Below are 53,167 nucleotides of genomic sequence, written 5' to 3' on the forward strand. Positions count from 1 at the left end.
GGTGCTGCAATTGGCGGATTTCGCGGACCAGCCGTTTCTGAGCCTCTCGGCCGACGACCCCTACAGACGCCTGATTGACGCGCGTTTTGCCGAGGCCGCCGTGCCGCGCACCCTGCGCATGGAAACCCACAGCGCCGCGGCCGTGTGCGCGATGGTGGAGCATGGCCTGGGCCTGGCCATCGTCAATCCGCTGACCGCCCTGGCGGCGGCGGCTGCCAACGGCCGGCTCGTGGTGCGGCGCCTGGCGTTTTCGATTCCGTTCAGCGTGGGGTGCGTGCTGCCGCTGTACCGCCCGCCCTTGCCGGAGGTGGCGCCCATGCTGGAGGCGCTGCGGGCCGAGGCGGCGGATGTAGCGCAGAGGCTGGAGGCGCTGCCGTGAGGGCTGGACTCTGGAGCGCCGGGTCCAAAGCCGACACTATAAAATTGATAGCTATTAGCGCTTATAGATCAAGCGCTGGCGGCCAATTTGACCCAAAAAATGGAGATCAGGGAGGCGTGAGGGTGCGCACCTTGTCGGCCAGCCGCTGCTCCACCGACGGCGACACGAACTTGGTCACTTCGCCGCCCAGCACCGCGATCTCGCGGACAAAGGTGCTGCTGATGAACTGGTACTTGTCGCTAGGGGTGAGGAAGACGGTTTCCACCTGCGGCATCAGGCTGCGGTTCATGCCGGCCAGCTGAAACTCGTAGTCGAAGTCGGTCACGGCGCGCAGGCCACGCACCATGGCCTTGCCGCCGCGCTCCACCACAAAGTCGCGCAGCAGGCCCGAGAAGGCCTCGACCTGCACCTGCGGGTAGTTCTTGACGGCATCGCGCACCATGTCGATCCGCTCTTCCAGCGTAAACAGCGTCTTCTTGTGGTGGCCCGCGGCCACGGCGACGATCACTCGTTCGAACAGCTGGGTGGCCCTGCGCACCACGTCTTCATGGCCCAGGGTGATGGGGTCGAAGGTTCCGGGGTAAACGGCGAGTACGTTCTGGGCCATGGCTGGTGGTCTCCTGTCTGGCGGAATGACGTTGGCCCCGGCCCCGGGCGCCTGCCCTTTGGAGGCCAGCCGGGCCGCGTGCGCGCATTATGCAGTGCAGTGCAACATGGCCCGGGCCGGGCGGCGGCGCGTCCGCGTGGCCGCAGCGCAGCGTCCGTGCGCGCGGCGCGCCGTGCAGCCGCCCGGCGCGCGGCGTGCGCATTTCATCCACCTGAACGATGGCGCCCGGGCCCATCCGCCCTACCATCCGCCACCCGTCGTCCGCCCATGGCCCTCCAGCCCGCCCGCCTGTGACCGCTACCCTGCCCCCTGCCGAGCCCACCGCGGCCTCCACCCCCACCGCCCCCACCACCATCAGCGACGCGCTGTTCGACACCGCTGCCTGCCTGAACTGCGGCACCGCGCTCAACGGCCCCTTCTGCGCGCAGTGCGGGCAAAAAAAGGCCGCCCGCATGGGCACCAGCACCGTGCGCAAGGAGGCGTGGGAGCGCTTTCGCTGGTTTGAATGGAGCACCATCCGCAATGCGCTGCGTGTGCTGCCCCAGCCGGGCACGATGGCGCGCGAATACGTGCTCGGCCAGCGCAAGGACCACCCGCACCCGCTGACCCTGTTGTGCCTGGCCATCGGCTTCTTGCTCATCGTGCTGGGCCACACCGACTACCTGAGGCCCGAGCTGCCCAGCGAAGAGGCGCAGCGCATGTACGCGCTGGTCACCGGGTATTCCAAGTGGTCGTTCTCGCTGGGCGCGGTGGCGGCGTTTGCCAGCATGTGGATCGTGTTCCGGCGCTGGGGCTACAACGCGGCCGAGCTGCTGGCGCTGGCGCTGTACTGCCAGGCGGTGTTCATCGCGCTGCAGATGGTCAACCAGCTGCCGCTGGTGCTGGCCCCTTCGCCCGGCCTGCTCAAGTGGCACAAGGCCTGGTCGCCCTGGTACATGACGGCGCTGCAGACGCTGATGCTCATGGTGGCGCTGCGCCAGTTTTTTGTGGTGGACCTGCGGCGCGATGGCTGGCGGCTGCTGCTGGCGGGCGCGCTGTTTGCGGCGCTCAAGTGGCAGGCCACCCAGTGGTATGCGCGCGGCGTGGTGGAGCTGGTGCTGTGGCAGATGGGGGGATGAGGCCTGCGCCACCGGGGCGTGGGACCTGAAGAGGCCGTCTGTCGTCAGGGTCTGTGCGACGCCCCTACGGCGCTGCACCGGGTCGCCCACCAAGCCACCAACCCTTGGATATTGATAAAAAATAGGCCTTGGCGCTTATCCATTAAGCATTTATAGCTATTAATTTAATAGCAAACGAAAAACAGCCGCGCGGCGCGCCCCGCCACCGCCTCGCCCCTCCATCCGTGAACAAAGTCATGGAAAGCGCCGCAGGCACAGGGCCATCCTTCACCTGAATGATGCCGCTGCCGCGATATCGCCCCTACCATCCGGCGCAGTTCATTCGACACGACAAGGAGCCGCCATTGATGGGTGACGCACAGGGCACGCAGCACCTCGGGATACCGGGCTTGGACACGCTCATGGCCGAGAGCCTGGAAGCGCTGGGTGAGACCGGCATGGTCGAGCGCCTGCTGCACCGCCTGGGCGAATCGCTGGGCAGCCACAAGGTGGTGCTGTTTTGCCCCCTGCCCGGCTCGGACGACCCCCTGGCTGCCTACCAATACGGCATGCCCGACGATTTTCTGGCGCGCTACGCCCAGCTCATCCAGGGCAGCGACGCCTGGAGCGAAGCCCTGGAGCGCCAGCAAGGCCAGGCGCTGGCCCGCGGTGGCTCGCTGAGCCAGCAGCTGGTGGCCACGCCCGACCTGCGCCGCGGTGCTTTTTATGCCGACTACCTGCAACCCCTGGGCATCGACGCCATGGTCAACGGCGTGGTCGAGGCCTCGCCCGAGGTCGGCATGCACGTGCTGGCGATGTACAACGACCTCGGCCAAAGCGAGTTCACGCTGGAGCAATTTGCCCGCCTGCGCGCGGTGACGCCCTGGGTGCGCAGCCTTATGCGGGCGCAGCGCCGCCTGCAGCAGGCCCGGCGCCACACCCAGGCGCTGGAGCGCACGCTCGACCAGCTGCCGCTGGGCGTGATGCACGTCAGCCCGCGGGGCGAGGTGCGCTACCTCAACGAACATGCGCGCGCCTGGCTGGGCGTAGAGGACGAATGCCGCGTGCTGCTGCGCCACGCCACCGGCTGGCAAAACCGCCAGCCGCTGCAGCTCGCGCAAGTGCACCCCGCCCTGGCGCCGCTGCTGTCGGCAAGCCTCAGCACCCAGTCGCCGGTGTCGGCGCGGCTTGAGACACAACACGGCCAATCCGCGATGGCCTCGAACACGCTGGTGGCCCTGGCCGCCCCGCTGCGCCAGGGCGCGGAGGCCGCCACCGAGCATCTGGCGCAATTCATTTTGGTGCCCGAGGCGCCACCACATGCCGGTGCCACCGTGTCGGTATGCAGCACGCTGTATGCCCTGACGCCCGCCGAGGCCGCGCTGCTGCCCCTGCTGCTGCAAGGCATGACACCGCGCGAGATGGCCGACAACCGGCACGTGAAGATGCCCACCGTGCGCTCCCAGCTGGCCAGCCTGTATGCCAAGACCGGCACCCGCGGCCAGGCCGAACTGGCCCAGCGTGTGCTGCGCGTGGCGGCGCTGGTGACCTGAATGGTTGAACCACCTGGCGCCCTGCCACGGACTCCAGATTCCCCGACTTCCTGCTTTCGCTTCCTCTCTTTTTTCCATCCCCGCAACGGCGCCCATCGCCGCATGAAAGGCCTCCGCCCATGAAGAACTTCCGCGACCCTGCCCGCATCCGCCCCGTGGCCCTGGCCTGCTGCGCCCTGCTGGGCCTGGCCTTTGGCGGCCTGGCCATGGCCCAGAAAACCGCTGCAGGCGGCAAGCCCAGCAAGGCCCAGCTCGCGGCCGAGCTGGCCGCCACGCTGCAGGCGTGTTCGTATGACGGCAGCCCCCTGGCGTTTTCGCCGCCCGACCTGTCCAAGGGCGGCAACACCGGCCGCGATGTGGTGGCCGAGATCATGAAATACACCGGCCTGCCGGCCAACTTTGTGGTGGTGGAGGGCAAGGTGCCCAACGCGGCGGCGGTCATCATGGCCGGCCCCGACAAGATCCCGCGCCGCGTGATTGCCTACAACCCCAGCTTCATGGGCGACGTGATCCAGGCCACCAAATCCAACAACTGGGCGCCCGTGAGCATCATGGCCCACGAGATCGGCCACCACCTGTCGGGCCACACCATCGTGCCCGGCGGCAGCCAGCCGCCCATCGAGCTCGAATCGGACAAGTTCAGTGGCTTTGTGCTCTACAAGATGGGCGCGCCGCTGGCCGACGCGCAGCGCGCCATCGCCACGCTGATCCCCGAGAAGGACGGCGAAACCCACCCCGGCCGCAAGAAGCGCCTGGCGGCCATCGAATCGGGCTGGAAGGAAGCCTGCGAGCTGCAAGGCGGCGGGCCGCAGTGCTCGGGCGGTGTGCCCGTCCGTGTGGCGGCTGCCGCAGCGCCCGCGCCCGCACCAGCCGCTGCACCGGCACCCACCGCTGCGAAGTCGCCCGCGCCTGCGCCTGCGCCAGCTCCCGCCACCGCAAAGTCGCCCGCCCCTGCACCCGCCACCGCCACCGCCCCTGCACCGGTCACTGCCCAGACCAAGGCGCCCGCGGGCCCGGCCCTTGCCGCCGCAGCGCCCGCGGAGACCCTGCCCAAGGCCGACGCGGCCGCGATCCCCTCCAAGGGCACGCAGTTCATCTATGACGAGTTCGGCTACCTCGACGCGGGCATCCGCGCCAAGTTTGAAAAAGAGATGTACGAGCACGCGCAGCAGGTGGGCGTGGAGATCGTCACCCTGCTGGTGAAGGACCTGGACGGCAAGACCGCCGAGGAATACGCCTGGGCCATGATGCGCCAGCTGCGCGTGGGCAAGCTCGATGTGGGCAACGGCGCGGTGCTGGTGATTGCGCCCGAGCAGCAGCAGGTGGGCGTGGCCATGGGCCCCGGCGTGGCGCTGGAGATGAAGAACCAGGACAAGGCCGCACAGCTCAAGCGCTGGATGGACAGCGCCTGGAGCGTGTGCAAGAAGAAGAACGCCTGCGGCACCTGGACCGAGAACCTGCTGGGCGCGGCCGACCACATCCGCCGCGACACGCGCCACTGGGACTGGACCGTAGCCTACAGCTCGCTGGGCGACATCCAGAAGATGCAGGCCGACGAAAACGGCAAGAAGCTGGCGCCCAAGGAGAGCAAGGTCTGGCGCAAGATCGTGCGCCTGACCGGCACGATCGAAACCCTGAACCCACCCGTGGGCGTGAAGAGCGCGTGGGTCAGCGAGCCCAAGGTGAAGGCCGGCCAGAAGGCCGTGCTGCTGCGCAGTGCCGAAGGCCTGACCACCATGCTCTACGTCGATGCACACACAGAAGGGCTGCAGCCCGGCGGCAAGCTGGAAGAAGGCAAGGTCTACTCGGTGGTGGCGCGCGAGGCCGGGCTGTCGTGGAACCCCAAGGACACGCAGTCGCTGGACGTGCTGAGCTACAACGTGGCGCAGTGATGACGATGTTGCCAACGACGCGCGCAGCCATGGTGGCCATGGCGCTGGCGGGCCTGGGCAACTTGCTGCTGGCCGCGTTCTGGATGTTTGGCGCGCTGCTGGGCGCCAACGGCATGGACTCGGTGCGCGGCGGGCGGTTCTTGGGCGGTTTGGCGCTGGTGCTGGCCCTGCTGTGGCTGGGGGGCCTGGTGCTTGCGCGGCATTTGACGCACTGGGGCCTGGCGCGCGGGTGGAACACGGCGCTGAGCGTGGCGTTGGCCACTGTGCTGACCATCGCCGCGTGGATGGCGCTGGCGTTCATCGCCACCGTGGTGCTGTCGGCGTGAGTCGAAAAAGAAGAAGAATCTTGGAGATGGTCCGGGCGATACCGATGAAAAAACCACCGCAATACCTTGCACTGCCCGTAACCCGGTCGGCGGCACACGTTGGCAAGCTGTCGGCAACCCTCGTGCTTGCACTGCTGCTGGCACCGCTGGCCGCCACCAGCGCCCATGCCGCCGACAACTTCTGCGGGCAGAAGGCGCCCCACCCCATCGACAAAACCCTGGCCGCCTCGGCAGAGCGCAGCGGGGGCGTGACGGCCGACCTGGCCGATGCGCAGTCCGCAGCCTATGCCGCGTGGGACAAGGAGCTCAACCGGATCTACGCCCAGGCGCTCAAGGCCGCGGGCCCTGCCCGGCGCGACGCGCTGCGTGCGGCACAGCGCGCGTGGCTGGCGTTTGATGCGGCCCAGGCGCAATGGGATCTGGCGTTGCATGCGGACCAGGGGACGTCGGCCACCCTCAACGTCGGCGGCGCAGCGCTGGCCCGCCGGCGCGCGCGGGTGTGCGACCTGAGCACGGACCTGGAGAGTTTGAAGACGAACGGGTGAAAGCGGGGCGGTTACCGCGGGACTTCAGTGTTGCCGCGGGGCTCAACAGGGTCGTTGAACCGTCGGGGCAATCCTGGTTGCGGATGTGGTCGCCGCCCCAGTTGCCGCCGCTCTTGCCGTGCAAAGCCGCCTCGCCACCTGCAGGCCCGCGGTGGCTCAACACGGAAGCGCTTACAACCATCACTACAAAAATGATAGCTACAAGCGCTTTATATACCAGCGCTAGCGGCCTATTTCATTCAAATGAGACCGCCCTAGTCAAGGCGCAGGGCTTCCACCACGCTTAAGCAAATGGGCATGCACCGCCCCAGCCTTGAGGTGACGGTGCACGGCCAGCCCGTGGGGCGCAAGCTCTTCGTCCGTCCAGGCGCGCGGCGCTTCCAGGTACACAAAACCGTCGGCCGACACTGCCTTGGCTGCGGCTTCGACCGCGGGCTCGAACAGGGGGCTTTCAAACGGCGGGTCGATCAGCACCAGGTCGATGCTGCCCGGTGCGGCCTGCTTCAGTGCCGCGATGCCGTCGCCGCGCTGTACGCGCACGGCGGATGCCTCCAGGCGCTGCTGCAGCGCGTGCAGCTGGGCCACGAGGGCGGCGTCGTTTTCGACCAGCTGCACGGCGCTGGCGCCACGCGATGCGGCCTCAAAACCCAGTGCGCCGGTGCCGGCAAAGGCGTCCAGGCAGCGCCAGCCGGCCAGGTCCTGGCCCAGCCAGTTGAACAGGGTTTCGCGCACGCGGTCGGGCGTGGGGCGCAGGTTCGGGCGCTGGGCCACGGGCAGCCGGGTGCGCTTCCACTGCCCGCCGATGATGCGGATTTCGCCCGCGGCTTTGTGGGCTGCGGGGGTGGCGGTTTTCTTCGCTGCCTTGGTGGCGGCGGGTGCCGCATCGGCAGGCTTGGCCGCGCGGGCCAGGCGGCCGCCGGGCAGGGATTCGGGGCGCAGGGTGGAGCGGCTCATGGATGGGCTTTCGTGCAGGGGATAAAGGTGTTGCCGGTGTGCCGGGCGCAGCGCGGCGCAGCGCTCATGGCTTGGCCCCCACCACCACGGTCACCATGCGTTCGGGCTGGAGCTTTCGGGCCATGGCGGCGCGCACGTCGGCCACCGTCAGCGCTTCGACCTTTTCCGTCCACTTGTCGAGATAGTCGAGCGGCAGGTCGTTCCACGCAATGTTGGCCACGTTGCCCAACAGCTTCTTGTTGCTGTCGATGCGCAGTGCAAACCCGCCGATGAGGTTGTCCTTGGCGGCACGCAGCTCGTCTTCGGTCGGGCCGTCGGCCACAAAGCGGGCGATCACGTCGCGCGAGACCTTCACGGCCTGGGCCGCCTGGTCGGGCCGGGTCTGTAGGCCCACCGTGAACGCGCCCGCATGCAGGCCGGACGCGAAATAGCTGTACACGCTGTACGAGAGGCCGCGCTTTTCGCGCACCTCGTTCGTCAGGCGCGAGACAAAGCCCCCGCCGCCCAGGATGTGGTTGCCCACCAGCAGTGCGACAAAGTCCGGGTCCTTGCGCTGAAAGCCGGGCTGGCCAATCAGCACATGGGCCTGGGCCGAGGCAAACGGAATGTTCTGTTCGGCCGGCGCCGTCAGCGCATTGATCTCGCCCACGGGCGGCAGCGGCGCGCAGCCCGATGCGGCGGGCAGGCGCGACAGCAGTGTGGCCACCAGCGTCTGGGCCTGCGCGCGCGACACTGCGCCCACGATGCTGACCTTGGCGCGGCAGGCGCCGATGTGCTGGGTGTGAAAGGCCTGCATGTCCGCCACGTTGATGCGTGTCAAAGTGTCTTCGGTGGTGCGCACGCCATACGGGTGGCTGCCGTACACGGCCGAGGCAAACGCGTAGCCGGCCACGGTGGCGGGGCGGGTGTTGGCTTCTTTCAGGCTGGCGACCCAGCGCGCGCGGTCGCGTGGCCACACGTCGGCGGGCCAGCTGGGCTCGCCGATCTGGCGCGCGGCCAGGCGGGCGGCACGGTCGAGCAATGGCGGATCGGTGAGCGAACGCAGCGAGTAATGCAGGGCGTCGTTCTCGGCGCCGGCTTCAAAGCTCGCGCCCAGGTCGGCCCAGGCTTCGCCCAGCCCGTTCTCGTCGAGCGCGGGTTCGCTGCCTGCGGCCTTCACGCCCTTGCTGGCCATGGCCGCCACGGCACTGGCCAGGCCCGCTTGGCCGGCCGGGTCGCGGCGGCTGCCGGCGTCAAAGTCGATCTGCACGTCCACCATCGGGATGACCGGGCTTTCGACCAGGTAAACCTTGGCGCCGCTGGGTTCCGTCCAGTGCTGGATGGGCAGCAGCGCCCAGGCAGAATTTGAATAAAAAACGGCTCCAGCGCTTATCAGTAAAGCGCGAGCAGCTATGTTTTTGATAGTAATCATGTAGTGTGGCCCCGGTGCGGGTTCAACGGATGACGGCGCCCGGCGGCAGCGTGGGGCGCGCGCGGGGGGCATCCAGCGGCTGCGGCAGCAAGGTGGCCACGGTGAGCTGGTCGTCGCCAAAGTATTTGGCGGCCACGGCCTGCACCTCGGCAGGGGTCACGGTGCGCAGCAGCGCCAGCAGGCGTTCGTTGGCATCGAGCGGAAAGCCCTGGATCCAGTTGCCGCCGAGCTCCTGGGCCTGGCTCATGACCGAATCGCGCTCGTACACGGTCGAGGCGATCCACTGGGTTTTGACGCGGGTCAGTTCGGCCTCGCTCACGCTGTCTTTCGCCACGCGGGCCACTTCGGCACGCAGGGCGTCTTCGACCTGCTGGGCGGTCTTGCCGGCAGCGGGCACGCCGTTGAGCATGAACACGCTGGGCCCACGCCCCGTCACCATGGCACCGCTGTTGGCGCTGTCGGCCACGCGGTTCTCGCCCTGGGTCAGCGCGCGGTCCAGCCGTGCGCCGTCGTAGCCATCCAGAACCGCCGACAACACCATGAGCGCGAGCGCATCACGGTCCTCGTCGGTCAGGTCCACCACCCGATTCAGGCTGGGTGCGCGAAACGCCAGCGCCACATAAGCCTGTTCGGCCGGCGCCTTGACGGCGATGCGACGCAGGCCCCGCTGCGCGGGCTCGGTGCGGGGCTTGCGCTCGGGCAGCGCATGGGCGGGGATGCTGCCGTAGTACTTTTCTGCCAGCGCCCGCACCTGGGCCACATCCACATCGCCGGCCACCACCACCGCGGCGTTGGTGGGCGTGTACCACTGGCGGTAGAAGGCGCGCGCGTCGTGGGGCGTCATCGCGTCGAGGTCGCTCATCCAGCCCACGATGGGGCGGCGGTAGGGCGACGCGGTGAAGGTGGCAGCAAAAAGCTGCTCGGCCAGCATGGCGCGGGGTTGGTCCTCGGTGCGCAGGCGGCGCTCTTCCTTGACCACTTCGAGTTCTTTCTTGAACTCTTCATCCGGCCAGTGGTTGTGGGCAAAGCGGTCGGACTCGAGCTTCATCACGTCCTCAAGCCGGCTCGAAGGAATCTGCTGGTAGTAGCCCGTGTAGTCGCGGCTGGTGAACGCGTTTTCGCGCCCGCCCAGCGCCGCCACGCGCCGCGAGAACTCGCCCGGCGGCAGCGTCTTGGTGCCCTTGAACAGCATGTGTTCCAGCACATGGGCCACGCCCGTGGTGCCGTCCACTTCGTCCATGGAGCCCACGCGCACCCAGACCATGTGCACCGCGGTGGGCGCGCGCCGGTCGGGCTGCACGATCAGCTGCATGCCGTTTTTCAGCGTGAACTGCTGCGCGCCGGAGGCCGTGGTGGACGGCGTGGCGGAGGGTTGAGACACCGGGGTGGTGGCCGCAAAGGCAGCCCCGGACGAGAGGCAGGCCAGCAGGCCCAGTAGGGTGAAAGCGCGTTTCATAGAATGGGGTGATTCTAAGAACCCGCCAATGTTCAGTTTTTTCAAGAAAAAGCCCACCCCCGAGTCCGCACCCACACCGGAGGCCGCCGCACCTGTGCCGGCGCCACTGGCACCTTCTGCAACGCCTGCTACATCGCCTGCTCCCGCGCCAGCGCCAGCCTTTGCGCCGGCACCGACCGCTGTCGCTACGCCCGCGCCTGCCCCTTGGCCCCCCGCTCCCGCGCCGCTGCCACCGGTGGCTCACCCCGGCCCGCCTGCGGTGCCCGTGGAGCCTGCCCCGGCGCCAGCGCCCTCGGCGTTTGGCTGGCTGCGCAACCCGTTTGGCAACAAGTCGCCTGAGCCAGCAGTGGCACCTGCGCCTGTGGCAACGCCAATTCCAGTGGCTGCACCTGCCGCGGCGCCGCTGACGCCTGCACCAACGTCTGCGCCCGGTCAGCTGGCGCCCGCGCCCCCACCAGTGGCCGCGCAGCCGGTGGTGCCCCCAGCGCCTGCCCACTTCACCCCGTCACCTGCGCCCGCAACGGCTGCGTCTGTGCCTGCGCCCGCCCCGGCCGCCCCTACGGCGCCAGCGATCCCCGAGCCCGAGGCCGAACGCAAAGGCTGGCTGGATCGTCTGAAAGCCGGCCTGCGCAAAACCGGCACCAGCATCACCACGGTGTTCACCGGCACGCAGATTGACGATGCGCTGTACGAAGAGCTGGAAGAAGCGCTGCTCATGGCCGACACCGGCGTGAAGGCCACCACGCACCTGCTGGAAGACCTCAAGCGCCGCGTCAAAGACAGCAAGACCACCGACCCAGCCGCCGTCAAGGGCCTGCTCGCCGATGCGCTGGCCGACCTGCTGCGGCCGCTGGAAAAAGCGCTGGTGATCGGCCAGTACACGCCCACCGTGATCATGGTGGCGGGCGTCAACGGCGCGGGCAAGACCACGTCCATCGGCAAGCTCACCAAACACCTGGCCGACGAAGGCGCGGCCGTGCTGCTGGCTGCGGCCGACACCTTCCGCGCCGCGGCGCGCGAGCAACTGGGCGTCTGGGCCGACCGCAACACCGTGGAAATCGTGAGCCAGGAAGGCGGCGACCCCGCCGCCGTGAGCTTTGACGCCGTGACCGCCGGCAAGGCCCGGGGCAAGGATGTCGTGCTGGTCGACACCGCCGGGCGCCTGCCCACTCAGCTGCACCTGATGGAAGAGCTCAAAAAGATCCGTCGCGTGGTGGCCAAGGCCGATGCCACTGCCCCGCACGAGGTGCTGCTGGTGATCGACGGCAACACGGGCCAGAACGCGCTGGCCCAGGTGCGTGCTTTCGATGACGCGCTGCAGCTCACCGGGCTCATCGTGACCAAGCTCGACGGCACGGCCAAGGGCGGTGTGCTGGCAGCCATCGCGCAAGAGCGCCCGATTCCGGTGTATTTCATCGGCGTCGGCGAAAAGCTGGAAGACCTGGAAACCTTCAGTGCGCGGGAGTTTGCGCAGGCGCTGCTGACTTGAGGTGGGGGCAGCGGGCGGGCTCCGGCTACCGCCCCGCAACTTGCGCCGAGCGTTGATCCTTTTGAACGCGGGCCCGGGCACCAAGGTTTCGGCGCCCGCAGTGGGGGCGCCTGGCCTCAGCAATCAACGGCGCGAGGGTGCAGCGGAGCCTGCCGCTCGGTCAGGCCAACACGGCGGCCTGGGCAGCCTGGGCGACCTGGGCATCAACCCAGCTGGCGTACTCGGCAGAGCCCTGCACCGCCTGCACCACCAGCTGCGGTAGTGCATAAGGGTGCTGCGCCCGCAGCAAACCAAGCAACCCATCCACCGCCCGCGGCACTGTTTTGCACACCAAGCGGAACTCCCGGTCTTCCTGCAGGGCACCCTGCCAGCGAAAGTACGCGGTGATCGGGTCCACCTGCACACACGCCGCCAGGCGCGACTGCAACACCGAATGCGCCAGCCTCCGCGCCTCGGCTTCGTTGGCCACCGTGGTGGTGACAACACGGATTTCGCAAAGGGCGGTCGGTTCGGTCATGCGCGTCTCCCGAAAGCTGGGCTGCGCAGTCTGCCATAGGCCCCTTCGCAATACCACCCGGGAGAACGCCGCCCCGAATGGCTGGGTTCAGGCGCTTTGGTGGGCGATTGCAGACCTGCCCGAGGGTTGGCGTTGGCATGGGCGGCCGCCACCGCCAAGTTGCCGATGGCGGTGGACAGGGGCTGCAAGAATGAAAAAAGGCGCCCAAAGGCGCCTTTCTATTTACCAGGCCGGAGCCCGGGAAACTCACATCGCGTTGCCGATTTCGCCCGCCGAGATTTGGCCGGTGCGCACAGCGTCCGCTGCCTGTGCACGCACCGCAGTGCGGTCGGCCGTGGACTCGTAGGTCACCACACGCGAACCAGCAGGCTCAATGCTGCGTGTCTGTGCCACGGTGGCAGCTTCTGCGGAAACTTCAGCACGGGTGCGGCTGGTTTCAAACTTGGTGGCGAATTGCGAAGCATCGGCTTCGTCGGCTTGGGCGGCAAAAGAAGCGAAGGCAGCGACAGCGGCGATGGAGAGGAAGCGTGCAGTGTTGTTCATGATGAAGGTCCTTGAAGTTTAAAAAGCGTCTCAAAAAAACCGGAGCGGGGCAGAAAACCAGGAGTTGCCTCAGACCGGGTTCGGTGAGTCGCCTTGCGGGTTCGGCTCATCGATGGGTTGAACTGTACGCCTCACCTGGTCGCAGAAAAACTAGCGAGTCGCGAACTGACTGTTCTGTAAATGACAACAATCGCCGCACGGGGTGGCCAATAAGCACTCCACTGCATCAAATTGCGTTTCTGTCAGGTTTCGATGTGCATCACAGTGCAACTCCGCGGAACCTTCAAGCGCTTCGGCTGCCCCTACAACAGTACTTGCCACCAGAAAAAACCCCTTTGAAATCAATCATCTTTGGCGATTGCCCCGCTCCAAGAGGCTGCGGACCTTTCACAAGAGACGTTTGATCGCCCGCGGCCCGCTCAGAACAACCAGACGGGAACTCTGGGCTTAGCACTCGATCTGATGGAGTGCTAATATTCACGGCTTAGAGGAAAGGATTCCTGGAATGAACATTCAGTCTGGAACCGCGACGACGACTTTGGCCCCTGCCAACCCTTGGGCGCTGGTGCCCCCGCTGGGCAACCTGGACGCCTACATTTCGGCCGTCAACCGCCTGCCGCTGCTGACCCCCGAGGAAGAGCAAACCTATGCGCGCCAGCTGCGCGACAACAATGATGTGGATGCCGCCGGCCGGCTGGTGATGTCGCACCTGCGCCTGGTGGTCTCGATTGCGCGCCAGTACCTGGGCTATGGGTTGCCTCACGGCGACCTGATCCAGGAAGGCAACGTCGGCCTGATGAAGGCCGTCAAGCGCTTTGACCCCGAGCAGGGCGTGCGCCTGGTGAGCTACGCCATGCACTGGATCAAGGCCGAGATCCATGAATACATCCTGAAGAACTGGCGCATGGTGAAGGTGGCCACGACCAAGGCCCAGCGCAAGCTGTTCTTCAACCTGCGCTCGATGAAGCAGGGCTTCAAGGCCGACGCAGCAGCCGCTGACGCTGCGACGCACCGCGACACGCTGTCCGAAAACGAGATCGATGCCGTCGCCGCGCACCTCAATGTGAAGCGCGAAGAAGTCATCGAGATGGAAACCCGCATGTCGGGCGGCGATGTACTGCTGGACCCCGCGCCTTCGGACGATGGCGAGCAGGCCTTTGGCCCCATTGCCTACCTGGCCGACGCCTCGCATGAGCCCACCGCCATGATCGAGTCGCGCCAGCGCGATGCCCTGGCCACTGACGGGATCGCCACGGCGTTGAACAGCCTGGACGAGCGCAGCCGCCGCATCGTGGAAGAGCGCTGGCTCAAGGTCAACGACGACGGTACCGGCGGCATGACGCTGCACGACCTCGCCGCGGTCTATGGCGTGAGCGCCGAGCGCATTCGCCAGATCGAGGTTGCCGCGATGAAGAAGATGAAGAAGGCCCTGGCCGAATACGCCTGAGCACCGACGCACGCAGTCGGAACGGACACAGGGGCGCGGTAATATTCCGCTCCTGCAGAAGATGCCTCACGGGGCCCCAGTTCTGGGGCCCCGTGCTGTTTTTGGCCCCCTACATTCCAAAGGAGACTCCATGTCACGCCCCGCATTCCGCCGTGCCTCGCTGTTGATGATCGCCCTGGCGGCAGCTTCCCCCTGGGCCCTGGCCCAGAGCACCGCCGCCAAGCCATCGGCATCGCCCGCTGCAGCCGCACCGCTGAACTGGCCGACCAAGCCCGTGAAGATCATCGTGGGCTTTCCGGCCGGCTCGTCGCCCGACCTCACGGCGCGCACATTCGCCGAGCCCTTGTCCAAGGCGCTGGGGCAGCCGGTGATCGTGGAAAACAAGGTGGGCGCGGGCGGCAACATTGGTGCTGACGCGGTGGCCAAGTCGCGCGACGACCACACCATCGGCCTGATGATCAACGGCAACATGACCATCGCCAAGATGCTCAACCCGGCGGTGCCGTACGACCCGCTGAAGGACCTGGCCCCGTTGAGCCTGATCGGCACCTCGCCCCTGGTACTGACGGCGCCCGTGAGCCAGCCTGGCGTGCCAGCGACGGCCGATGCGCGCGAGTTCTTCGTGGCGGCGCGCAACGGAGGCGACAAATGGAGCTACGGCACGCCCGGCGTGGGTACGGTGGGCCACATTGGCACCGAGCTGCTCAAGTCGCGCAGCAACATCAACCCGGTGCATGTGCCCTACCCCGGCTACCCGCAGGTGGCCACGGCCATGCTGGGCGGCCAGCTGCAGATGGCGCTGATGCCCCCGGCGTTGGCCCAGGCTCAGATTCGCGCCGGCAAGCTGCGCGCGATTGGCGTGACCTCGGCGGGGCGCAGCCCGCTGGCACCGGATCTGCCCAGCCTGGCCGAAGCGGGTATCCGTGGCTTCAACCTGGAGATCTGGAACGCCTTTGCAGCGCCTGCCACCATGCCCAAGCCGGTGCAGGCCAAGCTGGCCGCGGTGATCAGTGAAATCGCCCGCAGCGAAGACGTGCGCAGCAAGCTGTTCCAGCAAGGATGGCAAGTGGCTGGCACGTCGCCCGAAGGCCTGGCCAACCGCATCAAGGCAGACACCAGTCTGCTAGGCGGCGTGATTGCGATGCGGGGCATCAAGGTCGAGTGAAGACCCACGGACAAAGAGCAAAAGGGCCCATCGCGGGCCCTTTTTTTATGGCCCTCGCCTGGCAACGCCGGAGCGCAAACCGGGCAAGAGCGCCGAGTGCTCAGCCCGCTTCGCCCAGCAATGCTTTAACGTCCGAAGCCAGGGCCTGCGCGCCGCTGCCGTAGCGGTTGTACACGCGCAGACGGCCGGCAGTGTCATACACATAGCTGCCGGCAGAGTGGTCCATGGTGTAGCTCGTGGGGGTCTTGCCGTCGACCTTCTTGTAGTAGATCTTGAAGTCCTTGGCGACGGCGGCGAGCTGCTCGGCGCTGCCGTAGAGCGCGAGGAACGTGGGATCAAAGTTGGCCATGTAGGCCTTGAGCACCTCGGGCGTGTCGCGCTCTGGGTCGACCGTGACGAAGATGCCCTGCAGGCGGTCGCCGTCCTTGCCCAGCATCTTCTTGACCTCGGCCAGTTCCTGCATCGACGTGGGGCACACGTCGGGGCACTGGGTAAAGCCAAAGAACACCACCACCACCTTGCCCGCAAAGTCCTTGATGTGGCGCGCCTGCCCGTTGTGGTCGGTCAGCGGGAGGTCCCGGGCGTAGTCGGCACCGGTGACGTCCACGCCGCGAAACTCCGCCTTTTTCTCAGAACAGGCACTAAAAATGGCTGTAGCGCTTATAGATAAAGCGCTGACAGCTATTAATTTGATAGCATTTCTCTTGAGCATGGTTTACAGCACGTAGTGGTCCACCAGCAGTGCGGCAAACAGCACGCTCAGATGGATGAGGGAAAAACGGAAGGTCTTGCGCGCCAGCGCGTCCGAGTAGTTGCGCCACAGTGCAAAACCGTAGCCACAAAAGCCCGCGCTCAGCACAACGGCCGCCACAAGGTAGATCCACGAGCTCATGCCGTACACAAAGGGCATGAGGCAGCCTGCGAAAAGGATCAGCGTATACAGGAACACCTGCAGCCGGGTGAACTCGTTGCCATGCGTCACCGGCAGCATGGGCAGGCCGGACTTGCGGTAGTCCTCCACCCGGTACAACGCCAGCGCCCAGAAGTGCGGCGGGGTCCACAGGAAGATGATGAGGAACAGAATGAGTGCCTCGGGGCCGACATCGTTCGTCATGGCGGCCCAGCCTAGCACCGGCGGCATGGCGCCGGACGCTCCGCCGATCACGATGTTCTGCGGCGTGAGCGGCTTGAGAATGACGGTGTACACCACCGCATAGCCGACAAAGGTGGCAAAGGTGAGCCACATCGTCAGGGGGTTCACCCAGAAATACAGCAGCGACGAGCCAGCGCCGCACAGCACGGCGGAGAACAGCAGCGTCTGGGTGTTGGAGAGCTCGCCTTTGGCGGTGGGGCGCCATGCGGTGCGCTTCATCTTGGCATCGATGCCCTGCTCGACGATGCAGTTGAAGGCCGCCGCAGCGCCTGCCACCAGCCACACGCCCAGCGAGGCCAGCCCCATCAGGCCCAACTGTGCCGCCGACGGAAGGCCGGGCACCGCCAGCACCATGCCGATGAGCGCGCAAAACACGATCAGCTGCACAACGCGCGGCTTGGTCAGCGCATAGAACTGCGCAAAACGCGACGGCGGGGAAACTACGGCGGGGGCAACACTCATGCGGACACTCTCGATGCGCTCACACGCGCGGAAGATTCTTGGGGTGCGGGCGCGGCGGCGCGGCTGGATGCCAGGGCCCAGGTGATCACCACCACCAGCGCGGCAGCGCCGCCGGTGTGCAGCACGGCGGCGACCAGCGGCCAGTCGAGCACCACGTTCGACAAGCCCGTGGCCAACTGCAGCAGCGCCAGGGCAGCGATCCAGCGGGCCTGCACTGGCAGCGCATCGCCGCGCCGCAGTCGCCATGCGGCCCAGGCCAGCGCCGTCAGCACGATGTAGGCCGCCAATCGGTGCGCATAGTGGATGGCCGTGAGGCCTGCAAAACTGATGTGGCTGCCATCCTGAAGCATCCCCAGCGCGCGCCAAACCTGAAAGCCGTGGGCAAAGTTCATGTCAGGCCACCAGCTGCCTTGGCAAGTGGGAAAGGTGGTACAGGCGAGCACCGCATAGTTGGTGCTGACCCAGCCACCCAGCACCACCTGCGCCGCGACCAACACGCCCGTCGCAATCAGCCCGCGCCGCAGGGCCGGCGAAATGCGGACCGGCGCCTGTTCCTTCGCATGGTGGGTGTGGCGTACTGCCTGCAGGCACAGCAGGGCCAGCAGCACCAGGCCGCCGATAAGGTGGAGCGTGACGATGGCCGGAAACAACTTCATCGTGACCGTGAGCGCACCGAACGCACCTTGCAGGCATACCCAGAACAGCGTGAATGTGGGCCACCACGGGCTGAGCGGCGGCGCCGCCACACCGCCCCGCGCAGCGCGTCGGTGCTGCACCCACGCCGACACCGTCAGCACGATGATGAGCACGCCCACACCGGTGGCCAAATAGCGGTGGATCATCTCGACCCACGCCTTGCCGTGGGTGACCGGGCCGGTGGGCATCGCCTCTTGCGCGGCAGAGATCTCGGTGCTTGCGCCCACGGGGCTTGCGCTGCCGTAGCAGCCAGGCCAATCCGGGCAGCCCAGGCCTGAATCGGTAAGGCGGGTGAACGCGCCGAACAGCACCAGGTCGAAAGTCAGAAACAGCGTGAGCACCGTGAGCGCCTGCAAGCGGCGCAGCGGCGAGCTGCCGCGGTTGCGCAAGCCGACCCAGGCCAGCGGGCCCAGGGCGATCACCACGCCCAGCAGCATCATGCGGGCGAGCGGCGCGAGGTCGTACAGGGGTTGCTGAGCGTCCATCAGGGCTTTCCGGGCCGGCCGGCTTCGTCCCACGAGGACGAGGCGCGCAGCAGACGCTCAAGATCGCGCTTGGCCTTGGCCGCGCCTGCGGTGTCCATGGCAGCAGGAAAACGCATCATCCAGTTGCCCATCGGGTCGACGACGTACAGGTGATCAGCCAGCTGGTGGCCCGCTGCGGGGGCCAGCCAGGCATTGAGCGCTGCACCATCCACCCGCGTCACCGTGGCCTTCTGCAGAGCGGGCGTCAGTTCGGTCGGGACGGGGGCCTCATCGTTCACCAGCCACACCCAGTCCACGCGCTCCTTCTCCTTGCCCAGGCTCTCACGCAACTGCCGCTGCAGGTACAGGTGCTTTTGGCACGCTGCGTCGCAAGCGCCACCGGCCACGCTGACGAGCAACCATTGGCCTTTGAGCGATGCCAGCGGTGCGGGCTTGCCGTCCAGCGCCGTCGCAGTCAGCTCGGGCATGGTGCGCTGCGGATCGATCAGCTCGCCATAGTTGCGCCGGCCTTCAGGGCGGATCACGTAGTACGTGAGGTACGAGGCCACCACGGGGGCTGCGCAGATCAGCAGCACGCCCAGCATCTTCCAGCGGCCGTGGCTTGTGCGCTGCACCGACGCCACAGCGTCTGCGGCTTCGGGCAGCGTGTGCACCGTCAGCCCGAGGGGATGGTGGTCCCCCTGGCCCTCAGGCGGCAGGCTGGCTGCGCGGGCGAATGAACCGTCGGACGAGTTGGAACCAGACATAGAGGAGTGCAATCAGGCCGCAGAGCCCGAACCATTGAAATGCGTAACCGTAGTGTTTGTCGACGCCTGCGCCGACCACGGGCCAGTCGCGCTGCAGGCCTTCGCTTGCGTTGCCGGTCTGGAGCACCGTGAGGTTGGCGAGCGCAAGACCGGTTTCGGTGCGAAACGCTGCCAGGTCGAGATTTTGCCGGATGCGGGAAGACCCCTGGACGCTATCGGCGCCCTCGAATTCATACAGGCGCGAGGGCGGCGCGGCAACCCGGCCCTGAACCCGGACCACCGCGTCCCGTGGTGTCTCGATCTGCGGGAGTTGGGCGCGGTCCTGGAAATTGCGGGGCGCCCATCCGCGCTGCACCAGCACCACCCCGCCGCCCGTGGCGGTCAGCTGCAGCGGCGTCACCACAAAGAACCCCGGCCGGCCCAGCATCTGCCGGTTGTCGAGGTACACGGTGTGCTCGGGCAACCAGCGGCCTTCGAGGATCACTGCGCGGTGTACCAGCGCCTGCGCATCGGCGGCGTCTGTACTGGACAGCAAAGCCACGCCGTTGATCGCGGGCAACCGGCCGCGCTCGTCCAGCGCCGCCTGCAAGGTTTGCTTTTCAGCGGCCCGCGACAGCTGCCAACGCCCCAGCGACGCTGTAATGGCCATGCCCGCCAGCGCCGCGAGCGCGATCAGCCAGAAACGCAGGCCCACAGGACGTTGGAGGTCGGTCACGGGATAATGGGCTCCATGAAATATCTTGTGGTGGTGGCGTTCATCGCTATTTTGGCCAGCCTCGCATCGGCCTTGTTCTTCATGATGCGCAATGGCCGCAACGACAAGGACGACAGGGCCAAGGGCAACCGCATGGCCAAGGCCCTGGCACTTCGGGTGGGGCTGTCCATTGTGCTGTTCCTTTGCATTCTGGTGGCGTGGCAACTGGGCTATATCCAGCCGACGGGGTTGCCTGCGAGCCGTTGACCGGGGCCGCTGAGCAGCTGGGTCAGTCCTTGCAATGGGCTATACATCCCTCTGCAGTTTCGAAGGCATTTCAGCCCAACAAAAAAGCGCCTTGCGGCGCTTTTTTCCCGGGGGTCCTTGGGATTTACATCCAGTAGACCAATACGTACAAGCCGAGCCACACCACATCCACGAAGTGCCAGTACCAGGCAGCACCCTCAAAGCCAAAATGTTTGTCTGCGGTGAAGTGGCCTTTTTGCAGGCGCAGGGTGATGACCAGCAGCATCAGCATGCCCAGGAACACGTGGAACCCGTGGAAACCCGTCAGCATGAAGAACGTGGAACCGAACACGCCCGAATTGAGCTTGAGGTTCAGGTCGGTGTAGAGGTGGTAGTACTCGTAGCCCTGCACCAGCAGGAAGACAAAACCCAGCAACACCGTCGCCCACATGAAAGCGATGGTCTTGGCACGGTGGCCTTCGCGCAGCGCATGGTGGGCAATGGTCAGGGTCACGCCCGAGGTGAGCAGCAGCGCGGTGTTGATCGTGGGCAGCCAGAAGGGGCCCACGGTCTGGAAGGGTTCCACAATGCCGGCGGGCGATGCTGTCGCACCGGCCGCCAGACTGGGCCAGACAGCCTTGAAATCAGGCCAGAGCAACGCGTTGTCCAGACTGCCTAGCGCGGGCACCGAGTGCGAGCGGGCCCACCACAGCGCCGTGAAAAACGCGCCGAAGAACATCACTTCGGAGAAGATGAACCAGCTCATGCTCCAGCGGTAGGAGATGTCGATCTTGTGCCCGTACAGGCCGCCTTCGCTCTCGCGCACCGCGTCGCCAAACCATTGGTACAGCGTGAACAGCCACCACACCATGCCAAGCAGCAGGGAATATTTGCCCCAGTCGTGGCCGTTGATCCACTGGCCTGCGCCCAGGATCACGAAAAACAGGCCGATGGCCGCCATCACAGGGTGACGCGACTCGGCAGGTACATAGTAGTACGGGGTTCCGCCGTGGGTTGATGCACTCATTTCAGCTCCTGACTCTCTCAAAATCTATGTTCGGTCTTGTTCTTCGGGACTTGCTAACCAACAACCAGCTCACTCACACGATCCAGTTCACCAACGCGATCAATCCAAGCACCAGCAAAAACACCGCCACCAGGCCGACCACCACGATGTGCAGCGGATTGAGCTTTTCCACATCCTGCTGGTACTCACTGCCCTTGCGCAATCCAATCAGCGACCATGCCACAGCCTTGATGGTGCGCGGCAACGAGCCCTTGCGTTCATGCGCCTTTGCGGGCGGCCGCTCTGAAGGCTCGGTCACGAGCCCGCACCTGTCGACAACGCGGCGGGAACCACGCCCTCTACCGAGGCCGTCGAATCCGGTGCCGCCGGCGTCTTACCGCCCACTTCAAAGAACGTATACGACAGCGTGATCGTGGTCACATCCTTGGAAAGGCGCGGGTCAATGACAAACGCCACTGGCCATTGTTTCTTTTCGCCGGGCTCCAGCACGTACTGGTTGAAGCAAAAGCACTCCAGCTTGTTGAAGTGCGCAGCCGCCTGGCGTGGCGCGTAGCTCGGTATGGCCTGTGCCGCCATGCGGCGGTTCTGGATGTTCTGGAACTCGTACATCACCGTCGTCAGCTCGCCGGGGTGCACTTGCACCGATCGCTGCGCGGGTTTGAAGTCCCACGGGCCGCGCGCATTGGCATCGAACTCGACCGTGATGGTGCGGCTCTTGTCCACCTGCGTGTTGGACGGCACCTTTACATCCTTGCCGGCCACGCCGTTGCCTGGCACCTGGCGCTCGGAGAGCGACAGGATGTTGATGCCCGTCATCTCGCAGATGTGCTTGTAGATCGGGATCAACACATAACCGAAGGCGAACATGCCGGCCGCAATCACGACCAGCTTGCCGACCATCTTGGCGTTTTCGCGGCGCAGGCTCATGGCAATCGGGCGCTCAACGCGAGAGGTACACCACCTTGACCATGAACCCGACAAAGAACACCACGGCCACGGAGGCAAGAATCAATGCCATCCGCAGGTTGTTCTTCTTTTGCTCGGGTGTCATGGGCATGGCATCAACCAATCACGCGGGTTGCCGTGGCATCCAGCTTGGGCGGGTTCTCGAAGGTGTGGAACGGTGCGGGGGAGGGCACTTCCCATTCCAGGCCTTCTGCGCCGTCCCAGGGCTTGGCCGAAGCCTTCTCGCCCTTGCCGCGCATGGCAGGCACGACCACGGCAATGAAGAAGTACACCTGCATCAGACCGAAGCCGAGCGCGCCCACCGAGGCAATCGCGTTGAAGTCAGCAAACTGCATGGGGTAGTCGGCATAGCGACGGGGCATGCCAGCCAGACCCAGGAAGTGCATGGGGAAGAACGTGATGTTGAACGTGATCAGCGAGCCCCAGAAGTGGATCTGGCCACGGGCTTCGGAGTACATCACGCCAGTCCACTTGGGCAGCCAGTAGTACACGCCGGCGAACATCGAAAACAGCGAGCCGGCCACCAGCACATAGTGGAAGTGGGCCACCACGTAGTAGGTGTCCTGCAGCTGGATGTCGATGGGGGCCATGGCCAGGATCAGGCCGGTGAAACCACCCATGGTGAACACGAAGATGAAGCCCACAGCGAACAGCATGGGGGTCTCGAACGTCATGGAACCGCGCCACATGGTGGCAATCCAGTTGAAGATCTTCACGGCCGTGGGCACGGAGATCAGCATGGTCGCGTACATGAAGAACAGCTGGCCGGTCACGGGCATGCCGGTGGTGAACATGTGGTGGGCCCACACGATGAACGACAGGATGGCGATGGACGACGTGGCATACACCATCGACGCGTAGCCGAACAGCTTCTTGCGGGCGAAGGCCGGCACGATCTGGCTCACGATGCCGAAGGCCGGCAAGATCATGATGTAGACCTCGGGGTGGCCGAAGAACCAGAAGATGTGCTGGTACATCACCGGGTCACCGCCGCCAGCGGGGTTGAAGAAGCTGGTGCCGAAGTGGCGGTCCGTCAGCGTCATGGTGATGGCGCCGGCCAGCACGGGCATCACGGCAATCAGCAGGTAGGCGGTGATGAGCCAGGTCCAGGCAAACATGGGCATCTTCATCAGCGTCATGCCGGGGGCGCGCATGTTGAGGATGGTGACGATGATGTTGATCGAACCCATGATGGACGAGGCGCCCAGGATGTGCATCGCGAAAATGCCGGCGTCCATGGAGGGGCCCATCTGCAGCGTCAGCGGTGCGTACAGTGTCCAGCCGGCAGCGGGTGCGCCACCGGGCATGAAGAACGAGCCCACCAGCATCGCTGCGGCGGGAATCATCAGCCAGAAGCTGAAGTTGTTCATGCGCGCAAAGGCCATGTCGGATGCGCCGATCTGCAGCGGGATCATCCAGTTCGCAAAGCCCACGAAGGCCGGCATGATCGCGCCGAACACCATGATCAGTCCGTGCATGGTGGTCAGCTGGTTGAACAGCTCGGGGTTGACCAGTTGCAGGCCGGGCTGGAACAGCTCGGCGCGGATCAGCAGGGCCAGGACGCCGCCGACCATGAGCATGGTGAAGGCGAACAGCAGGTACAGGGTACCGATGTCCTTGTGGTTGGTGGCGTACACCCAGCGGCGCCAGCCGGTGGGGCCATGGTGCCCATGGTCGTCGTGTGCGTGGTCGCCACCGTGCCCGTGGTTGTCGAGAACTGCGCTCATTGTGAATTCCTCAATACGTTGGGGCGGTGATTACTTGCCACGCTGGGCGACGACTTCGGCTGGCTGCACCAGTTGGCCGGTCTTGTTGGACCAGGCGTTCTTGGTGTAGCTGGCTACGGCCGCAAGGTCCGTGTCGCTCAGTTGCGCCCACGATGGCATGGCGCCGTTGGCCGCGCCCTTGAGCAGGATCTGCAGCTGCTTGGCGTGGTCGGCATCGAGCACCACTGCCGAGCCGTCCAGCGGCTTGATCGGGCCGGCGCCCTTGCCGTTGGCCTGGTGGCAGGCGGCGCAGTTGGCGGCATAAACCTTCTCGCCGCGCTTGGAGATGTCGTCCAGCGTCCAGACCTTGGTCGGGTCATCGAGCTTGGCGGCGGCCTTCTTCTTCTGGTCGCCAACCCAGGCGGTGTAATCCTCGGCGGACACCACCTTCACGTGGATGGGCATGTAGGCGTGCTCCTTGCCGCACAGCTCGGCGCACTGGCCGTAGTAGTCACCGATCTTCTCGGCGCGGAACCAGGTGTCGCGCACAAAGCCGGGGATCGCGTCTTGCTTGATGCCGAAAGCGGGCACCATGAAGGCGTGGATCACGTCGTTGGCGGTGGTGATGATGCGGATCTTCTTGTTGACCGGCACCACCATCGGGTTGTCCACCTTGAGCAGGTAGTCTGCGGGTGCGTCCTTCACGTTGCCGCTGTCGGACATCACGCGGTGACTGCTGTCGAGCGTGGACACAAAGGCCAGGCCCTCGCCTTCGCCGGTGAGGTAGTCATAGCCCCACTTCCACTGGTAACCCGTGGTCTTGATCGTGAGATCGGCGTTGGTGGTGTCCTTCTGCGCCACCAGCACCTTGGTCGCGGGCAGGGCCATCAGGATCACGATGATGAAGGGGACGATGGTCCAGATCACCTCGACGGTGACGGATTCATGGAAGCTGGCCGCCTTGGCACCCTTGGAGCGGCGATGTTTCCAAATCGAGTAGAACATCACGGAGAACACGGCCACGAAGATCACCGTGCACATGATCAGCATCATCCAGTGCAGGAAATACTGCTCTTCAGCGATCTTGGTGACGGGCGGAGCCAAATTCAGCTGGTTGACTGCAGGGCCGCCAGGCAGGTCCTGAACGGCATGGGCTGCAGAGCCCACCCATGCACCGGCAATCAGCAGCAGAGAAGCCAGCTTGTTGGAAATGCTCTTCATAGTTCTCACTTACTTCTAAGCCTCAATTTAACCAATCCCCTGCGTGCGCCTGCGTGGGGTCAGGCTGCGCGCAGAGCCATGCGGATCTCCGATGCAAGGGCCGCTCGAAGTTCGGGGCGCATGAAGCGCCCCACTTCGACCGAACGGCCCTGCGCAGACAGCATGATCAGCGAACGGTCTCCGGTCTTGGGCTCGACGCGAACCCGGTCCCGGTCAAACTCGGCGCGTTCCAGTTTGCCTGCTGTCTCCCGTTCCACCACCAGGCGCGAACCCTGCAGTGAAATCCTCTCGCCATCCGCCGCATGGCGACCGTACATGGCGAATGCAATTCCTACGGCCACGATTTCTAGCCATGCGAAAGGCATGACCAGCCGGGCGCCGAGCATCCAGAACCCCGATGCGATACCCAGTGAAAGCAGGCAAAGGGACAAATACGTCCAACCCAACTGCGCCGGTGTGACCGAGCAATTGCGAGCGAGACGCCAGTCCACGCGCTGACCTGACACCGTGGCAAAACGAAAAACCAATCCCGTCACCGGATGTGCTCACCAAACTGCCGACCGCCCTGACACGCCACAGGGCGTGACAGGCCTAGCCTGCAAGGTTGCGCGGGAAGATGCCCGAAATCTCAATAACCCTGAATTGTAGCGTGCCTTGTTCCATGTCATTGACACCGTTGTTGCACGGCGGACCCCGCTGCCCCGTCTTTGTGCAGTCGCTCCGAAGGCCTGCCTGGCACAGGCAGAGCGCAAGGCCGGAAGACCGCCGTTTCAGGGCTTGTGGGACGTGTTTTCGTTGCCACCCTGGCGCAGCATGGCACGCATGTCCTGCAGCGACACCGCACTGCTTTCGCTGACGCGCACGCGGGGCGCGGGCTTGAACGCGTGGCCGTAGATGATCTCGAAGGTCAGCGCCAGTTGCCCGCCCTGCGCCGGGTCCGCCAGGCGGTCGGCCAGTGCTTCGTACAGCCGCGCCCGCCAGTGCCTGCCGCGCAGTGCGCCAAAGCGCTGCGGGTGCAGGTTGCAGCCGAGCTCGCGCAGCTCCTGCAACAGCCGCTCAGGCGTGGCAAAGGTCAGCGTGATGCGCTCCATGTCCATCACGGGCTCGGCAAAGCCAGCATGCACCAGCATGTCCCCCCAGTCGTGCATGTCGGTGAAGGCATGGCCCGCGGGTGGCCAGCCGAGCGCGGCATAGACGGCGTGCAATTCGCGCAGCGTATCGGGGCCCAGGCACGAGAACATCAGGTAGCCGTCCACCCCCAGTGCCCGGTGCCACTGGCTGATCAGCGCCTGTGGGTCGGCCGCGGTGTGCAGCGCCATGTTGGCCCACAGCATCTGCACGCTGGCATCCGCCGGCTGTCCAAACTGCATGCTGGCGGCAGCCCAGCGCGCAGGGTTCCACCACGGCCTTGCCAGCACTTGCTGGGCGGTGCTCTCGCGTTGTGGCGCGCTTTCGTACACCTGGCAACGGACTTTGGGATAGCGGGCGCTTACCAGCGCATGCGCCTTCAGCCCGCCGCGCACCGCGTCCCAATGGCACCACGATGCGGGCGCTTCGCGGATCCACTGCAGGCGGTCTTCCATGCGGCGGGCGACTTCCTCATGCAGCCAGGGCGACGCCGCGGGCGCGGCCGCGTGCCAGCGGGCTGCGGCAACGGGATCAATGGTGGGGGGGCGCTCGGAAGACATGGGGTATGCGGGGGACGCGCGAGTATATTGATTCATGCTCTTCACGGCCCTCCAGGGGATTTCGGACCGCCTTCGCACCACCGCTGGCAGTGTGCCCAGCCAGTGTGCGGCGTGCCACGCCTGGCCAGCCCAGCGCGTCTGCACAGCCTGCACAGCGCGATTTGCCCAGCCTGCCACGCGCTGCCAGCGTTGTGCGCTGCGGGTGCCAGACGGCGTTGCCACCTGTGGCGCCTGCGTGTTGAACCCGCCGCTGTTTGATGCCTGCCTGGCCGCGGTGGACTATGCGTACCCCTGGGCCGGCGCATTGGCCGATTTCAAGTTCCAGGGCGATCCGGGCTGGGCTGGCACGCTGGCCACGCTGATGCGCAGCACGCCCGGTGTCGAAGCTGGGCTGCAGGCAGCGGATTTGGTGCTGCCCGTTCCCCTGTCCACCGACCGCCTGCGCGAGAGGGGCTACAACCAGTCGGCGCTGCTCGTGCAACACCTGTCCCGGCCCAAGGCCGACGTGCTGAGCCTGTTGCGCGTGCACGCCACCGAAGCCCAGAGCGGCCTGCCGCGCGCGCAACGCCTGCGCAACCTGCGCGGCGCCTTTGCGGTGGAGCCCGCGCGCGCTGCCGCCTTGCGAGGCCGGCGCGTGGTGCTGGTAGACGACGTGATGACCACCGGCGCGACCCTGCATGCCGCCACCGAGGCTCTGCGCGAGGCCGGCGTAGCGCACGTGACCGCCGTCGTGCTGGCGCGCACCGCGGCCGACTGACGGGATACTTTTGATTACCAGCGGTTGCTTAACTCACAGTCGGGCCGATGACAATGGCAGGCATATGTTTCACATCGTCCTTGTCGAACCCGAAATTCCGCCGAACACCGGCAACGTGATTCGCCTGGCGGCCAACACGGGCTGCACCCTGCACTTGATCGAACCCCTGGGGTTTTCGATGGACGACCGCCAGATGCGGCGCGCGGGGCTCGACTATCACGAGTACGCCCAGGTCCAATGCCACACTGGCTGGACCGCCTTCTTGCGCGACGCCCAGCCCGACCCCGCCCGCATTTTTGCCATGACGACCCATGGCTCGCAGTCCGTGCACTCCACGGCATTTTTCCCCGGCGACTGGCTGGTGTTTGGCGCCGAAACCCGTGGCCTGCCGTCCGAGCTGCGCGACAGCTTCCCCCCTGCACAACGCCTGCGCCTGCCCATGGTGGCCGGCCAGCGCAGCCTGAATCTCTCCAATGCAGTCGCAGTGACGGTGTTTGAAGCCTGGCGGCAAAACAGCTTTGCCATGCCCGACGGGGCCATCGAGGTGGAGCCCGAAGGCACGATCATCAGCGGCTTCGCCCAGCTGGGCTGACCACCCTCCGCATTGCGGAGTCCAACGCTACGCCTGTCACCGTCACTTGGCGAGTGCTGCGTGCCCGTGCTGCTCGGCCATGGCCCGCGGCACCTGTTCGGTGAGGAAATCGAGAAACACCCGGGTGCGCGCCGGCAGCATGCGGCCCGAAGGCAGCGCGGCATAGATCGTGTAGCGCGAAAAGATCCACGCCGGCAGGATGTGCACCAGCTCACCGCGGGCCAGGTGCTCTTCAGCCAGCAGGCGTGATGTGACCGCCACACCCGCGCCATCCACCGCAGCGCGCAGCAGCAGTTCGGTACTCACCGACTGCAATACCGCCGGCACATCGATCTCTTGCGGCGGCAGGTTGCCGCCGATCGATTGCAGGCGCAGCTTGCGGCCCGGCCCGACCTGGGAGCGCGCTGCCATGCCGGAATCGCGCAGGTAGTCGTGCTTGAGCAAATCTTGCGGCTCGCGCGGGATGCCGCGGCGCTCCAGGTAGTCGGGCGACGCCACCACGATGGCCTCGCCCTGCAGCAGCGGGCGCGCCACGATGTTCGCGTCGAAATCCTCGCCCGCCACCATGATGGTCACGTCGTACTCGTCCACCCGCGCCGACGCATAGGCATCCAGGTCGATGTCGAGCAGCAGTTTGGGGAACTCGGCATGCCACAGCGCCACCATGGGCGCGAGGAAATTGGTGGCCAGCACGGGCGCCGCCACGATGCGGATGGTGCCGCGCAGGTCGCGCGTGCTGGCCGCGGCGGCGGCTTCGGCGTCGTCGATCTCGTGCAGGATGGCGCGCACCCGTTGCAGGTACGACTCACCCGCGTCGGTGAGCGCGAGCTTGCGCGTGGTGCGCTGCAGCAGGCGCGTGCCCAGGTGCTGCTCCAGCTCCGCCACCATGCGGGTGACCACGGGGGGCGACATGTCCATGGCGCGGGCGGCGGCAGCAAAGCCACCCTCCTCCACCACACGCTCAAAAACCTTCATGGCTTGCAGGCGGTCCATGGTTCAGGCCCCCCGCACGGCAGAGGCCCGGCTCAGGCCGGGGCGCCGAAATTGCGTGCCAGCGATTCCGCTACGCACACAGGTTTGTCGCTGCCCTCGCGCTCCACTGTGACAAGCCACGTCATCTGCATGCCATCGGGTGCGATCGGCTCGGCGGCCTGCAAGGTCAGGCGCGCCCGCAGGCGGCTGCCCACCGGCACTGGCGACGTAAAACGCACGCGGTTGAGCCCGTAGTTGACGCCCATGCGCGCGCCCTCGATGGTCAGCCCCGTCTCGAAGAACTGCGGAATCAGCGACAGCGTGAGAAACCCGTGCGCAATCGGCGCGCCAAACGGCCCGGCCTTCGCCCGCTCGGGGTCCACATGGATCCACTGGTGGTCGCCCGTGGCCTGGGCAAACAGGTTGACCTGTTCCTGCGTGATGGTGATCCAGTCGGTCACGGCGACTTCTTGGCCCACGCTGGCGCTGACTTCGGAGTAAGAGCGGAAGATTTTCATCGCCCCAATGTAGCGCTGCGAGGGGGAGCGTCATGTCTGGCACGGGACACTGCCCCGCGAGTGCACCGACCAAGCGCGCAACGCCAGCAACTGGCGCGACCCAGGCCAGTGCCACCGTGGATCTGGCTCTGCCAGTCCACCGGTGGCGTCCCCCTCGGGGGAAGGCACGCAGCGCCTCAGGGGGGCACTTCATGTATTCAGCCACGTACAGATTCCTTGCCATTGCTCCAGATCCCGCGCCACCCGGCCCGGCGCCACGTCAAACAGCGTGAGACCGTGCGCTGCCAGGTGGATGTAGTTTTGCGTGTCGCGCAGGTAGCCCAGCACGGGAAAACCGAGCGTGTCGACAAAGTGGTGCAGCTGCTCGGCGGCCTTGGTGCGGGCGTCCACGCGCATGCCTACGATGCCGACCTGCACGCCCTCCGCATGGCGGCGCTCGGCCAGCTGGTCCAGAAAACTGCGGGTGGCGAAGATGTCGAACACGCTGGGCTGCAGCGGCACGATGATCTTGTCCGCCAGCTTGAGCACATCGTTCAGGCGCCAGCCGTGCAGGCCCGCGGGTGTGTCGAGCACCGCGTGGGTCGTGCCCTTGGGCGGGCGGCTGATCACGTCCGAGCTGATGCCGTCCCACGCTGCGATGGGGCGCGCCGCGGGCGGGCGCAGACCCAGCCAGAGCCGGGCGGACTCCTGCCGGTCGGTGTCGCCCAGAATCACGGAATGCCCCTGGCTTGCCAGGTAGCCCGCGATGTTGGTGGACAGCGTGGACTTGCCCACACCGCCCTTGGGATTGGCGACAACGATCACTGGCATGACGAGCTCCTTGGAATCAGTGGGTCCATGAAAAATACAAGCCAAATCGTGCCCTGGCGCTTGATTGATAAGCGCCAGAAGCTATAAAAATATGAGCAAATGCTCCCTCGCAGTCCGTCTGCGCGCGACACGCTCTCAGCCACAGTGCCGCATGGGGGCCGATGCCTGCCGGTCGGCGGAAGTCCGCCGCCTCAAGCGTGCTGACCGCCGCGCTTCACAAAAAACAGCCCTGCGCCCACGGCCATCAGCAGCCCGCCAAACACCCGGTTCTGCGTGCGCACCGCCCGTGCGCTGCGCATCATGCGCCGCAGGGCACTGGCCCCGAAAGCGTAGCCGTGCATCACCACCACGTCCACCGTCAATGTGGTGGCGGCCATCACCAGCAGCTGCGTCCACAGCGGGCGCGTGTCGGTCATGAACTGGGGCAGCACGGCGACCATGAAGATGATCCCCTTGGGATTGGTGGCGTTGGTCAGAAAGCCTGTGAGGCAGCGCTTTTGCCAGGTGCCGGCCGCGGCGGCCTCGTCGCCCTGCGCCAGCGGCGCATCGCCCGCGCGCCACTGGTTGAAACCCACGTAGATCAAATAGCAGGCCCCCAGCACTTTGACGATGCTGAAAGCCAGCTCGGACGCCAGCAGCAGCGAGCCCACGCCCGCGCCGGCCACCAGCAGGATCAACAGCAGCCCGAGCTGCAAACCGAAGATGGTGGCGCCGGTCTTGCGCACGCCGAACGAGAGGCCATGGCTCATCGACAGCACGGCCCCGGAGCCGGGCGACACCGCAATCAGGCACGATGCCGCAAAAAACGCGAGCCAAGTCTGCAAGTCCATGAGATCACACCGCGCTGGCGGCCAAGGGGAGAAAGGGCCCGCATCTTAGCAACGCGGCTTGCACAGCGGCTTGTTTAAGGCAAAAACGGCCGCCAGCGCTTGACCTATAAGCGCTACCAGCTATCAAAACACTAGCAAGCAAAGCAGCATGGCCTAGACTGGCTACAGAACACGCCCCACTGCCCGCCGCCAAGCCGCAGCGGTGCCAGAATCCTTGCCAACCCGCCCGCTGGCCCAGCGCCTGCCACCTCCCACCTCAGCCCCGCCTTCTTCGGCCCCTGCCCTACCCGCCCACCTATGGAACACGCCCCCACCTGGCTCACCTACGGATTTTTGTACCTCACCGCCGCGGTGCTGGCCGTGCCCATCGCCAAAGCGCTGGGGCTCGGGGCCATCATTGGCTACCTGGCGGCAGGCATCGCCATCGGGCCCTGGGGCCTGGGCCTGGTCAGCAATGTGCAGGACATCCTGCACTTCGCCGAATTCGGCGTGGTGCTGATGCTGTTCCTCGTCGGGCTGGAGCTGCAACCGAGCCGCCTGTGGGCGCTGCGCCGCCCCATCTTCGGCACCGGCTCCGCGCAGGTGCTGGGCTGCGCCGCCGTGCTGTTTGCGCTGGGCGCCCTGGCGGGCCTGCCCTGGCGTGTGAGCCTGGTGGGCTCGCTCGGCCTCGCGCTGTCGTCCACCGCCATTGCGCTGCAGTCGCTGGCCGAGCGCAACCTCATGCGCACCCAGAGCGGGCAAGCGGGCTTTTCCATTTTGCTGTTCCAGGACGTGGCCGCCATTCCCATCCTGGCCCTGCTGCCGGTGCTGGGCGCCGTTGCAGCAGGCGATGGCGCGGGCCACACGCCGGGCCAAGTCGCGCTGGAGGTGCTCAAGATCGTGGGCGTGATCGCCGCCATCATCCTCGGCGGGCGCCTACTGCTGCGCCCCGTGCTGCGCTGGATCGCCAAGAGCAACACGCCCGAGATCTTCACCGCCGCCGCGCTGCTGCTGGTCGTGGGCATCGCTTACCTGATGGTGATGGTGGGCCTGTCGATGGCGCTCGGCGCCTTTCTGGCCGGCGTGCTGCTGGCCGACAGCGAGTACCGGCGGGAGCTCGAAGCCGACATCGAACCCTTCAAAGGTTTGCTGCTCGGCCTGTTCTTCATCGCCGTGGGCATGAGCATCGACTTCGGCGTGATCCTGCGTTCGCCCGGCCTCATGGCCGCCATCCTGGTCGGCTTTTTGGCGGCCAAGGCCATCGTCATCTACACCCTGGCCAAGGTCGTCGGCATCCCATATCAAGAGCGCCCGGTGTTCACGCTGCTGCTGGCGCAGGGTGGTGAATTCGCTTTTGTGGTGTTCCAGGCCGCAGCGGGCGCCAGCGTGTTCCCGGCCGAGACTGCGTCTCTGCTCATCGGTGCGGTGGCGCTGTCGATGCTGATCAGCCCGCTGCTGCTGGTGCTGCTGGACAAGGTGCTGCTGCGCCGCTACGCCAAGGTCAAGGCGCCGACGGCCGATGAAATTTCAGAGCCCCAGGAGGCCCCGATCATCATCGCGGGCTTCGGCCGCTACGGCCAGATCGTCTCGCGCGTGCTGCTGGCCCAGGGCCTGCGCACCACCGTGCTGGACCACAGCGTGGACATGCTGGAAGTGGCGCGCACCTTTGGCTACCGCGTGTTCTACGGCGACGCCACGCGGCTGGACCTGCTGCGCATCGCCGGCGCCGAACACGCCCGCATCCTGGTGGTGGCGGTGGACGACGCCGAGCAGTCGCTCAAGATCGCCAAGCTGGCCCGCGAACACTTCCCGCACCTGCAGGTCGTCGCCCGCGCCCGCGACGTGACCCACTGGAACAAGCTGCGCGACATCGGCGTGACCCTGGTCCAGCGCGAACTGTTCGAGTCCAGCCTGCAAAGCGCCCACACGGTGCTGGAGTTGATGGGCCTGCCCTCATCGGAAGCCACCGTGATCACGCAGCGCTTTCGCACCCACAACATCGCGCTGGCCGACCGCATGTACCCACACCACAAGGACCGCGCCAAGTTCATCGCCGTGGCGCGAGAAGGCCGCAACCAGTTTGCGGAGCAGATGGCGCGGGAGCGGCAGGAGACAGCGGCGCTGGGTGGAGCGGGTGGTGCGTATCCGGGGTATGACGGGGTGGCGGGTGGGGAGGATGCCGAAGAGACCACAAGCGCTCAGGATTTGAGTGAAAACAAGCTCTAGCGCTTACCTACAATGCGATAGAAGCTATGCTATTAATAGCAACAAATAACAACTACGGCGTCGGGAGGCCTCATTGATTCGAGCCCCACTTGTGGGACCTGTCCCACTGCTATGCAGATGGCGTTTTCTGAAAAGCTTTGAAGTCTTCGGAGAGGCTTTTCTTTAAGCGGTCTGCCGTGCGTGATTCTGGCTTCCAGCGGTCCGTTTTGGCCAACCACTGACGGAAATTCGCCCGCATGAACATCTGCCCCGGCTCTTTAAGATCCATGTCCGAGAGGTAAAAGTGCTCGGGCTTCTCTCGATACCTCGTGACCAAGCTCACAGTTGCAAGATTCATTTCGTCCAGGGCCTGCGCAACGCCCAACGACATGCACAGTGTCCTATCCCGATAGGCTGTGTTCTTGTTGCGCGGGAGGAGCAGAGGATTTGAGAGGTAGAGATCCCCAAACTTCCGACAGAGCGCCTCATGCAACTCGGTGAGGGTCTTGTCGGTTGCCTCCCTGGCGCAAGACATACAAATGCCTTGGGCCGCCTTCAGAGTGTCTTCGAGCGCTAGCCGTCCGCAAGCGCTGCAAGCCCCACGGGCGGGTTCCATAGAAATCTCCCGAAGTAAAAAAAGCGATCTTGGTCCAGCAGCTTTGGGGGCTACATGGAAAGGCTCCGTTCAGATAGCACCGCGCCCACGGCAGGGTTCGGACGCTAACGAATCAACGACCAGCGGGCTCCAGCGTCAACACATGCAGCACCGCGCGCTGATCCGGGACGACCTCGACATCGGCCCAACCGCCCAGCCCAGGGGGACGCGCACTGCGCCGTTTGCAGGCTGCGACCAGCACTACCTCCGGCTGCGGCACCACGCTCAGGCGCACGGTGGGTGGAGTGCGGTCTTGTGCGCTCACGGCAATCTCATAGCGCTTGGCGATGAACTGGGCAGTGCGGCCGAACTGTTTGCTCAGCGCCTGCCACTGGGCGTCCGCCAGACAGTAGCGCTGGCGCAGGTTGGCTTTTGCGAGGGCCTGCGGGGTCACCAGGGAGTACGCGGGTCGCAAGCGGTAGCGGATGTCCAGCATCTGGCCCGGCGGCAGCGCGACGCCCAGCGTGCGCTGCGCGCGCCACTGCGCAAGGTGGTCGGCGCCCGAGGTGCCGATAGCGCCTGCGCGAACAAGCTGGGCGAGCAGGTCGGCGGAGATGCCTTCGGGGGCGACAAAGGGGGGTGTATCGGCGATCAGCCAGGGGTTGATGCCGGCTTGTTGCAGCAGGGTAGAAACATCTACTGCGCCTCTGCCTGCCACTGCCCTGACGGATTCCGTCACAGGCGCAGGCTGCCCTGCGCTGAGCACACGCAGCTCGGGAAAGTGGCGGTCCGGGTACGTTTCCGAATCGCCCAGCCAGCCGAACAGCGGGCCTTGAATCAGCCACTGCGCCGGGGCTGGCAGCGTAGCCTGAGCCGTCAGCGATACAGTCACTTCATCCCCTTCCATGCGCACCGCGCTGCTGTCGATCACGCTGCGTGGCGATGCATCCTGCGGCGCAGAAAGCATGCGGGGGGCGACACCCTCGCTGGTGTCGTCGGCCATGGCGGTGTGCGCCAGGCACAGGCTGCCGATGACCACTGCGGTACAGCGGGCAGCGACGCGCAGCCGCGCCGAACGCTCATGAATTGGAACGGTCATGGCGCAGTGGTCTGGTAGCGGTAGATCTTGGGAGGGTCGGGCCGCCAGTAACGCAGGGACGCAGGCATGTACGCGGGTCCGTTCGGACGGGTGGCGGTGAAAATGTCGTTTTGCTGCGTCCAGCTCTTCCCGTTGGCGTTGACGCGCGCCGTGGTGGCGTCTTCCTTTTGCAGTGCAGCGCCCGCGTAGATCGCCATGTGGTTCGGCCAGGACAGCACATCGCCCACTTGCACGGGCTCATCCGACCCCAACAACCGAAACAGCCCCGAATGCCGCGCATAGGTGGGGAAGGTGCCTGAGGGCTGGTAGTCGTAGGGAAAGCCCGCCGCGCGGTAAATCAGGAAGGTCGTCCCGCTGCAGTCCCCCGCAACGCCTTTGACGGACGAAGAGCCCCGCAGCGAATACGCGGTCCCTTTCCAGGTCGCAGCCTCTTTGATGAGTGGGAGGGCCTCATTGGCGGTGATATCGCGCCTTGCGGTTTGCGTCATGTCGGAACGGTTTTCGGGAAATGTGCACAGGCACCAACGCGGCGCCGGGCCTGCTGGAGGACCGCAAGACCCACCAACTTGGCTTGCTTGGTGAGTGCGCAAAGCCCGCGATGGTATGCGTGCGACCGGCTTTTCTCGGCCCGCTATACGCTGCAATGTGTGCCGCACACGAAACATTTGCAGCAAACTGCTTCTGCAATGGAGGGGCAGATGGAAGCGCCACACACCATGCTTCGTAGCCGCCATTCGTTTATTAAACAAGAACTATTCGCATTACAATCGACAACTTACAGCAAGCCGACGTCCCGACCCAGTGATGTGAGCCAGCGCATTTTCGTTTCTCCGCTCACACCAACGGGACCCCCATGTCTTTTCAGCTTCCGCATGCTGCGGCCGTGTCTATTTCGTCGCGGGCATCGCGCGCTCGGCCGCGGCAGGCAGCCCTCCTGGGGTTGACGCCGCTGGCCTTGTGCCTGGCCCAGGCAGCCATCGCACAGCAGACGGCCCCTGCAGCTCCAGAGGCCGCCTCCGCCAACGCCACAGCCCCCCAGCTGCAAGAAGTCCGCATCAACGCCAGCACCGAAAAAGACATGGGCTTTTCGCCCGTCGAAGCGCAGACCGCCGGCAAGGCGCCCATGCGCCGGCTCGAAACACCGCAGTCCATCAGCGTGGTCACGCGCGAGCAGATGGAGTCGCGCCAGATCGTGAACGTGCAGCAGGCCCTGCAGACCGTGGCGGGCGTGAGCCCCGTGAACTTCGGGCGCCGGGGTTTTGACGACATCAACATCCGCGGCTTCCGCTCCACCGAATCCATCCTGGTCGACGGCCTGGTGCAAAGCCCCGGCATGTGGGCCAAGCTGCAGCCCTACGGCTACGAGCGCTTCGAGGTGCTCAAGGGCTCGGCCTCGGTGTTGTACGGCCAGGTGCAGCCCGGCGGCATCGTCAATGCGGTGAGCAAGCGGCCCAAGAAGGATGCGCTGAAGGAGGTGGGCGTGGAAGTGGGCAGCTTCGGCCAGCGCACGCTGCAGGCCGATGTGAACAAGCCACTGTCCGAATCGGGCAAGACGGCGCTGCGCATCAATGCGCAGGTGTCCGACTCTGACGATCCGACACAGTTCGTCTACCGCAAGGACCGGTGGTTCGCGCCCTCGCTCTCCATCGACCTGGGCGCGCAGACCGACCTGGTGCTGTTTGCCACCTACAGCCGCAGCGAGTGGATGCGCCAGCAGGGCATCACGCCGTACGGCACGCTGCTGCCCAACCGCAACGGCACGCTGTCCCGCACGATGTTCACCGGCGACCCTGCCTTTGGCGTGTACGACGTGGAGAGCACCACGCTGGGCTATTCACTGGAGCACAAGGTGTCCGACGCGATGACCTTCCGCCAGAACGTGCGCTACGAGACCGAAAAGGGCACGGGCAACTTCGTCTCCAACCAGGCGCTGCAGGCCAACCAGCGGCTGCAGAACCGCCAGGCATCGCGCCAATACATGGACTACGACCTGCTGGCCACCGACACCTCGATGCTCACGCGCTTCGAGGCGCTGGGTGCCAAGCACCAGATCGTCACGGGCTTGGATGTGCGCAGCGGCCACAGCCTGCTGGCCAGCCGCACCTGCCGCATCGGCGCGCTGGATTTGTTCGCACCCGTCTACGGCATGCAGGCCGTCTGCCCCACGGCGCTGACCAGCGACGCGCCCGCCAAGCTCACCGTGGCCGGTTTGTATGCGCAGGACCAGATCAAGTTCGGCCAGGGCTGGACGGCCCTGGTGGGCCTGCGCCGCGACTGGTCCACCAACGACACCCACAACCGCGTGGCCAACACGCAGACGCGCCAGAAGGACAGCGCCACCACGCTGTCCGCCGGCCTGGTGTATGAGTTCAAGCCCGGCTGGGCCGCGTACGGCAGCTATGGCGAGTCGTTCCTGCCCCAATCGGGCCTGACGTTTGCGGGCTCGCCTTTCGTGCCCGAGACCGGCAAGCAGTGGGAGGCCGGTGTGAAGTACGAGTCGCCCAATGGCCAGCTCACCGGCGCACTGGCCGTGTTCGACCTGGTGCGCGAGAACGTCACTACCGCCGACCTCGTAAATACAGGCTTCAGCGTGCAGACGGGCCAGCAGCGCGCACGCGGCCTGGAGGTGGAACTGGGCGCGGACATGAAGAACGGCTGGAAGCTGACCAGCGCCTACACCTACACGCAAAGCAAGGTCACGCGCGACAACAACGCCGCCATCGTGGGCCTGCCGCTGAACCTCACGCCGCGCCATACGCTTACGGCCTGGGCCACCTACAAGTTGCCGCAGTACCAAAGGGTCACCGTGGGCCTGGGCGGGCGGTATGTGAGCGAGCAGATTGGCTCCTACCCGTTCACGCTGCCGTCGTACGTGGTGGCCGATGCGTCCATCAGCTACGCGGGCGACAACTACCGCGTGACGGCGGGCGTGAAGAACGTGTTCAACAAGGCGTACTACGACGGCGCGATCAACGCCAACGTGGTGTCGCCCGCGTTGCCGCGCAGCTTCAGCCTGGGTGTGACGTACTTCTTCTGACCGCAGCGCCATCACCCCGCTACCGCGAGCCGACGACCATGACCAGCCAGCGCACCCTGAACCGCCTTTTCGTCCTGCACTCCTGGGCGGGCATCGTCACGGGGCTGCTCATGTTCATCGTGTGCTTTTCGGGCGCGGTGGTGGTGTTCAAGAACGAGATCGACCTGTGGGCCAACCCGTCGCTGGCCCAACTGCCGCGCTCTGCCACGCCAGCGCCGCTCGATGCGGTGCTGACCCAGCTGCACACCCGCTACCCCGGTGCCACGGTGGAGACCATCGCGCTGCCCGATGCGGTCAACCCGAGCTACTTCGCCTTTGTGCGCGAGCGCGGCGCACCCGCCAGCACGCGCACCAAGGTGGCCCTGCGCTCGGACACGGGCGCGGTGGTGGGCCCGGTGGACAGCCAGCTGGGCCAGTACCTGCGCATGCTGCATGTGTTCTTGTTCTTCGGGCCGCGGTGGATCGTGGGCTTTCTGGGCGCGGCGATGCTGGTGCTCATCGTCACGGGCATCGTCATCCACCGCAAGATCCTGGCCGAGCTGTTCACCCAGCGCTGGGGCCGCAGCTTTCGCGTGGTGATGTCCGACCTGCACAAGTCGGCAGGCATCTGGGGTCTGTTCTTTCACATCCTGATCGCTACGACCGGTGCATGGATGGGCCTGGCGCCGCTGTTCGAGCAGGGCTACAAATACGTGACCACCAGCAGCATCGAGGCAGCCGCCCCAAAGCCTGCGCGCAAGGCCGCAGGCGATGCCGCAGAGCCCGTGCGCATGCAGTCGCTCGATGCCCTGCACGCCACCGCGCAGCAGGCCGTGCCGGGGCTGGAGGCGCGCTATGTGTCGATGCGCCGCTGGGGCACCGACACGGCCGAGGCCAGCTTCACCGGCAATCTGGACGGCCACCTGGCCAGCACTGCGCGGGTGGACACCAACGCCGCCACCGGCGTGCCGAAAAAGGTGCACGACCCGCGCACTGCCGGCTTCTGGTCGCTGGTCAATGGCCTCATGGAGCCGCTGCACTTTGGCGACTTTGGCGGGCTGGCGCTCAAGTGGCTGTATTTCTTTCTGGGCATGACGCCCGCGTTCCTGTCGATCTCGGGCACGCTGATCTGGCTCGACGCGCGCCAGCAGCGGCGGCGCGAGGCCGAGGCGGCGCAGGCGTCGGCCGGGGGCATGGCGGCCGCGGGTTGAGGCCCCATCAACTGCACGCGCTCATCCGCCCCTACCCACCGTTATTCATCGTCGATTTCTGCCGCCCCCATCAACCCATGCAACGCTTCTTTCTGGCCCTGCACGCCACCACGCCCGCGGCGCTGATCGTGGCCGCGTTGGTGCACCTATGGGGTCCGCCCGGCTTGCCTTCGCTTGCGCAGCGGCCGGTGTGGGCCGTGTGGATGCTCATCGGCACATGGCTGCTGCTGTCTGCGCTGGCGGCGTGGGCGCTGCGCACGCTGGCGCTGTGGCGCGTGGCGCTGGGTGGCGCGGGCGTGCTGCTGGCGCTGGCCGGTGCGGTGGGCCTGGTGCTGGGCAGCGCGCTGGCGTCCGGCATGCTGGTGAGCCTCGCGTTGGTGGGCGCTGCGTGCGTGGGCATTGCGGCCTTTATCGGGCCGCAGCGCGTGCAGGCGCCTCGGCGCAAGGCGGTGCGCCACCCGGCTGCGGCCGCGCCGGGTCGATCCGCCCATCCCAGTACGCACCACCCCACCACCCAACGCCGCCGCTGGCCCGCACGCGTTTTGGCCCGCTTTGGCATCCCTGCACACCTGCCGTTTTGGCTGGCCGGTGCACTGGCGATAGAGTCGTTTCGGCTCGCCCACATCGTGGCGACGGAGCCCGCGCGCTCGTCGGGCATGCTGGGCCTGCTGCTGGCTTTTTTTGTCGCGCTGCCCGCCGCCGCGGTGCGCCACTGGACGCCGCGCACCGCCCTGCTGCTGTGGGTGCTGGCAACGCTGGCCTACGGCGGCTTGGCAGCCAAGGCGGGGCTGGATCAGTGGACCATCGCCGCAGCCCTGTGCGCACTGGCCGCGGGTGCACCGCTGCTGATCCGCGCACGGTGGAGGCTGCGCACGCGGCAGGCGGGGCGCATCATGCCCACCGCGCAGGTCCAGGCTTCTGACCGCCACCCGCCGGAGGCCGCATGAACGAACTCATCGCCGCCTGCGCCGCACTGGCCTCGCTGATTGCACTGACCCACTGGGCGCGCGCCGTGCCAACCCGCGCCTGGGGCCACGGTGCCGGCAGCACAGGCCAGGCTCCACCTGCACCGCTGCGCGCCTGGCCTGTGGCCATTGGCACGCTGGTGCTGCAAGGCTTGGCAGCCACCGCCGCGACCGGGCTGGCCGCGGGGCTGGCGCTGGTGGCCGCGTCGTGGATGGTGCTCGGCTGGCTGCTGGTGCTGGCCATGAACCAGTGGCCCGCCGCCAGCCTGCCGTGGGCGCAGCGGCTGGGCGCGCTGGGCGGGGCGGGGTGTGTGCTGGCGCTGACGTGGGAGTTGGTACGTGCAGGGAGCTGGGCGGCCTGACGGGCCGCGGGCCACCTCCGCCGGGTGGGCCAAAGCGCAGACTTGAGGCAAAAATGCCCCCCAGCGCTTGATGCATAAGCACTTTTAGCTATGTATTTAATAGCATAACCTCTAGGCAGCACTGCGCTGCGCGCCGGTGTCTGCACCCGCCGCCCCACGGCACAATCGCGCCCATGGACCAGTTGCTCGACGCCCCCTGGGTGCACACCCTGCGCTTCTTTCTTGAAGTGGCCGCCACCATCGCGTTTGCACTCTCGGGCGTGATCGCCGCGGCACGCAAGCGGCTCGACGCCGTGGGCGTGTGTGTCGTGGCCTTCGTGTCAGCCTTTGGCGGCGGCACGCTGCGCGATTTGCTGCTGGACCAGCGGCCCTTCTTCTGGATCCGCCACACCGGTTTTGTCTGGGGCATCCTGGCCCTGTGCGTGGGTGCGATGCTGTTCATGCGCCAGCGGCACTTTCAACCCACCGAGCGCGCCATGTTGCTGCCCGACGCGATTGGCCTGGGCCTGTTCGCGGCGGTGGGCGTGGACGTCGCCACCGCCATCGGCATGCCGCCGATCATTGCCGTGATGATGGGCGTGACCACCGGCGTCTTTGGCGGCGTGCTGCGCGACGTGCTCTGCAACGAAGTGCCCCAGGCCTTCAGCGACCACCGCCCCTACGCGCTGTGCGCCTTCGCGGGCGGCTGGGCCGACGTGGCGTTGCGCCAGATGCCCAGCCCGGACTGGACGCCGCTGCTGGCCTGCGTGCTGGTGACGGCCGGCCTGCGCGGCGTGGCCTTGTGGCGCAACTGGCAGTTGCCCGCATGGCGGGTGTGACAAAACCGGGGGCCGCCGGCCGCGAGCCCACAGCGTCACACGGGCTGGCCATGGCGCCACCGTGACAGCGCTGTACCCCAGCGCCCTGCACACTGGCCACGAGGAGCTTGACCCACCATGACCCCAGACCACCCCACGCCCGCACACTTGCGCGCCACCGCGCTCATCGACAGCGACACCCCCCCTGTCCAGACCTTCGCGGCTGAACACGCCCGCGGCACCACCGACCGCGAACGCGCCGTCGCCCTGTACCTGGCCGTACGCGACGGCTTTCGCTACGACCCGTACCGCATCGACCTCTCGCCCGCCGGGATGAGGGCGAGCAGCGTGCTGGCCAACGGCTACGGCTGGTGTGTGCCCAAGGCCGCGCTGCTCACCGCCGCGTGCCGCGCAGCGGGCATGCCGGCGCGTTTGGGCTTTGCGGATGTGAAAAACCATCTGAGCACGGAGCGCATGCGCGAGACCATGAAGACCGACCTCTTCATCTGGCACGGCTACACCGACATCTGGCTGGGCGGCCAATGGCGCAAGGCCACGCCGGCTTTCAACATCGAGCTGTGCGACCGCTTTGGCCTGCTGCCGCTCGAATTCGATGGCGAGAACGATTCGATCTACCACCCGTTTGACAAGACCGGCCAGCGCCACATGGAGTACGTGCACCAGCGCGGCGCCTTCGACGACATGCCGCTGGCGCAGATCGTGGCGGACTTCCAGGCGGTGTACGGTGGCTGGCTCGACAGCGCCAGTGGTGGCAGCGGCACGACCAGTGCGCTGCACGGGGCCAGCTTTGACAGCGACGTGGAACAGGAGGCCGCGCGATGACCGCGGCCGCGCCAGGCGCATCGAATCGAGCACCAGACAGCATGCCCGCCACCCCCGAAGGCTTTGTGGTGCTGGCCATGGGTGGCCCGTTCATCCAGAACAACGGGCCCTTGTATGTGCGGCGAGACGGCAACACTGTGCAGTTCGGCTTTCGCGTCGAGCAGCGCCATGTGAACACCATGGGCAACCTGCACGGCGGCATGATGGCCACGTTCTGCGACATGCTGCTGCCGCTGTCGGTGCACAGCAAAACTACGGAACTGGCGGACCGGTTTCTGCCCACCATCAGCCTGCAGGTCGACTACCTGGCCCCCGCCCGGCTGGGCATGTGGGTGCAGGGCGAGGCCGAGCCACTGCGCATCACACGCTCGCTGGTGTTTGCACAGGGCCTGGTCACTGCGGACGGCGAGCCTTGCGCGCGGGTGAGCGGGGTGTTCAAGATCGGGCCCGTGGGTCCTGCCTAGAACCTGTTCAATCCTCCAACACGCAAGCATCTTCATGACGCCCACGCCCCGCGACCTGTCTACCGAAGTGCAGCAATTCTTCGATGACTTCGTGGCCGCATTCAGCGCCTTCAACGGCCCGCGCATCGCAGAGCGCTACGGCGTGCCGTATGTGGCTGTGAATGCCCACGGGACATGGCGGCGGTTTGAAAGCGCAGGCGAAACCGGCGGCTACTTCCAGCAGGTGGTCACGCAGTACCACAACGAGGGCTGCCGCAGTTGCCGCTATCGCGACCTGGAGGTGCTGGCCCTCGGCCCCAGCGGCGCGCTGGCCACGGTGACGTGGGAGCTGCTGCGCGAAGACGGCAGCGTCTTGAGCAGCTGGCGCGAGTCGTACACCCTGGTGCGCGGCGCGGACGGGCTGCTGAACATCGCCGCGTCGGCGGACCATGCGCGCTGAGCTGTTCAGGCCCTACCCCTTCGGCGCTGCGCCAGCCCCCTCGATCCCCAGCACCCCCACCACATGCTCCACAAACCGCGCCAGCTTGGGCAGCTGCCGCCGGTCCGGCGCATAGACGAGTTGCACCGCGCGCGCTGCGGGCAGGCAGTGCGCCATCACTGCGACCAGCGCGCCGCTGGCGAGGTCGTCGGCCAGTAGCACCTCGGGCTGCATGACCAGCCCCAGCCCGCGCAGCGCGGCCTGGCGCAGGCCGTCGCCCTGGTTGCAGGTCAGGCGGGCGTGCTCGGGCCAGAAGAACTCCTCGTTGCCGTCGCGCAGCGTCCATTCCACACGGCGCTGCCATACCGAATGGCCCAGGCACTGGTGTTGCGCCAGGTCGGCCGCGCGCTCGGGCGTGCCGTGGCGCCGTAGGTAGGCCGGCGCGGCGGCAATCACCATGCGGTAGGGGCGCAGCGGGCGGGCCACCAGGCCCTCGTCCACCACCTTGCCGATGCGCACCGCCACGTCAAAGCCCTCTCCGCCCAAGTCCACCACGCTGTCGGTGAGCTGCAGGTCCACGCGCACCTGTTCGTGGCGCTGCAGAAAGTCAGCCACCAGCGGCGCAATGACGTGGTTGCCCAGCGTGAAGGGTGCGCTCACACGCAGCAGGCCCTGGGGCACGGCGCGGCTGCGCTCCACGGCGGATTCGGCCCAGCGCACCTGCTCGAGCACGCGCTTGCTGTCTTCGTAGAACGCAGCGCCCACCTCGGTCAGGCTGTTCTGGCGCGTGCTGCGCTGGAAAAGCCGCGCACCCAGGTGGCCCTCGAGCTGCTGGATGTGTTTGCCCACCATCACGGCGGAGATGCCCAGCTGGCGCGCGGCGGCGGCAAAACTGCCGGCCTCGACCACGGCGGCCATGACCTCCATGTTGCGGAGCTTGTCCATGGCGATTCCTAATCAATGGTTAGTACATGAAGAACTTCAATGTACTTTATGCACTGAATGATTAGCAAAAGAATCGGGGCTGTCGATTGTTGTTCTTTCTTCAACCCTTCTTTCAAACCAAAGGAAATCACCATGTCCAAGATTCTTCTCATCGGCGCCAGCGGCACCATCGGCCAGGCCGTGCAAGCCAACCTGGGCGCACGCCACGACGTGATCACCGTGGGCCGGAGCAGCGGCACGCACCGCGCAGACCTGTCTCAGCCCGCGTCGCTGGCTGCGCTGTTTGCCGCGGTCGGCCGGGTGGACGCCATCGTCAACACCGCCGGCAACCTGCACTTTGGGCCCCTCACCGAGATGACGGCCGAGCAGTTCAACCTGGGTTTGCAGGACAAGCTGCTGGGCCAGGTGCAACTGGCGCTGCTGGGCCACAAATACCTGAACGATGGCGGCTCCATCACGCTGATCAGCGGGGTGCTCTCCATCGAGCCCATCCGCAACGGCGCCAACGCCACGGCGGTGAATGCCGCCATCGAAGGCTTCGTGGCCGCCGCTGCCATCGAGCTGCCGCGCGGGATCCGCATCAACGCCGTGAGCCCCACCATCCTGACCGAGTCGGTGGGGGTATATGGGCCGTTCTTCCCCGGGTTCGAGCCCGTGCCCGCTGAACGCGCAGCCCGTGCCTACCAGCGCAGCGTGGAGGGCGGACAGACGGGGCAGGTGTACCGCGTGAATGCCTGATGGCACCAGTGCATATTGCTATATTTTGAGTAGCAATAAAGCATTACCCATCAAGCGCTAGCGGCCATTTTTATTCGAAATTTGGCACCGCCCAGGGCCAGCGCCTTCCTCTCTAACCCGAGGGGAGGCTCCCGGCAAGGTGCCCCAGCTGGCGCACTGCCTGCTCCAGCTCGCGCGTCCAGGGGCGGGCGATGTTCAGGCGCAGGTAGCTCGCGTATTTGGCGGTGGTCGAGAACAGCGCCCCGGGCGTAAAGGCAATGCCCTGCGCCACGGCCAGCCGCAGCAGGGCGAGCGAATCCACGGGCTCGGGCAGTTCCAGCCACAGCCACCATCCACCCGCCGGGCTGTGCACCCGCGTGCCGGCCGGGAAATGCTTGCGCACGGCCTCGGCCGCGCGCGGCGTGGTCTGGGCCAGCCGCTCGCGCAGGCGGCGCAGGTGCGGCTGCAGCGCGCCGCTGCGCAGAAACTCGGCCATCACCGCCTGCTCCAGCCAAGGCGCCGCGAGCGAGGTACTCAGCTTGAGCGACTCCATGCGCGCATGCCAGCGCCCGCCCGATGTCCAGCCCAGGCGGAACGCCGGGGCCAGGCTCTTGCTGCTGCTGCCGCAATAGATCACGCGGCCGTGGCGGTCCCAGGCTTTCACGGGTTGGGGCCGGTGCAGTGTGTGCGAGAGATCGCCAAACACATCGTCCTCGATCAGCGCCAGGTCGTGCTGCTCCACCAGGCGCAGCAGGCGGCGCTTGTTGCGGTCGGGCATGGTGTGGCCCAGCGGGTTCTGGAAGTTGGGCATGGCGACCACGGCGCGCACGCCGCCCTGGTGTTCCAGCGCGTATTCCAGCGCTTCCAGGCTCATGCCTTCGCCCGGCGTGCAGGGCAGCTCGATGGCGCGCAGGCCCAGGTTGCCCAGCATCTGCAGCAGGCCAAAGTACACCGGCGACTCCACCACCACTGCATCGCCCGGCCGGGTGACGGCACGCAGCGCAACGTTGAGGGCCTCGGTGCTGCCGTTGGTCACCAGCAGTTCTTCGGGCTGCAGGTCCAGGCCGTAGGTTGCCATCCAACTTGCCAGCTCGGTGCGCAGCGCGGGCAGGCCGCTGCCGGTGGGGTAGGTGCCCAGCATCTCGGGCTGGCTGCGCAGCAGGCGCTGGGCGATGCGGGCCAGGGCGTCGGTGGGGTACCACGCGGGCGCGGCGTTGGCCAGGTGCAGCCCCCACTGCAGGGGCTGCTGTGTGGTCAGCGAATACAGCTGGGTCATGCGGTGCTCCAGCGACACCAAGCGGTCAAACTCGACCGGCGGCGGAGTGGGCTGCGCGCTGGCCTGTGCCTGGCGCACGCCCCGCGCGGCGGCCCCGCCCGGCCCGGCTGAAGCGGCGTGGCCCGGGGTGGGCTCTGCGACATACATGCCGGACTTGAGCCGCGCCTGCACGGCGCCCAGGGCCTCCAGGTGGCGGTAGCAGCGCACCACGGTGGCCACGCTCACGCCCTGCGCCGCAGCCAGCGCGCGCACCGACGGCAGGCGCTCGCCCGGTGCGTAGCGCTGCTGGGCAATGTCGCGGCGCACCAGCTGTGCAAGTTGCAGGTAACTGTGCTGCAGTACAGATGAAGATTCAGCCATCTGTACAGCATAAACCGTGGGCAGACTGTGCCCGCCCGCCGGGTGGTCTGCGGGCACCATGGCCCCATGACAACGCAGCACCACCCCACACACCCATCGCCGGTATTGGCGACCGCCTCGACCCGCATTGCTGGCGCTGCGCCCGCCACCACCGGCCCAGTCCCCGTATTGCCCGACCCCGCAACCGGCACCCGCTGGACGGCCACAGCCCACGACCTTTTCCCCGCCGTGGTGGCGGGGCTGGTGGCCGTGCTGATCTCGTATGCCGGCCCCCTGCTGCTGGTGCTGCAGGCCGCGCAGGCCGGGCACCTGTCGGCGGCGCAGGTCACCTCGTGGGTGTGGGCCATCTCCATCGGCGCCGGGGCGTGCGGCCTGTGGATGAGCTGGCGCCAGCGCGTGCCCGTGGTCTGCGCGTGGAACACGCCCGGCGCGGCACTGCTGGCGAGCGCGCTGGTGGCCTTGCCCTACAGCCAGGTGATCGGTGCCTATCTGGTGGCTGCGGCGGCATTGCTGCTGATTGGGTGGACCGGCGTCTTCGACCGGCTGATGGCGCGCATTCCGCGCAGCCTGTGCGCTGCCATGCTGGCGGGCATCCTGCTGCGTTTTGGCGTGGACGCCTTTGGAGCCGCCCGCAGCACGGTGGAGGGCGCGCCTTGGCTGGTGGGCGCCATGTTTGCGGGCTACCTGCTGTTCAAGCAGCGCTCGGCCCGCTATGCGATTGCACTCACCTTGTTGCTCGGGATCGCCCTGTGGCAATGGCTGGGCTGGGGGCAGGTGGCCGCGCAACCCGCCGCCAGCGCCCTGGGCACCTCGCCCTCCGCCTGGGGCCTGGCGTTGCCGGTGTGGACCACGCCCGAATTTTCTTGGATGGCCATCCTGAGCACCGCCGTACCCCTGGCAGTGCTGTGCCTCACCGGCCAACAGGTGCCCGGCGTGGCCGTGCTGCGTGCATCAGGCTACACCGCCCACAACAACCAGCTCATCGCGGGCACCGGCCTGGCCAGCCTGCTGCTGGCGCCGTTCGGTGCCCATGGCATCAACCTCGCGGCGATCACGGCCGCCATCTGCACCGGCGAAGAAGCCCACCCGCTGCCCGAAAAACGCTGGGTGGCCGGCGTGGCCTGCGGCCTGTTCTATCTGCTGCTGGGCAGCTTTGCGGGGGCCATCACCTACGCCTTTGCGCAACTGCCCGCCGCGCTGGTGAGCACCGTGGCCGGCCTGGCACTGCTGGGCGCCATCCAGAACGGACTGATTGGCGCCCTGGCCGAACCCAGCGAACGCGAAGCGGCCCTGGTCACCTTTGTGGTCACTGCCTCCAACGTGAGCCTGCTGGGCCTGGGCTCCGCCTGCTGGGGGCTGGCGCTGGGGCTGCTGACCTGGTGGGTGCTCAAGCCCCGCGCCGCCGCTGTGCACACCAAGGCATGAAGGGGTTGGCGCCGTTGAACTGCGGCGTGGGGAATGGAGAGATGTGCTCTTAGAGCCTGTTCAAAGTCTTTTTTGAAGATCGCATTGGAGTGCAATCGGGATGATTGGAAGCTTCGGATGTGCCGCATGGGCTCGTGCCCATGCAAGCAGCCGAGGCGTCCAATCGCCCGATTTCACGCCAACCCTGCGGGCAAGTGCCTTGCCGGGCGGTCTGCGGCGTTGCGGCGCTTGTGGATAGCGGGGCTATCCACTGCACCCCGCGCCTTGCATCCCATCCCGGCAAGGTACTTGTGCGACTCCAAAAAGACTTTGAACAGGCTCTTAGCCATCTCCCTCAGCACAGTTCAGCATCCACTGAACGCCGAACCGATCCGTCAATTTGCCGTAGTAGTCGCCCCAAGCCTGGATGCCCAAGGGGGTTGTGACGGTCCCGCCAACTCCCAGGGCCTGAAAGAGCTTGTTCGTGGCATCTCGGTCGTCCATCGCCAGCAAGTGCGCAGAGCCCCGCATGGGTTCAGCGTCATCGTTGTCCGAGGCATAAAAGAGGAGGCCGGGACCCTGGAACTTGGCGTGCATGACCTTGGCGCGCAGGCCCTCGTTCTTGACGGGCATTCCATCCACCCCGTAGCGCAGCACCTCCACAACGTGGCCAAGACCACATTGCGCGTAAAAATCCAGAGCCTTGTCGCAGGTCGTGGTGAAGAACAGATAGTTTGAGAGTTGCATGGTCGTATCCCTGGAAGGCGGAACGAAGTTGCGACACTGTCGGCCCCGCCCCCGCAAATTGGCTTGGCAGCCCGGCGCTATCAGGCCGCGGCAGCCCCCGCACCGAGCTGCGCGTTGGTCAGGGCCATCCCGGCAATGCCCCAGGCCCCATCCACGGCGTGCACCACGTTGACCCAGATGCGTTCCTTGGGGTGCTGCGCGCCCGACAGCTCATGAATGATGCCGGTAGCCTCCTCGATGTAGCCGACCTGGACTTCACGGCTGGCGAAGGCGAACGACGGAACCTTCCATTCGACAAAGGCCACAGAGGCCTCCTGTGACCCTGAATACGTGTGCTCCTTCGGCACGAGGTGGATGGAACCCACGATGTTGCGTTTCATCGCTTCGTTGCCCGCCATTCCGTGCCACTTGAGCATGGCATCGGACAGTCGGCTGAAGGCGACTTTTTCCTGGCCTTCGGGCAGGACGCCTTTGGTGAGGGTGAGAGTGAGTGGCATGGGTGGTTCCAGATCAAGACAACGGCGTTGAACTCATGCCCTGCCGTGTGCAGGGAATTTCAAGTAACGACCGTTATCTCATAATACATAACGATCGTTCTTTGAACAACTACAATCGTCTGCATCACACGCCAGAGGAGTTCCACGTGGTCTCAAGGTCCGAGCAAAAGGTGCTCACGCGCCAACGCATCCTGGAAGCCGCGGGGCGCGGGTTTCGCAAGGGGGGATTCGGCGGGGTCGGGGTGGATGGCCTGGCGAAGGAAGCGGGCCTGACCTCGGGCGCGTTCTATGTTCATTTCGACTCCAAGGCCCACGCGTTTCGCGAATCGGTGGCACAAGGCATGGCCGAATTGAAAGGTGGCGTGCAGTACTACCAAGCGGAGCATGGGCGCAACTGGTGGCCTGAATTCGTGCGCTTCTACCTTCGTGCCAAGCGCACCTGCGACCTGTCGGAGAGTTGCACGCTGCAGACGATGCCGCCGGAAGTCGCGCGGGCGGACGAGGCCTCCCGCTCCACCTTTGAAGCGGCCTTGCGCGATGTTGCGCAGGCGATCATCGATGGCCCCGCCTCACCCGGCGCGCCACGGGACCTTGGCGCCGCCTGCGCCGCCCTCTCTTCGCTGGTGGGGGCCGTCACGCTTGCGCGTGCGGTGGGGAGTGAAGTGTTTGCGGACCAGATCGCGGCAGGAGCGGAACACGCATTGCTCGGCACGGCGGCCGGCAAGAAGGGTTCCGTCAAAACCAGCTGAACCGCGACCTGAAAGGTCTGCAGCGGCGGGATATGGCTCTCTGCCGCGAGAGTGCACGCTCCAGAGTACCTACAGCCATTTGGAAATGGGGCAGGGCCTCACTGCCCCACAGGCATCCTTCAGTCCAGGCTGGCGCCCGATTCCTTGACGACTTTGCCCCACTTCACCGACTCGGCCTGGATGAAGGCGGCGAACTGCTCGGGCGTCTCGCTATACGTCTCGGCGCCTTGCTCGTTGATCTTCTTCTTGACCTCGGCCTGGTTCAGCACCTTGGCCAGCGCAGTGTTGAGTCGGGCTAGCACCGGTGCGGGCGTGCCAGCGGGCGCAAACATGCCGAACCATGAAGTCGCCTCATAACCCGCCACACCGGCTTCGGCGATGGTGGGCACATTGGGCAGCTCGGGCGAGCGCTTGGCAGTGGTCACCGCAATCGGCACCAGCTTGCCTGAACGCACGTGTTGAATCGCCGAGGGCATGTTGTCGAACATGATGCCGATCTGGTTGCCCAGCAGGTCGGTGACGGCTGGTGCGCTGCCCTTGTAGGGCACGTGCACCATGTCCACCTTGGCCAGGCTCTTGAACAGCTCGCCCGACAGGTGAATGGAGCTGCCGTTGCCCGATGACCCAAAGTTGAGCTTGCCGGGGTTGGCTTTGGCGTAGGCGATCAGCTCCGGCACGGTCTTGAAGGGCTGGGCCGGGTTCGCCACCAGCAGGTTGGGCACGTTGGCCACGCGCGTGAGCGGCGCGAAGTCCTTGATGGGGTCGAACGGCATCTTCTTGTACAGCGCGGCGTTGATGGCGTGTGTGCCCACCGTCCCCATGAAGAGCGTGTAGCCGTCGGCCGGGGCCTTGGCCGCCAGTGCGCCGCCGATGTTGCCGCCCGCACCGGCGCGGTTGTCCACGATGACCGACTGGCCGAGTTCGGTGGTCAGTGCCTGGCCGATGATGCGGGCCAGGATGTCGGTGGTGCCGCCCGCGGCAAAGGGCACGACGATGTTGACGGGCTTGGTGGGGTAGGCCTGGGCCAGTGCGGCAGAGCTGGCCATGAGGCCTGCGCCCAGCGCGGCGGCAGAGGCGATGGCGCCCAGGGCAAAGCGGCGGCCCGCAGAGGTCGTGGAAGTGGTCATGAGGCTTGTCTCCTTCAGGATGGTGGTGAAAAGAAATCGGTGCAGCACGCCGTCATGTGGCCGTGCCATGGCCTCAACCGGGCGCGAGCGCCAGGGCGAGGACATCGGTGGGCGCCCTCTGTCAGAGGGCGATGAAAGTCGTTAGATCACACGCTAGACAGGGGCGACCCCCAGCGTGGTGCCTCCGCACACGTACAGGATCTGTCCCGTCACAAAACCGTTGTCGGGGGAGAGAAAGAACAGCGCGGCGCGGGCCACATCCTCGGCGGTGCCCATGCGGCCCACAGCAATGCTTTTGAGAATGCGCTCGGTCTGCGGCGCGCCCTCGGGGTTGCTCTGGCGGAACAGTTCGGTGGCAATCGGCCCAGGGCCGATGGCGTTGACGGTGATGCCGTCGCGACCCAGTTCCATCGCCAACGTGCGCGTCATGCCGATCATCCCGGCCTTGGTGGCCGAATACACGATGCGGTCGCCCTTGCCCAACGCGGCGCGCGACGACATGTTCACGATGCGGCCCTGGCCACTGGCGCGCAGGCTGGGCAAAAAGGCCTGCACCAGCAGCATGGGCGCACGCAGGTGCAGGCCCACCACGTCATCCAGCTGCGCCGTAGTGGCGGTGTCGATGGTGCCGGGGCGCGTGGCGCCGGCGTTGTTCACCAGCGCCGTGACCTTGTGTTTTGCGGCGATCTCGGCCGCGCGTTCGCGGGTCGAGGCCTCGTTGGTCAAGTCGCCCTGGTAAGACGTGAGTTGCGGGTGGCTCCAGGTGGGCAGCACGTAGTCCAGATTGACCACGGCGCGTCCCTGGGCCAGAACGGCTTCGGCAATCGCCTTGCCGATGCCGTTGCTGGCGCCGGTGATGACCGTGACGGCAGTGCTTTTATCAACTGCCGTCACACGCGCTCCAGGATGATGGCGATGCCCTGCCCCACGCCGATGCACATGGTGCACAGCGCGTACTGGCCGGCGTGTTCGTGCAGGCGGTTCACAGCCGTGGTCACCAGGCGCGCGCCGCTGGCACCCAGCGGGTGGCCCAGCGCAATGGCGCCGCCCCAGGCGTTCACACGTGCGTCGTCGTCCTTGAGGCCGAGGGCGCGCAGCACGGCCAGGCCCTGCGCGGCAAAGGCTTCGTTGAGCTCGATCACGTCCATGTGGTCAATCGTCAGGCCCGTCTGCGCCAGCACCTTGAGCGTGGCGGGGGTGGGGCCGAAGCCCATGATGCGCGGCGCCACGCCGGCCACTGCCATGCCCACCACGCGGGCGCGGGGCTTGAGGCCGTATTTGGCAGCATGGGCTTCATCGGCCAGCAGCAGCGCGCAGGCGCCGTCGTTCACGCCGCTGGCGTTGCCCGCCGTGACCGTGCCATCGGGCCGCACCACGCCCTTGAGCTTGGCCAGCGCTTCCAGGCTGGTTTCGCGGGGGTGTTCGTCCTGGCTGACGATGATGGCGTCGCCCTTCTTTTGCGGGATGTGCACCGGCACGATCTCGCGCGCCAGATGGCCGGCCTTGATCGCCGCCACGGCATTGAGCTGGCTGGCCAGGGCCATGCGGTCTTGTGCTTCGCGCTCGATGCCGAAGTCGGTGGCCACGTTCTCGGCGGTTTCGGGCATCGAATCGACGCCGTACTTTTCCTTCATCAGCTTGTTGATGAAGCGCCAGCCGATGGTGGTGTCGTACACCGCGTTGTTGCGGCTGAAGGCGCTCTCTGCCTTGGGCATGACGAAGGGCGCGCGACTCATGCTCTCCACGCCGCCCGCGATCATGAGGCCGGCCTCGCCCGACTTGATGGCGCGCGCGGCGGTGCCCACGGCATCGAGCCCCGAGCCGCACAGGCGGTTGATGGTGGCGCCGGCCACGTCGATGGGCAGGCCCGCCAGCAGGCTGCTCATGTGGGCCACGTTGCGGTTGTCTTCACCGGCCTGGTTGGCACAGCCGTAGAGCACGTCGGACACGGCCGCCCAGTCCACGCCGGGGTTGCGGTCCATCAGCGCCTTGATGGGGATGGCGCCCAGGTCGTCGGTGCGCACGCTGGACAGAGCGCCGCCGTAGCGGCCGAAAGGGGTGCGGATGGCGTCGCAGATGAAGGCTTGGCGTTGTGTGCTCATGGTTTTGTCTCCTCGTTTCTTGGGGGGTGGATTCAGGCGGCGGGGCGGATGGGCAGGCCCACCAGTTGCTCAAGCTCGGCCAGCGGCAGGCCGGGCACGGTGTCGATGAGCTGCAGCCCCGTGGGCGTGCAGGCCAGTGTGCACAGATCGGTGTAGATGCGCTTCACGCAGGCGACACCGGTGAGCGGGTAGGTGCATTGCGTCACGATCTTGCTGGCGCCCTGCTTGGTCAGCAGGTCCATCATCACCCAGGTCTGCTTGGCGCCGATGGCCAGGTCCATGGCGCCGCCCACGGCGGGGATGGCGCCGAGCTCGCCGGTGCTCCAGTTGGCCAGGTCG

58 protein-coding genes (2 of these 58 cut by a window edge) are annotated in these 53,167 nt (G+C 66.3%); 24 read left to right on the plus strand and 34 right to left on the minus strand.

Going from position 1 to position 53,167, the window contains the following annotated elements; translation table 11 throughout:
- Positions 1–379, plus strand: partial view of a LysR family transcriptional regulator gene (locus ACSQ3Q_RS19060; RefSeq protein WP_436135900.1) — the end only. The gene continues 569 nt to the left of window position 1, outside the view; 379 of the gene's 948 nt are visible here — the last part of the coding sequence; its start codon lies off the left edge, out of view; its stop codon occupies positions 377–379.
- Positions 380–485: 106 nt separating this feature from the next.
- On the opposite strand, the gene coaD is transcribed toward ACSQ3Q_RS19060, so the two are convergent.
- Positions 486–986, minus strand: coding sequence for a pantetheine-phosphate adenylyltransferase (gene coaD, locus ACSQ3Q_RS19065; RefSeq protein WP_436135901.1), 501 nt, complete (start codon positions 984–986; stop codon positions 486–488).
- Positions 987–1,276: 290 nt separating this feature from the next.
- On the opposite strand from coaD, the gene ACSQ3Q_RS19070 reads away from it, so the two are divergent.
- From ACSQ3Q_RS19070 to ACSQ3Q_RS19090, 5 genes are all read left to right on the plus strand, one after another.
- Positions 1,277–2,104, plus strand: coding sequence for a hypothetical protein (locus ACSQ3Q_RS19070; RefSeq protein WP_436135902.1), 828 nt, complete (start codon positions 1,277–1,279; stop codon positions 2,102–2,104).
- A gap of 347 nt (positions 2,105–2,451) precedes the next feature.
- Positions 2,452–3,636: a helix-turn-helix transcriptional regulator gene (locus ACSQ3Q_RS19075; RefSeq protein ID WP_436135903.1), complete on the plus strand. Its 1,185-nt coding sequence runs from the start codon at positions 2,452–2,454 to the stop codon at positions 3,634–3,636.
- Positions 3,637–3,755: 119 nt separating this feature from the next.
- Positions 3,756–5,528, plus strand: a complete 1,773-nt coding sequence (locus tag ACSQ3Q_RS19080) for a TPM domain-containing protein (protein WP_436135904.1) — start codon at positions 3,756–3,758, stop codon at positions 5,526–5,528.
- On the plus strand, positions 5,528–5,854 hold the full coding sequence (locus tag ACSQ3Q_RS19085; protein WP_436135905.1) for a hypothetical protein: 327 nt from the start codon (positions 5,528–5,530) through the stop codon (positions 5,852–5,854). The genes ACSQ3Q_RS19080 and ACSQ3Q_RS19085 overlap by 1 nt, the downstream gene beginning before the upstream one ends.
- 44 nt (positions 5,855–5,898) lie before the next feature.
- The gene (locus tag ACSQ3Q_RS19090; RefSeq protein ID WP_436135906.1) at positions 5,899–6,399 is read left to right on the plus strand and encodes a lysozyme inhibitor LprI family protein; all 501 of its coding nucleotides are present in this window, start codon (positions 5,899–5,901) and stop codon (positions 6,397–6,399) included.
- Between the two features lie 258 nt (positions 6,400–6,657).
- On the opposite strand, the gene rsmD is transcribed toward ACSQ3Q_RS19090, so the two are convergent.
- The 3 genes from rsmD to ACSQ3Q_RS19105 all read right to left on the minus strand — a co-directional run bounded on the left by rsmD (position 6,658) and on the right by ACSQ3Q_RS19105 (position 10,220).
- On the minus strand, positions 6,658–7,353 hold the full coding sequence (gene rsmD / locus ACSQ3Q_RS19095; protein WP_436135907.1) for a 16S rRNA (guanine(966)-N(2))-methyltransferase RsmD: 696 nt from the start codon (positions 7,351–7,353) through the stop codon (positions 6,658–6,660).
- 64 nt (positions 7,354–7,417) lie between these two features.
- Complete coding sequence (locus ACSQ3Q_RS19100) at positions 7,418–8,764, minus strand: M16 family metallopeptidase (protein ID WP_436135908.1); 1,347 nt, start codon at positions 8,762–8,764, stop codon at positions 7,418–7,420.
- Between the two features lie 22 nt (positions 8,765–8,786).
- The gene (locus tag ACSQ3Q_RS19105) at positions 8,787–10,220 is read right to left on the minus strand and encodes an insulinase family protein (protein WP_436135909.1); all 1,434 of its coding nucleotides are present in this window, start codon (positions 10,218–10,220) and stop codon (positions 8,787–8,789) included.
- 28 nt (positions 10,221–10,248) lie between these two features.
- On the opposite strand from ACSQ3Q_RS19105, the gene ftsY reads away from it, so the two are divergent.
- Positions 10,249–11,709: a signal recognition particle-docking protein FtsY gene (ftsY, locus tag ACSQ3Q_RS19110; RefSeq protein WP_436135910.1), complete on the plus strand. Its 1,461-nt coding sequence runs from the start codon at positions 10,249–10,251 to the stop codon at positions 11,707–11,709.
- Between the two features lie 160 nt (positions 11,710–11,869).
- Here the strand turns inward: ftsY and cutA are convergent, their stop codons facing one another.
- Entirely contained in the window at positions 11,870–12,226 is a 357-nt protein-coding gene (cutA, locus tag ACSQ3Q_RS19115; protein ID WP_436135911.1) for a divalent-cation tolerance protein CutA, read from the minus strand.
- A 246-nt stretch (positions 12,227–12,472) separates the two neighbouring features.
- Positions 12,473–12,769 (minus strand): DUF4148 domain-containing protein, encoded by a 297-nt coding sequence (locus tag ACSQ3Q_RS19120; protein ID WP_436135912.1) that lies wholly within the window; start codon positions 12,767–12,769, stop codon positions 12,473–12,475.
- Between the two features lie 505 nt (positions 12,770–13,274).
- Between ACSQ3Q_RS19120 and rpoH the strand changes: the two genes are divergently transcribed.
- Both rpoH and ACSQ3Q_RS19130 read left to right on the plus strand, forming a co-directional pair.
- On the plus strand, positions 13,275–14,216 hold the full coding sequence (gene rpoH, locus ACSQ3Q_RS19125; protein WP_436135913.1) for an RNA polymerase sigma factor RpoH: 942 nt from the start codon (positions 13,275–13,277) through the stop codon (positions 14,214–14,216).
- A gap of 130 nt (positions 14,217–14,346) precedes the next feature.
- A complete protein-coding gene (locus tag ACSQ3Q_RS19130; RefSeq protein ID WP_436135914.1) occupies positions 14,347–15,381 on the plus strand; it encodes a Bug family tripartite tricarboxylate transporter substrate binding protein in 1,035 nt (344 codons plus the stop codon).
- A 100-nt stretch (positions 15,382–15,481) separates the two neighbouring features.
- Here ACSQ3Q_RS19130 and ACSQ3Q_RS19135 read toward each other — a convergent pair whose 3' ends face one another.
- From ACSQ3Q_RS19135 to ACSQ3Q_RS19155, 5 genes are read right to left on the minus strand one after another with little or no spacing between them, the layout of a single operon-like run.
- Positions 15,482–16,093: an SCO family protein gene (locus ACSQ3Q_RS19135; protein WP_436135915.1), complete on the minus strand. Its 612-nt coding sequence runs from the start codon at positions 16,091–16,093 to the stop codon at positions 15,482–15,484.
- Between the two features lie 3 nt (positions 16,094–16,096).
- The gene (gene cyoE, locus ACSQ3Q_RS19140) at positions 16,097–16,996 is read right to left on the minus strand and encodes a heme o synthase (RefSeq protein WP_436135916.1); all 900 of its coding nucleotides are present in this window, start codon (positions 16,994–16,996) and stop codon (positions 16,097–16,099) included.
- Positions 16,993–18,177 carry a COX15/CtaA family protein gene (locus tag ACSQ3Q_RS19145; protein ID WP_436135917.1) on the minus strand — a complete coding sequence of 395 codons (1,185 nt, stop codon included), beginning with the start codon at positions 18,175–18,177 and terminating at the stop codon, positions 16,993–16,995. The genes cyoE and ACSQ3Q_RS19145 overlap by 4 nt, the downstream gene beginning before the upstream one ends.
- Positions 18,177–18,923, minus strand: a complete 747-nt coding sequence (locus ACSQ3Q_RS19150; protein WP_436135918.1) for an SCO family protein — start codon at positions 18,921–18,923, stop codon at positions 18,177–18,179. The genes ACSQ3Q_RS19145 and ACSQ3Q_RS19150 overlap by 1 nt, the downstream gene beginning before the upstream one ends.
- Positions 18,865–19,638, minus strand: a complete 774-nt coding sequence (locus tag ACSQ3Q_RS19155; protein ID WP_436135919.1) for an SURF1 family protein — start codon at positions 19,636–19,638, stop codon at positions 18,865–18,867. Before ACSQ3Q_RS19155 ends, ACSQ3Q_RS19150 begins: the two co-directional genes overlap by 59 nt.
- Before the next feature lie 15 nt (positions 19,639–19,653).
- Here ACSQ3Q_RS19155 and ACSQ3Q_RS19160 point away from each other — a divergent pair, with 15 nt between their 5' ends.
- Positions 19,654–19,884, plus strand: coding sequence for a twin transmembrane helix small protein (locus ACSQ3Q_RS19160; RefSeq protein WP_436135920.1), 231 nt, complete (start codon positions 19,654–19,656; stop codon positions 19,882–19,884).
- A 124-nt stretch (positions 19,885–20,008) separates the two neighbouring features.
- Here ACSQ3Q_RS19160 and ACSQ3Q_RS19165 read toward each other — a convergent pair whose 3' ends face one another.
- From ACSQ3Q_RS19165 to ACSQ3Q_RS19200, 8 genes are all read right to left on the minus strand, one after another.
- The gene (locus ACSQ3Q_RS19165) at positions 20,009–20,890 is read right to left on the minus strand and encodes a cytochrome c oxidase subunit 3 (RefSeq protein ID WP_436135921.1); all 882 of its coding nucleotides are present in this window, start codon (positions 20,888–20,890) and stop codon (positions 20,009–20,011) included.
- Positions 20,891–20,963: 73 nt separating this feature from the next.
- Positions 20,964–21,188 carry a DUF2970 domain-containing protein gene (locus ACSQ3Q_RS19170; protein ID WP_436135922.1) on the minus strand — a complete coding sequence of 75 codons (225 nt, stop codon included), beginning with the start codon at positions 21,186–21,188 and terminating at the stop codon, positions 20,964–20,966.
- Positions 21,185–21,817: a cytochrome c oxidase assembly protein gene (locus tag ACSQ3Q_RS19175; protein WP_436135923.1), complete on the minus strand. Its 633-nt coding sequence runs from the start codon at positions 21,815–21,817 to the stop codon at positions 21,185–21,187. Before ACSQ3Q_RS19175 ends, ACSQ3Q_RS19170 begins: the two co-directional genes overlap by 4 nt.
- Before the next feature lie 13 nt (positions 21,818–21,830).
- On the minus strand, positions 21,831–21,941 hold the full coding sequence (locus ACSQ3Q_RS19180) for a cytochrome oxidase small assembly protein (protein WP_436137034.1): 111 nt from the start codon (positions 21,939–21,941) through the stop codon (positions 21,831–21,833).
- A gap of 10 nt (positions 21,942–21,951) precedes the next feature.
- Entirely contained in the window at positions 21,952–23,583 is a 1,632-nt protein-coding gene (ctaD, locus tag ACSQ3Q_RS19185) for a cytochrome c oxidase subunit I (protein WP_436135924.1), read from the minus strand.
- Between the two features lie 30 nt (positions 23,584–23,613).
- Positions 23,614–24,783, minus strand: a complete 1,170-nt coding sequence (gene coxB / locus ACSQ3Q_RS19190; protein ID WP_436135925.1) for a cytochrome c oxidase subunit II — start codon at positions 24,781–24,783, stop codon at positions 23,614–23,616.
- A 59-nt stretch (positions 24,784–24,842) separates the two neighbouring features.
- The gene (locus ACSQ3Q_RS19195; protein ID WP_436135926.1) at positions 24,843–25,319 is read right to left on the minus strand and encodes a DUF2244 domain-containing protein; all 477 of its coding nucleotides are present in this window, start codon (positions 25,317–25,319) and stop codon (positions 24,843–24,845) included.
- Between the two features lie 234 nt (positions 25,320–25,553).
- Positions 25,554–26,471, minus strand: coding sequence for a biotin synthase (locus tag ACSQ3Q_RS19200; RefSeq protein ID WP_436135927.1), 918 nt, complete (start codon positions 26,469–26,471; stop codon positions 25,554–25,556).
- A 34-nt stretch (positions 26,472–26,505) separates the two neighbouring features.
- Between ACSQ3Q_RS19200 and ACSQ3Q_RS19205 the strand changes: the two genes are divergently transcribed.
- Together ACSQ3Q_RS19205 and trmL are read left to right on the plus strand one after the other, a co-directional pair.
- Complete coding sequence (locus tag ACSQ3Q_RS19205) at positions 26,506–27,228, plus strand: phosphoribosyltransferase family protein (protein ID WP_436135928.1); 723 nt, start codon at positions 26,506–26,508, stop codon at positions 27,226–27,228.
- Positions 27,229–27,292: 64 nt separating this feature from the next.
- Positions 27,293–27,820, plus strand: a complete 528-nt coding sequence (gene trmL / locus ACSQ3Q_RS19210; protein ID WP_436135929.1) for a tRNA (uridine(34)/cytosine(34)/5-carboxymethylaminomethyluridine(34)-2'-O)-methyltransferase TrmL — start codon at positions 27,293–27,295, stop codon at positions 27,818–27,820.
- Between the two features lie 42 nt (positions 27,821–27,862).
- Here the strand turns inward: trmL and ACSQ3Q_RS19215 are convergent, their stop codons facing one another.
- The 4 genes from ACSQ3Q_RS19215 to ACSQ3Q_RS19230 all read right to left on the minus strand — a co-directional run bounded on the left by ACSQ3Q_RS19215 (position 27,863) and on the right by ACSQ3Q_RS19230 (position 30,950).
- Positions 27,863–28,813, minus strand: a complete 951-nt coding sequence (locus tag ACSQ3Q_RS19215) for a LysR family transcriptional regulator (protein ID WP_436135930.1) — start codon at positions 28,811–28,813, stop codon at positions 27,863–27,865.
- A gap of 32 nt (positions 28,814–28,845) precedes the next feature.
- On the minus strand, positions 28,846–29,310 hold the full coding sequence (locus tag ACSQ3Q_RS19220; protein WP_436135931.1) for a MaoC family dehydratase: 465 nt from the start codon (positions 29,308–29,310) through the stop codon (positions 28,846–28,848).
- Positions 29,311–29,499: 189 nt separating this feature from the next.
- The gene (locus ACSQ3Q_RS19225) at positions 29,500–30,120 is read right to left on the minus strand and encodes an AAA family ATPase (RefSeq protein WP_436135932.1); all 621 of its coding nucleotides are present in this window, start codon (positions 30,118–30,120) and stop codon (positions 29,500–29,502) included.
- Between the two features lie 191 nt (positions 30,121–30,311).
- Positions 30,312–30,950, minus strand: a complete 639-nt coding sequence (locus ACSQ3Q_RS19230; RefSeq protein ID WP_436135933.1) for a LysE family transporter — start codon at positions 30,948–30,950, stop codon at positions 30,312–30,314.
- 297 nt (positions 30,951–31,247) lie between these two features.
- Here ACSQ3Q_RS19230 and kefC point away from each other — a divergent pair, with 297 nt between their 5' ends.
- Positions 31,248–33,155 carry a glutathione-regulated potassium-efflux system protein KefC gene (gene kefC / locus ACSQ3Q_RS19235; RefSeq protein WP_436135934.1) on the plus strand — a complete coding sequence of 636 codons (1,908 nt, stop codon included), beginning with the start codon at positions 31,248–31,250 and terminating at the stop codon, positions 33,153–33,155.
- A 109-nt stretch (positions 33,156–33,264) separates the two neighbouring features.
- Here kefC and ACSQ3Q_RS19240 read toward each other — a convergent pair whose 3' ends face one another.
- From ACSQ3Q_RS19240 to ACSQ3Q_RS19250, 3 genes are all read right to left on the minus strand, one after another.
- Positions 33,265–33,525, minus strand: a complete 261-nt coding sequence (locus tag ACSQ3Q_RS19240; protein WP_436135935.1) for a hypothetical protein — start codon at positions 33,523–33,525, stop codon at positions 33,265–33,267.
- Positions 33,526–33,862: 337 nt separating this feature from the next.
- Positions 33,863–34,828 carry a hypothetical protein gene (locus ACSQ3Q_RS19245; protein WP_436135936.1) on the minus strand — a complete coding sequence of 322 codons (966 nt, stop codon included), beginning with the start codon at positions 34,826–34,828 and terminating at the stop codon, positions 33,863–33,865.
- On the minus strand, positions 34,825–35,316 hold the full coding sequence (locus tag ACSQ3Q_RS19250; RefSeq protein WP_436135937.1) for a hypothetical protein: 492 nt from the start codon (positions 35,314–35,316) through the stop codon (positions 34,825–34,827). The genes ACSQ3Q_RS19245 and ACSQ3Q_RS19250 overlap by 4 nt, the downstream gene beginning before the upstream one ends.
- Before the next feature lie 365 nt (positions 35,317–35,681).
- Between ACSQ3Q_RS19250 and ACSQ3Q_RS19255 the strand changes: the two genes are divergently transcribed.
- From ACSQ3Q_RS19255 to ACSQ3Q_RS19290, 8 genes are all read left to right on the plus strand, one after another.
- A complete protein-coding gene (locus ACSQ3Q_RS19255; RefSeq protein WP_436135938.1) occupies positions 35,682–37,865 on the plus strand; it encodes a TonB-dependent siderophore receptor in 2,184 nt (727 codons plus the stop codon).
- Between the two features lie 38 nt (positions 37,866–37,903).
- Entirely contained in the window at positions 37,904–39,055 is a 1,152-nt protein-coding gene (locus ACSQ3Q_RS19260; RefSeq protein WP_436135939.1) for a PepSY-associated TM helix domain-containing protein, read from the plus strand.
- A 77-nt stretch (positions 39,056–39,132) separates the two neighbouring features.
- Complete coding sequence (locus ACSQ3Q_RS19265) at positions 39,133–40,002, plus strand: hypothetical protein (protein WP_436135940.1); 870 nt, start codon at positions 39,133–39,135, stop codon at positions 40,000–40,002.
- A complete protein-coding gene (locus ACSQ3Q_RS19270) occupies positions 39,999–40,382 on the plus strand; it encodes a hypothetical protein (protein WP_436135941.1) in 384 nt (127 codons plus the stop codon). Before ACSQ3Q_RS19265 ends, ACSQ3Q_RS19270 begins: the two co-directional genes overlap by 4 nt.
- Positions 40,383–40,555: 173 nt before the next feature.
- Positions 40,556–41,200, plus strand: a complete 645-nt coding sequence (locus tag ACSQ3Q_RS19275) for a trimeric intracellular cation channel family protein (protein ID WP_436135942.1) — start codon at positions 40,556–40,558, stop codon at positions 41,198–41,200.
- 117 nt (positions 41,201–41,317) lie between these two features.
- The gene (locus ACSQ3Q_RS19280; RefSeq protein ID WP_436135943.1) at positions 41,318–42,022 is read left to right on the plus strand and encodes a transglutaminase-like domain-containing protein; all 705 of its coding nucleotides are present in this window, start codon (positions 41,318–41,320) and stop codon (positions 42,020–42,022) included.
- Between the two features lie 41 nt (positions 42,023–42,063).
- The gene (locus ACSQ3Q_RS19285) at positions 42,064–42,486 is read left to right on the plus strand and encodes a PaaI family thioesterase (protein WP_436135944.1); all 423 of its coding nucleotides are present in this window, start codon (positions 42,064–42,066) and stop codon (positions 42,484–42,486) included.
- A gap of 34 nt (positions 42,487–42,520) precedes the next feature.
- Entirely contained in the window at positions 42,521–42,925 is a 405-nt protein-coding gene (locus tag ACSQ3Q_RS19290; protein WP_436135945.1) for a hypothetical protein, read from the plus strand.
- 12 nt (positions 42,926–42,937) lie between these two features.
- On the opposite strand, the gene ACSQ3Q_RS19295 is transcribed toward ACSQ3Q_RS19290, so the two are convergent.
- Positions 42,938–43,849, minus strand: a complete 912-nt coding sequence (locus ACSQ3Q_RS19295) for a LysR substrate-binding domain-containing protein (protein ID WP_436135946.1) — start codon at positions 43,847–43,849, stop codon at positions 42,938–42,940.
- 132 nt (positions 43,850–43,981) lie between these two features.
- Here ACSQ3Q_RS19295 and ACSQ3Q_RS19300 point away from each other — a divergent pair, with 132 nt between their 5' ends.
- Complete coding sequence (locus tag ACSQ3Q_RS19300; RefSeq protein ID WP_436135947.1) at positions 43,982–44,587, plus strand: short chain dehydrogenase; 606 nt, start codon at positions 43,982–43,984, stop codon at positions 44,585–44,587.
- A gap of 112 nt (positions 44,588–44,699) precedes the next feature.
- Here the strand turns inward: ACSQ3Q_RS19300 and ACSQ3Q_RS19305 are convergent, their stop codons facing one another.
- A complete protein-coding gene (locus tag ACSQ3Q_RS19305; RefSeq protein ID WP_436135948.1) occupies positions 44,700–46,202 on the minus strand; it encodes a PLP-dependent aminotransferase family protein in 1,503 nt (500 codons plus the stop codon).
- Positions 46,203–46,268: 66 nt separating this feature from the next.
- Here ACSQ3Q_RS19305 and ACSQ3Q_RS19310 point away from each other — a divergent pair, with 66 nt between their 5' ends.
- Entirely contained in the window at positions 46,269–47,627 is a 1,359-nt protein-coding gene (locus ACSQ3Q_RS19310) for a benzoate/H(+) symporter BenE family transporter (RefSeq protein WP_436135949.1), read from the plus strand.
- Between the two features lie 321 nt (positions 47,628–47,948).
- Here ACSQ3Q_RS19310 and ACSQ3Q_RS19315 read toward each other — a convergent pair whose 3' ends face one another.
- Both ACSQ3Q_RS19315 and ACSQ3Q_RS19320 read right to left on the minus strand, forming a co-directional pair.
- Positions 47,949–48,353 (minus strand): VOC family protein, encoded by a 405-nt coding sequence (locus ACSQ3Q_RS19315; protein ID WP_436135950.1) that lies wholly within the window; start codon positions 48,351–48,353, stop codon positions 47,949–47,951.
- Positions 48,354–48,433: 80 nt separating this feature from the next.
- On the minus strand, positions 48,434–48,850 hold the full coding sequence (locus ACSQ3Q_RS19320; protein ID WP_436135951.1) for a 4-oxalocrotonate tautomerase: 417 nt from the start codon (positions 48,848–48,850) through the stop codon (positions 48,434–48,436).
- Positions 48,851–48,885: 35 nt separating this feature from the next.
- Here ACSQ3Q_RS19320 and ACSQ3Q_RS19325 point away from each other — a divergent pair, with 35 nt between their 5' ends.
- Positions 48,886–49,599, plus strand: a complete 714-nt coding sequence (locus tag ACSQ3Q_RS19325) for a TetR/AcrR family transcriptional regulator (RefSeq protein WP_436135952.1) — start codon at positions 48,886–48,888, stop codon at positions 49,597–49,599.
- Positions 49,600–49,718: 119 nt separating this feature from the next.
- Here the strand turns inward: ACSQ3Q_RS19325 and ACSQ3Q_RS19330 are convergent, their stop codons facing one another.
- From ACSQ3Q_RS19330 to ACSQ3Q_RS19345, 4 genes are all read right to left on the minus strand, one after another.
- Positions 49,719–50,726, minus strand: a complete 1,008-nt coding sequence (locus ACSQ3Q_RS19330) for a Bug family tripartite tricarboxylate transporter substrate binding protein (RefSeq protein ID WP_436135953.1) — start codon at positions 50,724–50,726, stop codon at positions 49,719–49,721.
- A 153-nt stretch (positions 50,727–50,879) separates the two neighbouring features.
- On the minus strand, positions 50,880–51,620 hold the full coding sequence (locus ACSQ3Q_RS19335) for an SDR family NAD(P)-dependent oxidoreductase (RefSeq protein ID WP_436135954.1): 741 nt from the start codon (positions 51,618–51,620) through the stop codon (positions 50,880–50,882).
- A complete protein-coding gene (gene pcaF, locus ACSQ3Q_RS19340; RefSeq protein WP_436135955.1) occupies positions 51,617–52,828 on the minus strand; it encodes a 3-oxoadipyl-CoA thiolase in 1,212 nt (403 codons plus the stop codon). The genes ACSQ3Q_RS19335 and pcaF overlap by 4 nt, the downstream gene beginning before the upstream one ends.
- 32 nt (positions 52,829–52,860) lie before the next feature.
- A protein-coding gene (locus tag ACSQ3Q_RS19345) for a 3-oxoacid CoA-transferase subunit B (protein WP_436135956.1) crosses the window boundary here: on the minus strand, positions 52,861–53,167 show its final stretch. Its footprint extends 344 nt past the window's final position; only the last 307 of its 651 coding nucleotides appear in the window; its start codon lies beyond the right edge, outside the window — the gene reads right to left on this strand; it ends in the stop codon at positions 52,861–52,863.

The sequence above is a fragment of the Acidovorax sp. LjRoot129 genome (assembly GCF_964253765.1).
Classification (GTDB): domain Bacteria; phylum Pseudomonadota; class Gammaproteobacteria; order Burkholderiales; family Burkholderiaceae_C; genus Acidovorax.

Bases quoted from the DNA above. Each gene is read 5' to 3' on its own strand.
- coaD (WP_436135901.1), bottom strand. From the start codon at position 986: ATGGCCCAGAACGTACTCGCCGTTTACCCCGGAACCTTCGACCCCATC.
- ACSQ3Q_RS19075 (WP_436135903.1), top strand. From the start codon at position 2,452: ATGGGTGACGCACAGGGCACGCAGCACCTCGGGATACCGGGCTTGGAC.
- ACSQ3Q_RS19080 (WP_436135904.1), top strand. From the start codon at position 3,756: ATGAAGAACTTCCGCGACCCTGCCCGCATCCGCCCCGTGGCCCTGGCC.
- ACSQ3Q_RS19085 (WP_436135905.1), top strand. From the start codon at position 5,528: ATGACGATGTTGCCAACGACGCGCGCAGCCATGGTGGCCATGGCGCTG.
- ACSQ3Q_RS19090 (WP_436135906.1), top strand. From the start codon at position 5,899: ATGAAAAAACCACCGCAATACCTTGCACTGCCCGTAACCCGGTCGGCG.
- rsmD (WP_436135907.1), bottom strand. From the start codon at position 7,353: ATGAGCCGCTCCACCCTGCGCCCCGAATCCCTGCCCGGCGGCCGCCTG.
- ACSQ3Q_RS19100 (WP_436135908.1), bottom strand. From the start codon at position 8,764: ATGATTACTATCAAAAACATAGCTGCTCGCGCTTTACTGATAAGCGCT.
- ACSQ3Q_RS19105 (WP_436135909.1), bottom strand. From the start codon at position 10,220: ATGAAACGCGCTTTCACCCTACTGGGCCTGCTGGCCTGCCTCTCGTCC.
- ftsY (WP_436135910.1), top strand. From the start codon at position 10,249: ATGTTCAGTTTTTTCAAGAAAAAGCCCACCCCCGAGTCCGCACCCACA.
- cutA (WP_436135911.1), bottom strand. From the start codon at position 12,226: ATGACCGAACCGACCGCCCTTTGCGAAATCCGTGTTGTCACCACCACG.
- ACSQ3Q_RS19120 (WP_436135912.1), bottom strand. From the start codon at position 12,769: ATGAACAACACTGCACGCTTCCTCTCCATCGCCGCTGTCGCTGCCTTC.
- rpoH (WP_436135913.1), top strand. From the start codon at position 13,275: ATGAACATTCAGTCTGGAACCGCGACGACGACTTTGGCCCCTGCCAAC.
- ACSQ3Q_RS19130 (WP_436135914.1), top strand. From the start codon at position 14,347: ATGTCACGCCCCGCATTCCGCCGTGCCTCGCTGTTGATGATCGCCCTG.
- ACSQ3Q_RS19135 (WP_436135915.1), bottom strand. From the start codon at position 16,093: ATGCTCAAGAGAAATGCTATCAAATTAATAGCTGTCAGCGCTTTATCT.
- cyoE (WP_436135916.1), bottom strand. From the start codon at position 16,996: ATGAGTGTTGCCCCCGCCGTAGTTTCCCCGCCGTCGCGTTTTGCGCAG.
- ACSQ3Q_RS19145 (WP_436135917.1), bottom strand. From the start codon at position 18,177: ATGGACGCTCAGCAACCCCTGTACGACCTCGCGCCGCTCGCCCGCATG.
- ACSQ3Q_RS19150 (WP_436135918.1), bottom strand. From the start codon at position 18,923: ATGTCTGGTTCCAACTCGTCCGACGGTTCATTCGCCCGCGCAGCCAGC.
- ACSQ3Q_RS19160 (WP_436135920.1), top strand. From the start codon at position 19,654: ATGAAATATCTTGTGGTGGTGGCGTTCATCGCTATTTTGGCCAGCCTC.
- ACSQ3Q_RS19165 (WP_436135921.1), bottom strand. From the start codon at position 20,890: ATGAGTGCATCAACCCACGGCGGAACCCCGTACTACTATGTACCTGCC.
- ACSQ3Q_RS19175 (WP_436135923.1), bottom strand. From the start codon at position 21,817: ATGAGCCTGCGCCGCGAAAACGCCAAGATGGTCGGCAAGCTGGTCGTG.
- ACSQ3Q_RS19180 (WP_436137034.1), bottom strand. From the start codon at position 21,941: ATGACACCCGAGCAAAAGAAGAACAACCTGCGGATGGCATTGATTCTT.
- ctaD (WP_436135924.1), bottom strand. From the start codon at position 23,583: ATGAGCGCAGTTCTCGACAACCACGGGCACGGTGGCGACCACGCACAC.
- coxB (WP_436135925.1), bottom strand. From the start codon at position 24,783: ATGAAGAGCATTTCCAACAAGCTGGCTTCTCTGCTGCTGATTGCCGGT.
- ACSQ3Q_RS19200 (WP_436135927.1), bottom strand. From the start codon at position 26,471: ATGTCTTCCGAGCGCCCCCCCACCATTGATCCCGTTGCCGCAGCCCGC.
- ACSQ3Q_RS19205 (WP_436135928.1), top strand. From the start codon at position 26,506: ATGCTCTTCACGGCCCTCCAGGGGATTTCGGACCGCCTTCGCACCACC.
- trmL (WP_436135929.1), top strand. From the start codon at position 27,293: ATGTTTCACATCGTCCTTGTCGAACCCGAAATTCCGCCGAACACCGGC.
- ACSQ3Q_RS19215 (WP_436135930.1), bottom strand. From the start codon at position 28,813: ATGGACCGCCTGCAAGCCATGAAGGTTTTTGAGCGTGTGGTGGAGGAG.
- ACSQ3Q_RS19220 (WP_436135931.1), bottom strand. From the start codon at position 29,310: ATGAAAATCTTCCGCTCTTACTCCGAAGTCAGCGCCAGCGTGGGCCAA.
- ACSQ3Q_RS19225 (WP_436135932.1), bottom strand. From the start codon at position 30,120: ATGCCAGTGATCGTTGTCGCCAATCCCAAGGGCGGTGTGGGCAAGTCC.
- ACSQ3Q_RS19230 (WP_436135933.1), bottom strand. From the start codon at position 30,950: ATGGACTTGCAGACTTGGCTCGCGTTTTTTGCGGCATCGTGCCTGATT.
- kefC (WP_436135934.1), top strand. From the start codon at position 31,248: ATGGAACACGCCCCCACCTGGCTCACCTACGGATTTTTGTACCTCACC.
- ACSQ3Q_RS19240 (WP_436135935.1), bottom strand. From the start codon at position 33,525: ATGTCGTTGGGCGTTGCGCAGGCCCTGGACGAAATGAATCTTGCAACT.
- ACSQ3Q_RS19245 (WP_436135936.1), bottom strand. From the start codon at position 34,828: ATGACCGTTCCAATTCATGAGCGTTCGGCGCGGCTGCGCGTCGCTGCC.
- ACSQ3Q_RS19250 (WP_436135937.1), bottom strand. From the start codon at position 35,316: ATGACGCAAACCGCAAGGCGCGATATCACCGCCAATGAGGCCCTCCCA.
- ACSQ3Q_RS19255 (WP_436135938.1), top strand. From the start codon at position 35,682: ATGTCTTTTCAGCTTCCGCATGCTGCGGCCGTGTCTATTTCGTCGCGG.
- ACSQ3Q_RS19260 (WP_436135939.1), top strand. From the start codon at position 37,904: ATGACCAGCCAGCGCACCCTGAACCGCCTTTTCGTCCTGCACTCCTGG.
- ACSQ3Q_RS19265 (WP_436135940.1), top strand. From the start codon at position 39,133: ATGCAACGCTTCTTTCTGGCCCTGCACGCCACCACGCCCGCGGCGCTG.
- ACSQ3Q_RS19270 (WP_436135941.1), top strand. From the start codon at position 39,999: ATGAACGAACTCATCGCCGCCTGCGCCGCACTGGCCTCGCTGATTGCA.
- ACSQ3Q_RS19275 (WP_436135942.1), top strand. From the start codon at position 40,556: ATGGACCAGTTGCTCGACGCCCCCTGGGTGCACACCCTGCGCTTCTTT.
- ACSQ3Q_RS19280 (WP_436135943.1), top strand. From the start codon at position 41,318: ATGACCCCAGACCACCCCACGCCCGCACACTTGCGCGCCACCGCGCTC.
- ACSQ3Q_RS19285 (WP_436135944.1), top strand. From the start codon at position 42,064: ATGCCCGCCACCCCCGAAGGCTTTGTGGTGCTGGCCATGGGTGGCCCG.
- ACSQ3Q_RS19290 (WP_436135945.1), top strand. From the start codon at position 42,521: ATGACGCCCACGCCCCGCGACCTGTCTACCGAAGTGCAGCAATTCTTC.
- ACSQ3Q_RS19295 (WP_436135946.1), bottom strand. From the start codon at position 43,849: ATGGACAAGCTCCGCAACATGGAGGTCATGGCCGCCGTGGTCGAGGCC.
- ACSQ3Q_RS19300 (WP_436135947.1), top strand. From the start codon at position 43,982: ATGTCCAAGATTCTTCTCATCGGCGCCAGCGGCACCATCGGCCAGGCC.
- ACSQ3Q_RS19305 (WP_436135948.1), bottom strand. From the start codon at position 46,202: ATGGCTGAATCTTCATCTGTACTGCAGCACAGTTACCTGCAACTTGCA.
- ACSQ3Q_RS19310 (WP_436135949.1), top strand. From the start codon at position 46,269: ATGACAACGCAGCACCACCCCACACACCCATCGCCGGTATTGGCGACC.
- ACSQ3Q_RS19315 (WP_436135950.1), bottom strand. From the start codon at position 48,353: ATGCAACTCTCAAACTATCTGTTCTTCACCACGACCTGCGACAAGGCT.
- ACSQ3Q_RS19320 (WP_436135951.1), bottom strand. From the start codon at position 48,850: ATGCCACTCACTCTCACCCTCACCAAAGGCGTCCTGCCCGAAGGCCAG.
- ACSQ3Q_RS19325 (WP_436135952.1), top strand. From the start codon at position 48,886: ATGCCCTGCCGTGTGCAGGGAATTTCAAGTAACGACCGTTATCTCATA.
- ACSQ3Q_RS19330 (WP_436135953.1), bottom strand. From the start codon at position 50,726: ATGACCACTTCCACGACCTCTGCGGGCCGCCGCTTTGCCCTGGGCGCC.
- pcaF (WP_436135955.1), bottom strand. From the start codon at position 52,828: ATGAGCACACAACGCCAAGCCTTCATCTGCGACGCCATCCGCACCCCT.